The 57,262-nt window shown below is 69.9% G+C and carries 44 protein-coding genes, 6 tRNA genes and 1 riboswitch (1 of these 51 cut by a window edge); of the genes, 31 read left to right on the forward strand and 19 right to left on the reverse strand.

Translation table 11 applies throughout. The features are described 5' to 3' along the window. Positions 1-495: 495 nt before the first annotated feature. Positions 496-1,056, reverse strand: a complete 561-nt coding sequence (locus ACH5AC_RS04200; RefSeq protein ID WP_398860085.1) for a MarR family winged helix-turn-helix transcriptional regulator — start codon at positions 1,054-1,056, stop codon at positions 496-498. 157 nt (positions 1,057-1,213) lie between these two features. Between ACH5AC_RS04200 and ACH5AC_RS04205 the strand changes: the two genes are divergently transcribed. Continuing rightward, positions 1,214-2,473 carry an MFS transporter gene (locus ACH5AC_RS04205; RefSeq protein WP_398860086.1) on the forward strand — a complete coding sequence of 420 codons (1,260 nt, stop codon included), beginning with the start codon at positions 1,214-1,216 and terminating at the stop codon, positions 2,471-2,473. A 6-nt stretch (positions 2,474-2,479) separates the two neighbouring features. On the opposite strand, the gene ACH5AC_RS04210 is transcribed toward ACH5AC_RS04205, so the two are convergent. From ACH5AC_RS04210 to ACH5AC_RS04220, 3 genes are all read right to left on the reverse strand, one after another. Then, positions 2,480-3,292, reverse strand: a complete 813-nt coding sequence (locus ACH5AC_RS04210; RefSeq protein WP_398860087.1) for a class I SAM-dependent methyltransferase — start codon at positions 3,290-3,292, stop codon at positions 2,480-2,482. Positions 3,293-3,325: 33 nt separating this feature from the next. Beyond that, the gene (locus ACH5AC_RS04215; RefSeq protein ID WP_398860088.1) at positions 3,326-4,969 is read right to left on the reverse strand and encodes a SpoIIE family protein phosphatase; all 1,644 of its coding nucleotides are present in this window, start codon (positions 4,967-4,969) and stop codon (positions 3,326-3,328) included. Between the two features lie 253 nt (positions 4,970-5,222). Then, positions 5,223-6,617 (reverse strand): NAD(P)/FAD-dependent oxidoreductase, encoded by a 1,395-nt coding sequence (locus ACH5AC_RS04220; RefSeq protein ID WP_398860089.1) that lies wholly within the window; start codon positions 6,615-6,617, stop codon positions 5,223-5,225. A gap of 380 nt (positions 6,618-6,997) precedes the next feature. Here ACH5AC_RS04220 and ACH5AC_RS04225 point away from each other — a divergent pair, with 380 nt between their 5' ends. Together ACH5AC_RS04225 and ACH5AC_RS04230 are read left to right on the forward strand one after the other, a co-directional pair. Beyond that, positions 6,998-7,741, forward strand: a complete 744-nt coding sequence (locus ACH5AC_RS04225) for a TetR/AcrR family transcriptional regulator (protein ID WP_398860090.1) — start codon at positions 6,998-7,000, stop codon at positions 7,739-7,741. A gap of 323 nt (positions 7,742-8,064) precedes the next feature. Then, positions 8,065-10,020 carry a sigma-70 family RNA polymerase sigma factor gene (locus ACH5AC_RS04230; protein ID WP_398860091.1) on the forward strand — a complete coding sequence of 652 codons (1,956 nt, stop codon included), beginning with the start codon at positions 8,065-8,067 and terminating at the stop codon, positions 10,018-10,020. 483 nt (positions 10,021-10,503) lie between these two features. Here ACH5AC_RS04230 and ACH5AC_RS04235 read toward each other — a convergent pair whose 3' ends face one another. Beyond that, the gene (locus tag ACH5AC_RS04235) at positions 10,504-12,651 is read right to left on the reverse strand and encodes an asparagine synthase-related protein (RefSeq protein ID WP_398860092.1); all 2,148 of its coding nucleotides are present in this window, start codon (positions 12,649-12,651) and stop codon (positions 10,504-10,506) included. A gap of 705 nt (positions 12,652-13,356) precedes the next feature. Here ACH5AC_RS04235 and ACH5AC_RS04240 point away from each other — a divergent pair. The 4 genes from ACH5AC_RS04240 to ACH5AC_RS04255 all read left to right on the forward strand — a co-directional run bounded on the left by ACH5AC_RS04240 (position 13,357) and on the right by ACH5AC_RS04255 (position 18,984). Then, positions 13,357-14,781: an MFS transporter gene (locus ACH5AC_RS04240; protein ID WP_398860093.1), complete on the forward strand. Its 1,425-nt coding sequence runs from the start codon at positions 13,357-13,359 to the stop codon at positions 14,779-14,781. A 74-nt stretch (positions 14,782-14,855) separates the two neighbouring features. Next, positions 14,856-16,097 (forward strand): L-2-hydroxyglutarate oxidase, encoded by a 1,242-nt coding sequence (gene lhgO / locus ACH5AC_RS04245; protein WP_398860094.1) that lies wholly within the window; start codon positions 14,856-14,858, stop codon positions 16,095-16,097. A 657-nt stretch (positions 16,098-16,754) separates the two neighbouring features. After that, positions 16,755-17,585, forward strand: coding sequence for a tRNA (guanosine(46)-N7)-methyltransferase TrmB (gene trmB / locus ACH5AC_RS04250; protein ID WP_398860096.1), 831 nt, complete (start codon positions 16,755-16,757; stop codon positions 17,583-17,585). Then, positions 17,542-18,984, forward strand: a complete 1,443-nt coding sequence (locus ACH5AC_RS04255; protein ID WP_398860097.1) for a PrsW family intramembrane metalloprotease — start codon at positions 17,542-17,544, stop codon at positions 18,982-18,984. Before trmB ends, ACH5AC_RS04255 begins: the two co-directional genes overlap by 44 nt. A 230-nt stretch (positions 18,985-19,214) precedes the next feature. Here ACH5AC_RS04255 and ACH5AC_RS04260 read toward each other — a convergent pair whose 3' ends face one another. From ACH5AC_RS04260 to ACH5AC_RS04270, 3 genes are all read right to left on the reverse strand, one after another. Continuing rightward, a complete protein-coding gene (locus ACH5AC_RS04260) occupies positions 19,215-20,273 on the reverse strand; it encodes a M23 family metallopeptidase (RefSeq protein ID WP_398860098.1) in 1,059 nt (352 codons plus the stop codon). Between the two features lie 7 nt (positions 20,274-20,280). Continuing rightward, positions 20,281-20,440: riboswitch (cyclic di-AMP (ydaO/yuaA leader) on the reverse strand. 316 nt (positions 20,441-20,756) lie between these two features. Further along, positions 20,757-20,830: transfer RNA gene (locus ACH5AC_RS04265), tRNA-Met, on the reverse strand. An 85-nt stretch (positions 20,831-20,915) separates the two neighbouring features. After that, entirely contained in the window at positions 20,916-22,061 is a 1,146-nt protein-coding gene (locus tag ACH5AC_RS04270; protein WP_398860100.1) for a dihydrofolate reductase family protein, read from the reverse strand. A 115-nt stretch (positions 22,062-22,176) separates the two neighbouring features. Here ACH5AC_RS04270 and ACH5AC_RS04275 point away from each other — a divergent pair, with 115 nt between their 5' ends. From ACH5AC_RS04275 to ACH5AC_RS04285, 3 genes are all read left to right on the forward strand, one after another. After that, positions 22,177-22,698: a MarR family winged helix-turn-helix transcriptional regulator gene (locus ACH5AC_RS04275; protein WP_398860102.1), complete on the forward strand. Its 522-nt coding sequence runs from the start codon at positions 22,177-22,179 to the stop codon at positions 22,696-22,698. A gap of 139 nt (positions 22,699-22,837) precedes the next feature. Then, entirely contained in the window at positions 22,838-23,482 is a 645-nt protein-coding gene (gene ribA / locus ACH5AC_RS04280) for a GTP cyclohydrolase II (RefSeq protein ID WP_398860104.1), read from the forward strand. An 82-nt stretch (positions 23,483-23,564) separates the two neighbouring features. Next, the gene (locus ACH5AC_RS04285; RefSeq protein WP_398860105.1) at positions 23,565-24,401 is read left to right on the forward strand and encodes a serine hydrolase domain-containing protein; all 837 of its coding nucleotides are present in this window, start codon (positions 23,565-23,567) and stop codon (positions 24,399-24,401) included. Between the two features lie 72 nt (positions 24,402-24,473). Here the strand turns inward: ACH5AC_RS04285 and ACH5AC_RS04290 are convergent, their stop codons facing one another. Beyond that, positions 24,474-25,787 carry an LPXTG cell wall anchor domain-containing protein gene (locus ACH5AC_RS04290; RefSeq protein WP_398860106.1) on the reverse strand — a complete coding sequence of 438 codons (1,314 nt, stop codon included), beginning with the start codon at positions 25,785-25,787 and terminating at the stop codon, positions 24,474-24,476. Positions 25,788-26,569: 782 nt separating this feature from the next. Here ACH5AC_RS04290 and ACH5AC_RS04295 point away from each other — a divergent pair. After that, positions 26,570-27,232 carry an HAD family hydrolase gene (locus ACH5AC_RS04295; protein ID WP_398860107.1) on the forward strand — a complete coding sequence of 221 codons (663 nt, stop codon included), beginning with the start codon at positions 26,570-26,572 and terminating at the stop codon, positions 27,230-27,232. On the opposite strand, the gene ACH5AC_RS04300 is transcribed toward ACH5AC_RS04295, so the two are convergent. After that, the gene (locus tag ACH5AC_RS04300) at positions 27,213-28,439 is read right to left on the reverse strand and encodes a helix-turn-helix transcriptional regulator (protein WP_398860108.1); all 1,227 of its coding nucleotides are present in this window, start codon (positions 28,437-28,439) and stop codon (positions 27,213-27,215) included. The genes ACH5AC_RS04295 and ACH5AC_RS04300 overlap by 20 nt on opposite strands. A gap of 188 nt (positions 28,440-28,627) precedes the next feature. Between ACH5AC_RS04300 and ACH5AC_RS04305 the strand changes: the two genes are divergently transcribed. After that, positions 28,628-29,029: a hypothetical protein gene (locus ACH5AC_RS04305; protein WP_398860109.1), complete on the forward strand. Its 402-nt coding sequence runs from the start codon at positions 28,628-28,630 to the stop codon at positions 29,027-29,029. 1,037 nt (positions 29,030-30,066) lie between these two features. Here ACH5AC_RS04305 and ACH5AC_RS04310 read toward each other — a convergent pair. The 4 genes from ACH5AC_RS04310 to ACH5AC_RS04325 form a co-directional block, all read right to left on the reverse strand. Beyond that, positions 30,067-30,139: transfer RNA gene (locus ACH5AC_RS04310), tRNA-Lys, on the reverse strand. Positions 30,140-30,318: 179 nt separating this feature from the next. Then, a complete protein-coding gene (locus ACH5AC_RS04315; RefSeq protein WP_398860110.1) occupies positions 30,319-32,523 on the reverse strand; it encodes a DEAD/DEAH box helicase in 2,205 nt (734 codons plus the stop codon). Positions 32,524-32,746: 223 nt separating this feature from the next. Next, on the reverse strand, positions 32,747-33,295 hold the full coding sequence (locus tag ACH5AC_RS04320; RefSeq protein ID WP_398860111.1) for a hypothetical protein: 549 nt from the start codon (positions 33,293-33,295) through the stop codon (positions 32,747-32,749). Positions 33,296-33,385: 90 nt separating this feature from the next. Next, the gene (locus ACH5AC_RS04325) at positions 33,386-33,472 is read right to left on the reverse strand and encodes a metallopeptidase family protein (RefSeq protein ID WP_398860894.1); all 87 of its coding nucleotides are present in this window, start codon (positions 33,470-33,472) and stop codon (positions 33,386-33,388) included. A gap of 45 nt (positions 33,473-33,517) precedes the next feature. On the opposite strand from ACH5AC_RS04325, the gene ACH5AC_RS04330 reads away from it, so the two are divergent. Further along, positions 33,518-35,212: a recombinase family protein gene (locus ACH5AC_RS04330; protein ID WP_398860112.1), complete on the forward strand. Its 1,695-nt coding sequence runs from the start codon at positions 33,518-33,520 to the stop codon at positions 35,210-35,212. A gap of 41 nt (positions 35,213-35,253) precedes the next feature. On the opposite strand, the gene ACH5AC_RS04335 is transcribed toward ACH5AC_RS04330, so the two are convergent. After that, a complete protein-coding gene (locus ACH5AC_RS04335; protein ID WP_398860113.1) occupies positions 35,254-35,460 on the reverse strand; it encodes a hypothetical protein in 207 nt (68 codons plus the stop codon). A 135-nt stretch (positions 35,461-35,595) separates the two neighbouring features. On the opposite strand from ACH5AC_RS04335, the gene ACH5AC_RS04340 reads away from it, so the two are divergent. From ACH5AC_RS04340 to ACH5AC_RS04355, 4 genes are all read left to right on the forward strand, one after another. Then, positions 35,596-36,006, forward strand: coding sequence for a hypothetical protein (locus ACH5AC_RS04340; RefSeq protein WP_398860114.1), 411 nt, complete (start codon positions 35,596-35,598; stop codon positions 36,004-36,006). Between the two features lie 436 nt (positions 36,007-36,442). Then, positions 36,443-37,036 (forward strand): hypothetical protein, encoded by a 594-nt coding sequence (locus ACH5AC_RS04345; protein WP_398860115.1) that lies wholly within the window; start codon positions 36,443-36,445, stop codon positions 37,034-37,036. 620 nt (positions 37,037-37,656) lie between these two features. Continuing rightward, positions 37,657-38,493 carry a hypothetical protein gene (locus tag ACH5AC_RS04350; RefSeq protein WP_398860116.1) on the forward strand — a complete coding sequence of 279 codons (837 nt, stop codon included), beginning with the start codon at positions 37,657-37,659 and terminating at the stop codon, positions 38,491-38,493. 15 nt (positions 38,494-38,508) lie between these two features. Next, the gene (locus ACH5AC_RS04355) at positions 38,509-38,847 is read left to right on the forward strand and encodes a hypothetical protein (RefSeq protein ID WP_398860117.1); all 339 of its coding nucleotides are present in this window, start codon (positions 38,509-38,511) and stop codon (positions 38,845-38,847) included. A gap of 5 nt (positions 38,848-38,852) precedes the next feature. Here ACH5AC_RS04355 and ACH5AC_RS04360 read toward each other — a convergent pair whose 3' ends face one another. Beyond that, the gene (locus ACH5AC_RS04360; RefSeq protein WP_398860118.1) at positions 38,853-39,032 is read right to left on the reverse strand and encodes a hypothetical protein; all 180 of its coding nucleotides are present in this window, start codon (positions 39,030-39,032) and stop codon (positions 38,853-38,855) included. Positions 39,033-39,751: 719 nt separating this feature from the next. Between ACH5AC_RS04360 and ACH5AC_RS04365 the strand changes: the two genes are divergently transcribed. The 6 genes from ACH5AC_RS04365 (at position 39,752) to ACH5AC_RS04390 (ending at position 46,865) form a co-directional block, all read left to right on the forward strand. Beyond that, positions 39,752-40,156 (forward strand): hypothetical protein, encoded by a 405-nt coding sequence (locus ACH5AC_RS04365; protein WP_398860119.1) that lies wholly within the window; start codon positions 39,752-39,754, stop codon positions 40,154-40,156. Between the two features lie 324 nt (positions 40,157-40,480). After that, complete coding sequence (locus ACH5AC_RS04370; RefSeq protein WP_398860120.1) at positions 40,481-44,596, forward strand: peptidoglycan DD-metalloendopeptidase family protein; 4,116 nt, start codon at positions 40,481-40,483, stop codon at positions 44,594-44,596. 71 nt (positions 44,597-44,667) lie between these two features. Then, positions 44,668-44,826 carry a hypothetical protein gene (locus tag ACH5AC_RS04375; RefSeq protein ID WP_398860121.1) on the forward strand — a complete coding sequence of 53 codons (159 nt, stop codon included), beginning with the start codon at positions 44,668-44,670 and terminating at the stop codon, positions 44,824-44,826. 51 nt (positions 44,827-44,877) lie between these two features. Further along, entirely contained in the window at positions 44,878-46,089 is a 1,212-nt protein-coding gene (locus ACH5AC_RS04380) for a helix-turn-helix domain-containing protein (protein ID WP_398860122.1), read from the forward strand. A gap of 186 nt (positions 46,090-46,275) precedes the next feature. Next, the gene (locus ACH5AC_RS04385; protein WP_398860123.1) at positions 46,276-46,401 is read left to right on the forward strand and encodes a hypothetical protein; all 126 of its coding nucleotides are present in this window, start codon (positions 46,276-46,278) and stop codon (positions 46,399-46,401) included. Continuing rightward, positions 46,401-46,865, forward strand: a complete 465-nt coding sequence (locus tag ACH5AC_RS04390; RefSeq protein WP_398860124.1) for a hypothetical protein — start codon at positions 46,401-46,403, stop codon at positions 46,863-46,865. Before ACH5AC_RS04385 ends, ACH5AC_RS04390 begins: the two co-directional genes overlap by 1 nt. A 227-nt stretch (positions 46,866-47,092) precedes the next feature. On the opposite strand, the gene ACH5AC_RS04395 is transcribed toward ACH5AC_RS04390, so the two are convergent. After that, the gene (locus ACH5AC_RS04395; RefSeq protein ID WP_398860125.1) at positions 47,093-47,506 is read right to left on the reverse strand and encodes a metallopeptidase family protein; all 414 of its coding nucleotides are present in this window, start codon (positions 47,504-47,506) and stop codon (positions 47,093-47,095) included. Positions 47,507-47,591: 85 nt separating this feature from the next. Here ACH5AC_RS04395 and ACH5AC_RS04400 point away from each other — a divergent pair, with 85 nt between their 5' ends. The 8 genes from ACH5AC_RS04400 (at position 47,592) to ACH5AC_RS04435 (ending at position 55,585) form a co-directional block, all read left to right on the forward strand. After that, a complete protein-coding gene (locus ACH5AC_RS04400; protein WP_398860126.1) occupies positions 47,592-49,202 on the forward strand; it encodes a metallophosphoesterase in 1,611 nt (536 codons plus the stop codon). An 81-nt stretch (positions 49,203-49,283) separates the two neighbouring features. Next, positions 49,284-49,356 (forward strand) — tRNA-Glu (locus tag ACH5AC_RS04405). A 37-nt stretch (positions 49,357-49,393) separates the two neighbouring features. Then, a tRNA-Asp gene (locus ACH5AC_RS04410) sits at positions 49,394-49,468 on the forward strand. 24 nt (positions 49,469-49,492) lie between these two features. Further along, positions 49,493-49,566, forward strand: a tRNA-Phe gene (locus ACH5AC_RS04415). A gap of 230 nt (positions 49,567-49,796) precedes the next feature. After that, positions 49,797-50,945, forward strand: a complete 1,149-nt coding sequence (locus ACH5AC_RS04420; RefSeq protein WP_398860127.1) for an acyltransferase family protein — start codon at positions 49,797-49,799, stop codon at positions 50,943-50,945. Positions 50,946-51,025: 80 nt separating this feature from the next. Then, positions 51,026-54,970: an ATP-dependent RNA helicase HrpA gene (gene hrpA, locus ACH5AC_RS04425; protein WP_398860128.1), complete on the forward strand. Its 3,945-nt coding sequence runs from the start codon at positions 51,026-51,028 to the stop codon at positions 54,968-54,970. A gap of 95 nt (positions 54,971-55,065) precedes the next feature. Continuing rightward, positions 55,066-55,140: transfer RNA gene (locus tag ACH5AC_RS04430), tRNA-Asp, on the forward strand. A 241-nt stretch (positions 55,141-55,381) separates the two neighbouring features. Then, a complete protein-coding gene (locus tag ACH5AC_RS04435) occupies positions 55,382-55,585 on the forward strand; it encodes a DUF6274 family protein (RefSeq protein ID WP_398860129.1) in 204 nt (67 codons plus the stop codon). A 461-nt stretch (positions 55,586-56,046) separates the two neighbouring features. On the opposite strand, the gene bldC is transcribed toward ACH5AC_RS04435, so the two are convergent. Both bldC and ACH5AC_RS04445 read right to left on the reverse strand, forming a co-directional pair. Next, positions 56,047-56,253 (reverse strand): developmental transcriptional regulator BldC, encoded by a 207-nt coding sequence (bldC, locus tag ACH5AC_RS04440; RefSeq protein ID WP_003949541.1) that lies wholly within the window; start codon positions 56,251-56,253, stop codon positions 56,047-56,049. Positions 56,254-56,757: 504 nt separating this feature from the next. Then, positions 56,758-57,262, reverse strand: partial view of a hypothetical protein gene (locus ACH5AC_RS04445; RefSeq protein ID WP_398860130.1) — the 3' portion only. The gene runs 338 nt beyond the window's last position; the window shows 505 of its 843 coding nt (coding positions 339-843); the start codon falls outside the window, past its right edge; the stop codon is at positions 56,758-56,760.

Below are 57,262 nucleotides of genomic sequence, written 5' to 3' on the forward strand. Positions count from 1 at the left end.
GGCGTTGACTTTTGGCACGCTGTTGAGTTCTCAAGGAACGGACGCTTCCTTCGTACTCACCCTCTCGGGCTTTCCTCCGGGCGCTTCCCTTCGGTCTTGCGTTTCCGACTCTATCAGATCCTTTTCCGATCCGATTTCCTCGGTGCTTTCCGGGCTTCCGCTTTGTTTTCGCGGTTTCCCTTCCGGCGGTTCCGACTCTATCAGATCCTCTCGGCGTCTGATTCCCAGTCAGGGGGGTTTGCCTTCCCGGCTGTTGGGCCGTTCCGACGTCTCAAACCTTAGCGGATCCGCCCCGGCAAGTCCTAATCGGGCTGCCGGACCCGGTTGAATTGAATTCGGGCATGCCGAAATCAATCCCATCGGGAGATCCTGCTGGTGTTTTGAGGTGCCGCTCAGGCGGCGGAGTTGCTGCCGGAGAACCGTTACGGCTCCGCGGCAACCCGAAGAACTCTACGGATCAGGGAGAGGCGTGTCAAGCCTCGCCTGTCAAGATCTTTAATCCAGGTCGCTGAGGCGTCCGCCGGCGTCCGGCTGGGCGTGCTCCACCCGGCGCAGGAGCCTGGTGAGGACCTCACCGAGGGTGGTGCGCTCGTCCGGGGAGAGGTCCTGGAGGAGGTCCTCCTCGAAGACCGAGGCGAGGCGCATGGCCTCCAGCCACTTCTCGCGGCCCTCGGGGGTCAGCTCGACGATGACGCGAACGCGGTTGGTCTCGTCGCGTTCCCGGGTCACCAGTCCCTCCGCGACCATCCGGTCGATCCGGTGGGTCATCGCGGCCGGTGTGAGGCCGAGGCGCTTGGCGAGGTCGCTGGGGCCCATGCGGTAGGGGGCGCCGGACAGCACGAGGGCCTTGAGGACCTCCCAGTCGGCGCTGCTGATGCCGAGGGCGGCGGTCTGGCGGCCGTAGGCGACGTTCATACGGCGGTTGAGGCGGGACAGGGCCGAGACGATCTTCTCGACCTGGGGGTCCAGGTCCCGGAATTCGCGCTGGTAGGCGGCGATCTGCTCTTCGAGTGTCGGTTCGCTGCCGATGCCGATGCCGTCGGGGGTGTCGCCCATGGGCGCCAGTATCGCATGGGGTCGTTGGCGTTGAAGTCCTTCAGTGTGTACAGTTTAGCTTCGAAATTTAGCTTTGAAGTCTTCGGTCCTAAGGTCTTGGCGCCGGGGCTTCCCAGACCTGAGAGAGGTGAACGTGACCAGGGCAAGGGGCGCAGCGATGCGCCGGATACACGTGGGCAACGCACTCAGCGCGTTCGGGCTCGGCTTCACCGTCCCCTACCTGTACGTCTATGTGGCGCAGGTGCGGGGCCTGGGTGCCGTGACGGCGGGGCTGGTCCTCGCCGTGTTCGCTGTGGCCGCGCTGATCGTGCTGCCGTTCGCCGGTCGGGCGATCGTGCGGCGCGGCCCGCTTCTGGTGCTGCTCGCCGCCCTGGTCACCGCCGCGCTGGGTGCGCTGAGCCTGGGGCTGGCCGGCAACGCCACCGCCGTACTGGCCGCCGCGGTCGCGCTGGGCGCCGGGCAGGCCGTGATGCAGCCGGCGCTCGCGACGCTGATCGTGGAGTGCTCGTCGTCGGAGACGCGGTCGCGGGCGTTCGCGATGCAGTTCTTCCTGCAGAACCTCGGACTCGGGATCGGTGGGCTCATCGGTGGGCATCTGGTGGACACCAGCCGGGTGTCGTCCTTCACGCTGCTCTTCGCGATCGAGGCGGCGATGTTCCTGCTGCTGGTCTTGGTGATGGCGACGGTGCGGATGCCGCGCGCGCCGCGGGTCGGGGACGCGCCGCGGTCGGCGAAGGGGAGCTGGAGGCAGTTGCTCGGCAATCGGGCCATGGTGCAGCTGTGTGTGCTGGGTTTCGTGCTGTTCTTCGCCTGCTACGGGCAGTTCGAGTCGGGGCTGAGTGCGTACGGGGTCGAGGCCGCCGGGATCTCGACGTCGGCGCTGGGGACGGCACTGGCCGCCAACACCGCGGTGATCGTCGTGGCGCAGTTCCTGGTGCTGAGGTTCGTCGAGCGGCGCAGGCGGTCGCGGGTGATCGCCGCGGTCGGGCTGATCTGGGCCGTGGCGTGGGCCGTGGCCGGGTACGCGGGGCTGGGGCAGGGCAGCCAGGCGATGGCGACGGCCGCGTTCGTGTCGACGTACGCGCTGTTCGGGCTGGGCGAGGCGATGCTGTCGCCGACCGTCGCGCCGTTGGTGGCCGATCTGGCGCCGGAGGGGCTGGCGGGGCAGTACAACTCGGCCTTCGCCCTGGTGAAGCAGTTGGCGCTGGCGGTGGGGCCGGCGGTGGGCGGGCCGATGGGGGCCTCGCTGCACGTGCCGTACATCGTCACGTTTGTGCTGTTCTCGCTCGGCATCACGGTGCTGGCGCTGCGGATGGGGCGGCAGCTGACCGCCGTACAGGATCATCCGTGGCGGGCCCGGCAGCGGGTCGTCGCGCGGGGTGGTGCGGTGGTGGAGCCGGTGGCCGCGACGTCCTGACGGTGATCAGCGGGTCGCTGTCGCGAGGAGGGCCGTGAAGGGGATGCCTGCTGTGCCGTCGGGTTCGCGGTAGTCGGCCAGGCGGTCGTTGAGGGCGTTGGCGGCGCGGGTCAGGGTGTCGGGGCCGGCCGTGGTGATCGACTGGGTCCAGGGCACCGAGGTCATCTGGCCGGGGATCCACTCGGTGAGCGGGGGTGTGCGGACCTCGCGGGTGATCTGGCGGACGGTGATGTCGTCGAGTCCGGCTCGGGTGAGGGCCTGGGTGAGGCGGTCGGTGTCGCAGGAGAAGGCGGCGGTGAAGGTTTCCGTGTCCTGCGGGCTGCCGTACTCCTTGATCACTTCGTGCTGGGCGGCGAAGTACGGGGAGCGGTCCGGGGCGGCCCAGACGGTGAGTGCGAGTCGGCCCCCCGGGCGCAGGACGCGGGCGGTCTCGGCGACGGCGGCGTCCAGGTCGGGGAAGAACTGGGCGCCCTGGTTGCAGATCACGGCGTCGAAGGACGCGTCCTCGTAGGGGAGGGCGTCGGCGGGCGCCTGGGTGAACTCGATGTCGGGGTAGAGGCGGGGTGCCCTGGCCGCGGCCAGCTTGAGCATGGCCTCGTTGATGTCGGCGGCCGCGACATGGCCGGTCGGCCCGGCCAGGGCGGCCGCCGCGCGGGCGACGAAGCCGGTGCCGCAGGCCAGGTCGAGGACATGGGTGCCCGGGGACAGGTCGACGGCGTCGAGCGCGGTGTCGATGAAGGGTTTCATCATCGGCGCGATGTACTGCTCGTAGCGTTCGGGAGCGTTGCCCTGGAGCTGGAAGCCGCTGTTGTGCTGCATGGGATTGCTCCTAGCACTCATCCCGGGGTCCGCCTAGGTGGCGCGTGGGAGTGCGAACTCGCACCACACCGCTTTTCCGCCACCCGGGGTGCGCCGTGCGCCCCAGTGGGCGGCGATGGTCGCGACGATGGCGATGCCCCGGCCCGATTCGTCGCCGGGCTCCGCCTGACGTCGCCTCGGGAGGTGGTCGTCACCGTCGGTGACCTCGATGATCAGGCGGCGGTCGGTGCGGCGCAACCGCAGGCGCATGGGCGGGGTGCCGTGCTGGAGGGAGTTGGCGACGAGTTCGCTGGCGGCGAGGACGCCCAGGTCGTGCAGGTCGGCGGGGAAGCGCCAGCTGGTCAGGACGCCGGAGGCGAAGGCACGCGCGCGGGGGGCGGCCTCGATGCCGCCGAGCAGTTCCAGGGCGGCGTTGCGGAAGAGTTCGCTGTCGGTGCCGGAGCGGGCGGGCTGCTGGAGGACGAGGACGGCGACGTCGTCGTCGTGGTCGGCGGTGACGCCGGCGGAGCGGACGAGGCGGTCGCAGATGACCTGGGGGGTGCCGGTGGCGCCGGCGAGGGCGCCTTCCAGGGCGGCGATGCCCTCGTCGAGGTCCTCGTTGCGCCGTTCCACGAGGCCGTCGGTGTAGAGGACGGCGGTGGAGCCGGGGCCGAGGGGGATCGAGCCGGAGGCGTGCATCCAGTCGCCGGTGCCGAGGGGTGGGCCGGTGGGTTCGTCGGCACGCTGGACGGTGCCGTGCTCGTCGCGGACGAGGATGGGCAGATGGCCGGCGGAGGCGTACACCAGCCGTCCCTCGTTGGGGTCGTGGACGGCGTAGACGCAGGTGGCGATCTGGTTGGCGTCGATCTCGGCGGCGAGGCCGTCGAGGAGCTGGAGGACCTCGTGCGGGGGGAGGTCGAGGCGGGCGTAGGCGCGGACGGCGGTGCGGAGCTGGCCCATGACGGCCGCGGCGCGGACGCCGCGGCCCATGACGTCGCCGATGACGAGGGCGGTGCGGCCGCCGCCGAGGGTGATGACGTCGTACCAGTCGCCGCCGACGGCGGCTTCCGTGCCGCCGGGGTGGTAGGTGGCGGCGATGCGCAGGTCGTCCGGTTCTTCGAGTTCCTGGGGGAGGAGGGAGCGCTGGAGGGTGACGGCGGTTTCGCGCTGGCGGCGTTCGCTGGCGCGCAGGCGTTCGGCGGCCTCGGCGTGGTCGGTGACGTCGGTGGCGAAGACCAGGACGGCGCCGTCGCCGTCGCCTTCGACGGGGGTGCAGGTGAACGTGTAGGAGCGGCCGTCGGGGGCTTTGCGGGACTTCAGTGTGCGGGGTTTGCCGCTGCGCAGGGCCTGGTCGAGGAGGGGCATCAGGCCCAGGTCACGCAGTTCGGGGAGGGCCTCGGCGGCGGGTTCGCCGGGTGGGCGCAGGCCGAAGGCGGCCTCGTACGCCTCGTTGACGTAGGCGAGGCGGTGGTCGGGGCCGTGTACCAGGGCGACGAGGGCCGGGACGCGGTCGAGGACCTCGCGGACGGGGAGTTCGTCGAGGGCGGGGACGGGGGGCGCTTCGTCGGTGAGTTGTTCGGCGCGGGCGGCGGGGACGGAGCCTTCGCTCCGCCGGTCGGGGGTGACCGGGTGCTCGGCCCGCGCGGCGGCGCGGCGCTGTGTTCCGGGGAGCCGGGCGCTCCAGCGCGTGAAGTTCACGAATCCTTGCCTCGTGTAGTCGTGGTCGGCCGGCTCCGGGAGCGGCCTGGGTTCCGGGGCCGCGGGGCGGTGGCCGCGGCACCCGGGTAATGCAGCACTTGGGAACAGCCTGGTGGGTCGCGGGGGCGGGTGGTGGCCCGTGGGGCTCGGGGAGCGGTGGTGTGCGGTGGTGGGCAGTCTGGCAGTGTGGCCGTCCGGGCCGACAATCGTCAGACGCCGGGGCGGTCGGTGGAGTTCCTGGTTCGGGTGAGGTCTACCCCTTCGGGTCGTTCCCGGTCGTGTCGTCGTTGTCCTTCCGGTTGTGAGAAGGCTTTCCACCGGCGGCCAGTTCGAACTCCGCGCGGGGGTGTTCGAGTGAACCGAGGGAGACGATCTCTCGCTTGAAGAGCCCTGACAGGGTCCATTCGGCCAGCACGCGGGCCTTGCGGTTGACGGTTGGCACGCGGCTGAGGTGGTAGGCGCGGTGCATGAACCAGGCGGGGTAGCCCTTGAGCCGTCGTCCGTAGATGTGGGCGACGCCCTTGTGGAGGCCGAGGGAGGCGACGGAGCCGGCGTGGTGGTGGGCGTACGGCTTGAGGGGTTGGCCGCGCAGGGAGCGGGCGATGTTGTCGCCGAGGAGTTTGGCCTGGCGGACGGCGTGCTGGGCGTTGGGGGCGGTGTCGCGGCCGGGTTCGGCGGCGGTGACGTCGGGGACGGCGGCGGCGTCACCGGCGGCCCACGCGCGCGTGGTGCCCTCGATGGTGAGTTCGGGGGTGCATGTGAGGCGGCCGCGGTCGGTGAGCGGCAGGTCGGTGGCGGCGAGCAGGGGGTGCGGTCGGACGCCGGCGGTCCATACGACCGTGCGGGTGGGGAAGCGGGAGCCGTCGCTGAGGGCGGCGACGCGGTCGGCGCAGGATTCCAGGCGGGTGTTCAGGCGTACGTCGATGTTGCGGCGGCGCAGTTCGCTGACGGTGTAGCGGCCGAGGTCGGTGCCGACCTCGGGGAGGATGCGGTCGGTGGCCTCGACGAGGATCCACTTCATGTCCTCGGGTCGGACGTTGTGGTAGTGGCGGGCGGCGTAGCGGGCCATGTCCTCGAGTTCGCCGAGGGCCTCCACTCCGGCGTATCCGCCGCCGACGAAGACGAAGGTGAGGGCGGCGTCGCGGATCGCGGGGTCGCGGGTGGAGGAGGCGATGTCCATCTGCTCGATGACGTGGTTGCGCAGGCCGATGGCCTCCTCGACGGTCTTGAAGCCGATGGCGTGCTCGGCGAGTCCGGGGATGGGGAGCGTGCGGGCGACGGAGCCGGGGGCGAGGACGAGTTCGTCGTACGGCAGGTGCGCGGGGCCGGTGCCCTCCTCTTCGGTGGCGAGGGTGGTGAGGGTCGCGGTGCGCTTGGCGTGGTCGATGGCGGTGACCTCGCCGATGACGACCCGGCAGTGCGGCAGGACGCGGCGCAGGGGGACGACGACGTGCCGGGGGGAAAGGGAGCCGGCGGCCGCTTCGGGCAGGAATGGCTGGTACGTCATGTAGGGGTCGGGGGTGACGACCGTGATCTCGATTTCTCCACGACTCAGTTCACTTTTCAACTTCCTCTGGAGTCGCAGGGCCGTGTACATCCCCACGTAGCCGCCACCGACAACGAGAATGCGCGCACGTTCCTTCACCATCCCATGACGCACCCGGCGCCGTTGTTTGTCCACAGCCCCAGCAGTTTGTGTGACTGCGGGCCGGGCGCGGCGGGGGTTGGCCGAAATGGCGGCGTGCGGGGTCGGCCCGCAGGTCAGAAGGTATGCTCCGGGGCCGCGGGAAGGGGTGCAATCGGGGCGTATACGACCCGTACTCCGATCGGGGGGCGCTCCGTGCGGAACCTGCCCCTTCTGAATTGACTCCCTCTCAACTATGTTCGTGTCGACGGGGTGTAGGGGGAGACGCGCTTCGGATCCGCAGACGGGCGGAGCCGGGGAGCGCGAGCCCGGTTCCACGCGCCCCGGCATTCGATGGCGGGGAGAGTCTCCGGGGGGAGACGTCATTAACCGGGGGAAAACTCATGCACATTCAGGATTCTCATTGGTCATCCGCGTCCGCTCTCGCCTCCGGCGGGACGATGAGCGCGGCCATGGGCAACGGACGGGAGGCATCACGGACGACACCGCTGCGCGTGGACGCGCAGCGCAATCTGGAACATGTCCTGCGGGCGGCACGTGAAGTGTTCGGCGAACTCGGGTACGGCGCGCCGATGGAGGACGTGGCCCGGCGCGCCCGGGTCGGGGTCGGCACGGTCTACCGGCGCTTCCCCAGCAAGGACGTCCTGGTGCGGCGGATAGCCGAGGAGGAGACCTCGCGGCTGACCGACCAGGCGCGGGCGGCGCTGGGTCAGGAGGACGAGCCGTGGTCGGCGCTGTCGCGCTTCCTGCGCACGTCCGTGGCCTCCGGCGCCGGGCGGCTGCTGCCGCCGCAGGTGCTGCGGGTCGGGGTCGCGGAGGAAACCGCCGACGAGGCGGCGCGGGTGCCGCAGCAGCGCGCCCAGCCGAGCGGCGGCGAACTGCGGCTGGTCCAGGAGGGCGGCGCACCGGACGACGCCGGGGCGTCGGCGCTGCTCGATGTCGTGGGCCAACTCGTGGAGCGGGCCCGGGCGGCAGGCGAGCTGCGGCCGGACGTGTCGGTCTCGGACGTCCTGCTGGTGATCGCGACGGCGGCGCCCTCGCTGCCGGACGCGGCCCAGCAGGCGGCGGCCTCGGCGCGACTGCTGGACATCCTGCTGGAGGGTCTGCGGTCGCGGCCGGTGGGCTGAAGGCGGTCCGTCCTGTGTCCTCGGGGCGGTCCGGGTGCTGTGAGGCGACGGTGCGGGCGAGGCGGGGTGGGATCCCTCTCGCCTCGCCCCACCGGTCGGAAATCAGCCAGGGGAGCATGGCCGACATATCGGGCAAGGCGCTCAACTCCTGCCCAGGGTCCCTCAGTTGAACCTTCCCCGTTCGAGTGAGACCTGGTACGGCACCATGACAAGTCCGCTCGGACGAGTGGACGGCCGGTACAGCAGGGCTCTGGCCGAAAGACCATGTGGCACCCTGACCCGGTGGTCGGGACCGGTTGGGCAGGCGGCGGGGGCTTTGCGCGATGAGCGTTGACGGGCGTGACGAGTCACTCGGTGACGGCGAAGCCGACTCCGGCGGCCTGACCTCACCCCAGGTGCCGAGCCAGGGCGGCCGGGCGGTCGGCCCGAGTGGCAGGAGCGTGCCGGCGCAGCGGGAGTGGCACGGGGGCGGTGTCCTGCCGCCGCCCCGGGAGCGGCCGCCGTCCGACGCCGACCTGATCGGCCGCATGCGCTCCGGCGACGACACGGCCTACGAGGATCTGTACCGGCGCCACGCCGACGCCGTACGCCGCTACGCGCGCACCTGCTGCCGGGACGCCCACACCGCCGACGACCTCACCGCCGAGGTCTTCGCCCGCATGCTCCAGGCGGTGCGCGGCGGCTCCGGCCCCGAACACGCCGTCCGCGCCTACCTGCTCACCTCCGTGCGGCGCGTCGCCGCGAACTGGACCCGGTCCGCCAGGCGGGAACAACTCGTCGACGACTTCGCGGTGTTCGCCGCGCAGGCCGTCGCCGCCTCCTCAAAGGTTGCCGACGGCGAACCGCTGGAGCTCGGCGCCGATGTGCGCGCCCTGCACGCGGCAGAGCAGTCCATGGCCATGCGGGCCTTCCGCTCACTGCCGGAGCGCTGGCAGGCCGTGCTGTGGCACACCGAGGTCGAGGACGAGTCGCCCAGCGAGGTCGCGATGCTCTTCGGCCTCGACGCCAACGGCACGCGCGTGCTCGCCAGCCGCGCCCGCGAGGGCCTCAGGCAGGCATACCTCCAGGCCCACGTCAGTACCAGCCTCACCGGCGACGACGAGTGCGCCCGCTACGCCGACCAGCTCGGCACCTACGCCCGCCGCCGGCTGCGCGTGCGCGCCGAGCGGGGTCTGCGCAAGCACCTGGAGGAGTGCGCCCGCTGCCGGCTCGCCGCCGCGCAGATCGAAGAGGTCGCCGGCAGCATCCCCGCCGTCGTACCGGTCGCGGTCATCGGCTGGTTCGGGGCCGCCGGGTACGCCAAGGCGCTCGGGCTCGTCGCCGGTGGGGCCGGCGCCGGGGCGGCGGGCGCCGCGGGTGCGGCCGCCGCGGCCGGCGGTGGCTCCTCCGGCGGGGCGAGCACCGGCGGGGTCGCGCTCTCGCAGGGGCTGGGCGCGCCCGTGAAGGCGGGCATCGCGGCCGGTGTGGTCGCGGTGGCGGCGGCGGCCGTGGCGATCTCGGTGGTCGGCGACGACAGACCGGTGCCGAAGCCCGTGGCCGAGCCGCCCGCCTCCGCGCCGGTCGTCGCGCCCGAGCCGGCGCCCCCGACGCCCACACCGACCCCGTCGAGGCGGGAGATCGAGCCGGTGGCGCAAGCGGCCCCCCGGCACACAACGACGTCCACCCCGACTCCCACCCCGACTCCCACTCCGACTCCCACTCCGACTCCCACTCCGACGCCGACACCGGCTCCGAGACCCGAGCTCACGCCCTCCCCCACACCGTCGCCGACCCCGGCGCCCGAGCCTTCGCCCACTCCGCCCCCCAACCCCACCCCGAAGCCCACGCCCGCGCCCGCGCCACCTCCGGCCGTCTACGAACTCGGCGAGCTGTCCTTCGACGCCACCGGTGACGGCAGCGGACCCGAGATCCGGCTCGCCGGGAGCAGCTGGGTCTGGCAGCGCCACGGGCTGTACATCGCCGACAAGCAGTACGCGCGCGGGGTGACCGTCCGCGGCGACTCCTCCGTCACCGTCGACCTCAATCGCGCGTGCGGGTCCTTTGACGCGCTGGTCGGCGTCGACGACCTCACCCTGAAACTCGGCAAGATGTACTTCTCCGTCTACGCCGACGGGGTGCGGCTGTGGCGCTCCGGCCTGATCAAGGGCGGCGACCCGGCGGTGCCGGTCCATGTGGACCTCTCCGGCCGCAGGACCGTACGGCTGGTCGTCGAACCGCACAGCCACTTCGACTGGGCGGCCCTCGGGGACTGGGCGGAGTCGAAGTTCACCTGCGGCTAGATCAGCTCGCCCGGAGGCCACCGGAGGGTGGTTCGCGGGCGGGGTCGGGTGGGCCGGCAGGGCCTTCGCGAGGTCGCGCCGGACGTCCTCGGTGGTGAGTGCGGCGCGCCGGGCCGACTCGGTCGGGTCCCAGGGCGGTGCGGGCGGTGGCGGAGGTGCGTTCGGCACTGGCCTGTTCCGGGCCGGGGAGCGGCGGGCCGCCGCGCAGCCGCTCCCCGGCCGCCAGCAGCCGGGCGGCACGCGGGAAGTCGCCGAGCCGGTCCAGCAGGTCGTCGCGCCGTCCACGAGCGCCGCGACGACCGACTCCGCGCACCCGGCGGCGAGCGCCCGGCGCAGGGCGTGGGCACCGCCTCGGACGATGCGCGTGCCCATGGCTGGGGCGACTGGAAGCGCTCGGGACCGTCCCCACCCAAGGGGCTCGGGGAACTGCGCGACCAGCCACGACACACCCGCAGCCGGGAGAACACGGAACCCTCGGACGGCTCATCCCCCAGAAGACAACGCCGTCCGCATCGGCGCTATCCCCGCCGGTACCGCCCGCGCGCGGGCCGGTGTGCCGGTCCAGCAGGTGCCGCGGCGGGAGAGGAGGCGGCCGAGCCAGAGTTCGAGGGAGACCAGGTCGGCGAGGCCGTCCAGGGGGAGGGGTTCGCCGGAGGCCGCGCCGCGCAGGGCCTTGCGGACGACGCGGGCCTCGACGAGGCCGGCCTGGGCGAGGAGCGGGGTGTCGAAGAGGCCCAGGAGGGGGTCCGCGGACAGGCGGAGCCCCGCGCGCGCGGCGGCTGTCGCGGAGCCGCCGGAGGGTGCGCCCCAGCCGGGCGGGAGGTCGGCGACTCCGGAGCCCTTGAGGACGGTGCGCAGGATGGCCGCGCGGGCCCCCGGCTGCACGCGCAGGGTCTCGGGCAGGGCCCGGCAGGCGCGCACGACCTGGTTGTCGAGGAACGGCGCGTGCAGGCGCTGGAAACGGACCTCGGCGGCCTGTTCGAGGATGCGCAGGTCGGTGGCGTGGCGGGCGAGCGCCGCACGCGCGCGATAGTCGCCGGGCCGCTGCCCGGGCCCGACGCCGGCCCCCGAGTGCGTCGCCGCGCTCTGCAGACGAACCGATACTTCAGCGAGCGCCTCCCCGGTCAGCCAGCGGGCCGCCGGCCCCGGTCCGGCCCAGGTCAGCGCGGCCAGGGACGCTCCGACCGCGCCTCCGGGGTCGTCGAAGCGGCGGTCGAGCAGCCGCTCGGCGAGGCTCTCCACGCCCGTCCGGTACGGGGTACGGGCAAGCCTGCGGGCCGCGCCGTACACGCGCGCGGGGACGAGCACCGAGCCGTCCGCCTTGGTCAGCGCGGCGACGGGCCGCACCAGGTGGCGGCGCTTGCGGTCCATCAGGAGGTCGGCCAGGCGCGCCGGGTGCGCGTCGAGGACCTGGCGGGCGCCGTGCCCGGTGAAGTGGTCGGCGCTGCCCGCGGCGAGGCGCGCGCGATGGCGGGCGGCCGTCACGAGGCTCGGCCCGGGTTCGTCGGTCAACGGGCCGTCCAGGTCGGCGTACGGCAGGGTCTCCTCGCCGCCGGTCACCACCACGTGGTGCAGGCGGGGGTTGGCCGCGAGGGTGCCCGCCCGCTCCAGTTCGGCCTCCTGGCCGCCGACTGCCAGGTCGTTGAAGGTGACGGCGAGGAGGCGCTCACCGGCGCCCGTGCCGTGCCCCAGGACCGTGCCCGGCATGCCCGGCAGGCCGGCCGCCAGCAGCGCCAGGGTGCCCGAGGCGGGCCCGCCGGAGAGGTCGGCGCCGATGCCCGGTACCGGCATGCCGCGCGCGGCCCGTCTGTCGGCGGGGCCCATGCCCGGCACCGGGCCGGGGTCCATGTCGGCACCGGGTACATGGCGGGGCGCGGACAGACGCGCGCGTACCGCCTCGACGAGGGCGTCCCGTACGCCGTCGACCGCCAGGTCGGGGTCGGCCGGGGCTGCCGCCACGGCGAGGGACGCGACGGGTTCGTACCCGGCGATCTCCCGTGCCCCGGCGCGCAGGATCAGCGCATGCCCCGGCGGAATGCGTCGCACGCCGTCGTACGGGGTGGAGCCGTGGAGGGCCGCCGGTACGTCGGGGGCGGCCAGCAGGGCGGCGAGGTGGACGTAGTCGAGGTTGGCCTCGATGAGGTCGGCGAGGGGCAGCGCGGCGGTCGCGTACGCCGTACCGCCCGACCAGGGGGTGTAGAACACCGGCCGTGCGCCCGCGAGGTCGCCGCAGACGGTGATCCGGCGGCCGACCTGGACGACCGCCGTATAGCTGCCGGACCAGGCGGTCAGATGGCGCAGTGCGCCCCCGCGCGCGGCGAGCAGTCCGACGCGCAGCTGTTCGTCGGAGGCGCCGCACAGGCCGAGGACCGCCATGCGGGCCTGCGCGTCGGCGCGCACCACGCGCACCTCGTCGGGGCGCCAGTCGCCGACCGCCCACAGCGGGTCGGGGTCGCCCCACAGGAGGTGGGAGCCGACGGGGTGGAGGGTCTCGCCGTCGGGTCCGACGGCCCCGCCCCGCTCGTCGTAGACCCCGTAGACCCCGTGGCCGTCGTGGCCGCCGGGACCACCGAATCCGCCGTAGCCGGCACGGCCGTCGGCGGTGCTGCTCCATCCCACCAACCACCGCATCGCCGCCTCCACGGGCTGTGGACAACCAGTGCACCGTACGAACGGTTCACCATGCTGCCACGAAGAACGCCCCGTGGAGGGCAGGCGGGACGGCTTGTGATCCGGGGAGCGCGCCCGCGCGAAAGCGTGCACGCCGGGTCGGGCGCCCGCGCACGCCCCCGCCGCCGCGACGCGAATGCGCCCCCGATACGCTCCCTCAAAACGCCCTGCGCGCCCTCGATTTCCATGGTGGGAGGCGTGATGCCCCGTGGAACGCAGGGTCGATTTTCGGCCAAATCCCGTACTCACGAACAGCTTTGAACGACCGTCAGGCCGCATATGCACACGCTCCGTGCACACCGGAGCGCCACTTCTCGATGCGCCGGTCCGGGAGACGGGGCACGCCTCCCGGACCGTTCCGCCGCCCGCGGGGATTGAGGCGGCGGTGTCCCCCAGCCCACTGGATCCAGTACAGCGGGCCGACCCACGCACGGCTCATGGAATCGCTCCCCCGGTGGCCGGAGAAGAGCGCACGCACGGGCGCACGGCCACACAGTGGGAGCACGCCGCGACGCACCGTACTGGAGGCCGCACTTCAGTACGGACCACAATCCCGCCAACCGGAAGAATGCCCCTTAACGCTTGGGATGCGGCGAACTACGCTGGGTTTACGAATGCCGCGTGGTTATGCCAGCGCGGCAGCCGTCTGTGTCGAGGGGTGGCGCAATGTCCAGGGAGCAACGCGGGCCGAACGAAAAGCTCGGCGCCGTTCTCGCCCTCGCGGGAATCAGCAACGCCGGACTCGCACGACGCGTCAACGACCTTGGCGCGCAACGCGGGTTGACACTTCGCTACGACAAGACCTCGGTGGCGCGCTGGGTGTCGAAGGGCATGGTGCCACAGGGTGCCGCGCCACACCTCATCGCGGCCGCGATCGGCCAGAAGCTCGGCCGCCCGGTGCCCCTGCACGAGATCGGTCTGGCGGACGCGGATCCCGCGCCCGAAGTGGGCCTCGCCTTCCCCCGGGACGTCGGGCAGGCGGTGAAGTCGGCGACCGAGCTGTACCGGCTCGATCTGGCCGGGCGCCGTGCCGGCTCCGGCGGCATCTGGCAGTCGCTGGCCGGATCGTTCGCAGTAAGCGCATACGCAACGCCTGCCTCGCGGTGGCTGATAACCCCGGCCGACACTTCGGTGGCGCGTGAGGCGAACCCCGCGGAGGGTTCCGGCGCACCGATCAAAGTCGGCCACAGCGATGTGCGCAAGCTGCGGGAGGCCGCCGAGGACGCCAGGCGCTGGGACTCCAAGTACGGAGGCGGCGACTGGCGTTCGTCCATGGTGCCGGAGTGTCTGCGGGTGGAGGCGGCGCCGCTGCTCCTCGGCTCCTACTCCGACGAGGTCGGACGCGCCCTGTTCGGCGCCAGTGCGGAACTGACCCGGCTGGCCGGGTGGATGGCCTTCGACACCGGCCAGCAGGAGGCCGCCCAGCGGTACTACATCCAGGCGCTGCGCCTCGCGCGCGCGGCGGCTGACGTACCGCTCGGGGGCTATGTGCTGGCGTCCATGTCGCTGCAGGCCACGTACCGCGGCTTCGGCGACGAGGGCGTCGACCTGGCGCAGGCCGCGCTGGAGCGCAACCGCGGGCTGGCCACGGCCCGGACCATGAGCTTTTTCCGGCTCGTCGAGGCGCGGGCACACGCGCGTGCGGGCGACGCGCAGGCGGCGGGGTCGGCGCTGAAGGCCGCGGAGGGGTGGCTGGAGCGGGCGCGTGACGGGGACCACGACCCTTCGTGGCTCGGCTTCTACTCCTACGACCGGTTCGCCGCGGACGCGGCCGAGTGCTACCGCGACCTGAAGGCGCCGCGTCAGGTGCGGAGATTCACCGAGCAGGCGCTGTCCCGGCCGACGGAGGAGTTCGTACGGTCGCACGGGCTGCGGCTGGTCGTCTCGGCGGTGGCCGAACTGGAGTCGGGGAACCTCGACGCGGCGTGCGAGCAGGGAGTGCGGGCCGTGGAGGTGGCCGGCCGGATCTCCTCCGCCCGGACGACGGAGTATGTGAAGGATCTGCTGCACCGGCTGGAGCCGTACGGGGACGAGCCGCGGGTGGTGGAGCTGCGGGAGCGGGCACGGCCCTTACTGATGGCGCCGGCCTAGAGACCTCCGGCCTGGAGCCCTCGGACATCCGCCCGGTACCCGCACCAGCGTTTGAAGGCATTGTCAGTGGCGCAGTGCACTATCGAAGGCGGGAGGTGGTGCCGGTGTCGGCGGGGTTCGCTTACGACTGTGATGTGCTCGTGATCGGCGGGGGGATCGTCGGGCTGTCGACCGCGTTCGCGATCACCCGGGCCGCGCCCGGGACCCGCGTCACCGTGCTGGAGAAGGAGCCGGGCCCCGCCCGGCACCAGACCGGGCGGAACAGCGGGGTGATCCACAGCGGGATCTACTACCGGCCGGGCTCGCTGAAGGCGCGGTACGCGGTGCGGGGCGCCGCCGAGATGATCAAGTTCTGCGCGGAGTACGACATCCCGCACGCCGTCACCGGAAAGCTGATCGTCGCGACCGAGCGGGCCGAGCTGCCCCGGCTGCACGCGCTCGTGCAGCGCGGCCGGGAGAACGGCATACCGGTGCGGGAGCTGGGCGCCGCCCAGATCGCCGAGTACGAACCGGAGGTGCGCGGGCTCGCGGCCATCCAGGTGCGGACGACCGGCATCTGCGACTTCGGCGCGGTCGCCCGGCGACTCGGCGAGGCGTCCGGGGCGGACATCCGGTACGGCGCCCAGGTGGTGCGGATCGACCGGCGCGCCGACCTGGGGGTCGCCGTCCGGACGGCGCGGGGTGACGTCGTGCGCGGGCGTGTGCTGGTGAACTGCGCCGGACTGTACTGCGACGAGATCGCCCGGCTGACCGGCGACGACCCGGAGGTGCGCATCGTGCCGTTCCGGGGCGAGTACTACGAGCTGACGCGGCCCGGGCTGGTGCGGGGGCTGGTGTATCCGGTGCCCGACCCGGCGTTCCCGTTCCTCGGGGTGCATCTGACCCGAGGGATCGACGGAGAGGTGCACGTCGGCCCCAACGCGGTGCCGGCCCTGGCCCGCGAGGGGTACGGATGGGGTGTCGTACGGCCCCGCGAGATCGCGACGACCGTCGCCTGGCCCGGCGTGTGGCGGATGGGGCGCCGCCACTGGCGGTACGGGGCCGGTGAGCTGCGGCGGTCGGTGTCGAAGCCGGCATTCGTGGCGGCGGTCCGCAGGATGCTGCCCGGCGTGCAGGAAGACGACCTGGTGCGGGCGGGAGCCGGCGTGCGCGCCCAGGCGGTGCTCCGCGACGGCGGCCTGGTGGACGACTTCCTGATACGGGAGGGCGAGCGGACAGTACACGTACTGAACGCCCCCTCACCGGCGGCCACGGCGTCCCTTCCCATCGGCCGGGAGGTGGCGAGGCGGGCGCTGGGCGTGCTGGGGAGTTCCTGAGGGCGCCGCGCATCCCCGGCCTGCTGGATGTGGCGGGGCGATGGAGACCCCGTACGACTGCAGCTGCCGGTCGGCAGCCAGGCGGCGGAGGCAGGGAGCCCGGCCAGCGGGGAGAAGCGGTTGCCGTCTCGATCGGCGGCGTGCCGCGGCGGAGCAGCGGGAGCAGGGCGGCCCATCCGCGTGCCAGCTCGCCGTCGCCCGCAGGGGCAGCACCGAGGGCCTCCCGCCGCCGGCACCGGGATCCCGGCCGGGGCCTGCTCGCCGGCGGCCCGGGTGACGGCCAGTCCCAAGGCGGCCGCCGCGCCCGGCGCCGATATCCGGCCCCGTTCCCGCCGCCCGGCCCGTACGAGGAGCAGCGCGGCCCCCGCCAGCAGGGGCAGCCGTGCCACCAGCGCCAGCTCCGGCCTGGGGCCGGGGGATGCGGGCGGGGGATGGAAGGCAGGCGCCGGAGGGCAAGCCAGGGGCCGGAAGCCGGAGACCGGAGCGCGGAAGCCGGAAGGCAAACCAGAGGCCGGAAGCCGGAGACCGGGGCGCGGAAGCCGGAAGGCAAACCAGAGGCCGGAGGGCAAGCAGGGGCCGGAGGGCAGGGCAAGGTCGGGGGCCCGAGGCCGAGGGGCGGCTGGGTTGTCAGGGGCTGGCCGTAAAATTGGCTGCACTGTGTCTGACTTCCTGAATTCCGCCGAGGCGTCTCAGTCCGTCCCCGATGATCGGCGGCACCTTCCTGGTGCCGCCGTGCGGCATGTCCGGGCCAAGGGGGAGCCCCGGTTTCCCCAGGGGCCGAAGGCTGATCCCGCCGGGTCGCACTTCGAGCGGCGGATCCGGAGCTTTCAGCCGCGGCGCAGCCGGGTGACGGCCGGGCAGGCCGATGCCCTGCAGCGGCTGTGGTCCACGTGGGGGCTGGACATCGACGGACGGCGGGTCATCGACCTCGCCGAGCTGTTCGGGAACGACCGGCCGGTGGTCCTGGAGATCGGGTTCGGCATGGGCGAGGCCACCGCGCAGATGGCCGCCGCCGACCCGGACACCAACATCCTCGCCGTGGACGTGCACACGCCGGGGCAGGGCAATCTGCTCAACCTGGCCGAGCAGGGCGGGATGAGCAATGTGCGCGTCGCGAACGGGGACGCGATCATCCTGCTGCGTGAGATGCTCGCCCCCGACTCCCTCGACGGGCTGCGCGTCTACTTCCCCGACCCCTGGCCCAAGAAGCGTCATCACAAGCGGCGGCTGATCCAGCCGGAGTTCCTCACGCTCGCCGCGAGCCGGATGAAGCCGGGGGCGATCGTGCACTGCGCGACCGACTGGGAGCCGTACGCCGAGCAGATGCTCGAGGTGCTCACCGCCCATCCCGACTTCGACAACACCCAAGCCGACGGCGGGTTCGCGCCCCGGCCCGGCTTCCGGCCGCTGACCCGTTTCGAGGGGCAGGGCCTGGACAAGGGTCATGTCGTGCGCGACCTGCTCTTCCGTCGCGCAGCGCACCGCTGACCGATCCCCCGCTCCGCCTCGGGCACCATCGCGGGCGGGACCGAGCCTCGTTAGGGTCGATGCCGTGGCCATCAGTCCGACGTACCCGCCCTACCCGCCGCACCCGACCCACCCGCACGGCCCCGCCGGCCAGGGTGAGCTGCGGCACGCGCACTGGTGGCAGCGCACCTGGGTGCGGTACGGCGCGCTCATCACCCTGCTCGCCCTGTCCGGGCTGGTCATCCTGGCGCTGGTGCGTGAAGAGACCGGCACCGAGGGCTTCCTGGTCGGTCTGGGGCTCGCGGTGCTGCCGGTGCCGCTGCTGCTGGCCGCCTTCCGCTGGCTGGACCGGGTGGAGCCGGGCCCATGGCGGAATCTGGTCTTCGCCTTCGCCTGGGGTGCCTGCGCGGCCGCCCTCATAGCGATCATCGCCAACAGCTTCGCCACCCGCTGGATAGCCACGGCGACCGCCGATCCCACCAGCGCGGACACCCTCGGCGCGACCGTCATAGCCCCCGTCGTCGAGGAGTCGGCGAAGGCGGCCGCCGTGCTGCTGCTCTTCCTCTTCCGCAGGCGCGACTTCACGGGGATCGTCGACGGGGTCGTCATAGCGGGGGTGACCGCGACCGGGTTCGCGTTCACGGAGAACATCCTCTACCTCGGCACCGCCTTCGGCACCGACCAGCTCACCGGCGACAGCGGCATCGCCTCCGTCACGGCCGCCACCTTCTTCGTGCGCGTCATCATGTCCCCCTTCGCGCACCCCCTGTTCACCGTCCTCACCGGCATCGGCTTCGGCATCGCCGCGCTGTCCGGGGAGCGGCAGCGGGTGCGGCGGGTGCTGCTGCCGCTGTCCGGGCTGCTGCTCGCGATGGGCATGCACGCGCTGTGGAACGGGTCCACGACCTTCGGCGAGTTCGGCTTCTTCGCGGTCTACGGCGCCTTCATGGTGCCCGCGTTCGCGGTGCTGACCTGGCTGGTGGTGTGGACGCGGCAGCGGGAGCTCGCCACCGTGCGGGCGGAGTTGCCGGCGTACGGCCTCGCCGGGTGGCTGACGCCGGAGGAGCCCGTCGCGCTCGGGTCCATGCGCGCGCGGAAGCTGGCTCGTGAGCATGCCAAGCGGCACCTGGGGAAGCCCGCAGCACGGGCCGTCGCCGAGTACGAGGCGTACGCGACCTCGCTGGCGTTTCTGCGGCATCGCGGGCGGCGGGGGCGGGCGGGGGCCGACTTCGTCGTACGCGAGCGGGAGTTGCTGCAGGAGCTGTGGCGGCGGCGGGAGGTGGCGCGGCCGGCGTTGGGGTATGCGGCGCGGATAGTCGCCCCGGTGCGGGTGCCTGCGGCGCACTGGCCTGCGGCGGCTTGGCCGGGCTACGGGTATCCGGCGGTGCCGTATCCCGAGTACAACCCGTATCGGATGTGAGCGGGAGGGGTTGCGGAGGATGTGCCACCGCCGGGCTGCGGGGTTGTGGCTGATCGCCGTTGCGGCGGAAGGTGACTCTGTCGCGACCACGAGTCGTCAGGTATCAGCTCAACGCCCGCTCAGGACACGCCCATTCCACAGACCCCGCGAACAACGCACAAAAGACCGGCAGCCCTGACGTCGGGGGGGGGTGCCGTCGGGGCTGCCGGGGGTTCGTGAAGAGCCGTGGCTCAGACGCTCAGGCCCTTGCTGCGCAGCCAGGCCGCCGGGTCGATGCCGCTGGCCTGGCCGTCGGGGTGGACCTCCATGTGCAGGTGCGCACCGGTGACGTTGCCGGTCGCGCCGACGCGCCCGATCACATCGCCGGTGGCCACCTTCTGCCCCACGCTCACGCTGATCGACGACTGGTGGGCGTACCAGACCTCGGTGCCGTCGTCGAGGGTGAGGACGGTCTTGTAGCCGTAGGACCCGTCCCACCCGGCGAAGGTGATGGTGCCGCTGTGGACGGCCTTGAGGAGCGTGCCGGTGGGCGCCGCGAAGTCGAGGCCGGTGTGGTAGCCGGAGGACCAGTAGGCGCCGGCCTGGCCGAAGGTCGAGGTGATCGTGTACGAGGAGGTCGGCAGCGTGTACTGCTTGGCGAGCTCGGCGAGGCGTGCCTCCTCGGCCTTGCGCGCGGCTTCCTCCTCGGCCTTCTTCTTGGCGGCCTCGGCGGCGGCCTTGGCCTCCTGCTCGGCCTTGGCGGCGGCTTCGGCCTCCGCCTTGGCGACCGCTGCCTCGGCGGCGGCCTGGGCCCGGGTCTCGACCTGGGTCTGCTGCGACTCGGCCTGCGCGATGATCCGGTTGCGCAGCGCCTCGCCGGCGTCGGAGGCGCCCTGGTCGCTGTCGTCGGAGGCGGCAGCGGCGACGGCGCCGAAGGTGCTGAGCGCGGGCCCGGCGTCGACCTCGGTGTCGTCGGAGCCGCCGTCGTCGTCGGAGATCAGCGAGCCGACGCCCGGCAGGTCGGGCAGGGAGATGGAGACCGGCGGCTTGCCGGTGTTGGCGCTGGCCATGCCGCCCGCGCTGACGGCGGCTATGACGCCGACGCCGAGGACGGTGGAGCTGCGGGCGAATCCGCCGCCGCGCTGCTTGGCGACGCGGTGCCTGCCGCGTACCGGACGAATGGACTCCGCGGTGGGGTTCCATTCCTCCCAGGGGCCCTCGTCGGTGCGGTAGCTGCCGTAGCCGAAGGTCTCGGTGGGAGGCTGGCTCGGCGCGATGGGGGCTTCTGGGGCAGGCCGGTTGGACGCCACGCGGGCGTACTCCTTTCCTTCCGTCGCCTACCGGGTTAGCTGACGGGTTCGGAGCGGGAAGGTCTCCTACGCGCGTATACCGGCCGCTGCTCAGCGGCGGTGTCCGCGTGATTCACCCCAAGGTGGTGGTTCCCCGGTTCCCTTACGGGATTCGGCGCGTGCGCACGGAGCCGCCTCTTGTGACGGCTGGGACGACCGCGCTGCGTTATCGAACGTTAATAGACCCGGGGGCGGGTTTCCAAGCCGTTCCCCTTGATCATCACGACTTTCTGGCCTGGACTTTCAGGACAGGACCCGTGCAAATCGGGCGAGTTGACCCCTCGTGAGGGCGATCCGGCGACACATCAGCAGTCACACTCATTTTGATGGTGACTCAGATGTTATGCGCAGGGCGCTCGACCGGTCACGGATGGTGATGGGGGACGGAGCGAAGACAAACACCGAGGGCCGGAACCCTTACGGATTCCGGCCCTCGGCCTTCAGTAGCGGGGACAGGATTTGAACCTGCGACCTCTGGGTTATGAGCCCAGCGAGCTACCGAGCTGCTCCACCCCGCGTCGTTGTGTCTTCAGTGTACGGCATGTGCGGGGCAGAAAGCGAAACGGTTGCTTCTCCCTGGTCAGAGGCGGTCTTTCCGCCTGGTCAGGGGCGGTCGCCTCGGCCCGTGAGATGAAGGTTCGGCCGCTTCGCCCGCCCCTCGTGCTCCGGCAGTACGACCACGGTGGCGCCCCGCGCCGTCAGCTGGCCCGCGCCGTCGGCCGCCACCACGAACGTGTCCGGCTCCCGCCAGGCCGTCACCACCCTGCCGATGCCCGCGTCGAGGATCAGGCGGGCGCAGGGGGTGGGGCGGGAGGCGCGGCGGGTGCACGGCTCCAGGCTGCTGTAGACGGTGGCGGTGGGCAGGCGTGGGTCGGACGGGTCGAGCTTGGCCAGGGCGGCTTCCTCGGCATGCACGACGGGGTCGCCGGCCTCGCGTGAGTGCCCCCGGGCGAGTTCCGTGCCGTCGGCGGCCACGACCACCGCGCCGACGCTGAACGCCGTCTCCGAAGGCGGGCACTGGGCGGCCAGTTCGCAGGCGAGGGTGAGCCAGTGGTGGTCGGCGGCGGTGGGCAGCGGGCCGGTGCCGGGGGCGGTGGGCTCGTAGCGCATGAGGACGACGTCCTCGATGCGGCGGGTCTCCACGAGGCGCAGGCGGCCGGGCTGATAGGCGCCGGGGCCGAAGAGGCGGGGGGCGGTCGGGTCGCCGACGAAGAGGGGGGCGAGGACCAGCTGGAGTTCGTCGGCGAGGCCCTGCTGGAGGAGCTGGGTGTGGATGGTGCCGCCGCCCTCGACCATGAGGCGGCGTACGCCCCGCACGTCGTGCAGGTGCTCCAGCAGGCGGCGCCAGTCGAGGTCGGGGCCGAGCGCGACGACGTCGGCGGAGAGCCGCGCGCGCCTGGCGACTTCGGCGCCCTTGTCCGTCGTAAAGACGAGTTTGTCGCCGCCGGTGTGCCAGAAGTTGGCCGTCGGGTCGAGGTCGCCCGAGCCGCTGACGGTGACCTTGAGGGGGTAGGCGGGCCGGCCGGCGGCGACGCGGGCGGCGCGGCGCTCGGGGGAGTTGACGAGGAGGCGGGGGTTGTCCGCGCGGATGGTGCCGGCGCCGATCAGGATGGCGTCGACGGAGGCGCGGACCTGGTCGACGCGGTCGAAGTCGGCGGGGCTGGAGAGCAGCAGGCGGTCGGGGCCGGTGTCGTCGAGGTAGCCGTCGAGGGAGACGGCGGCGGACAGCAGGACGTACGGGTACGGCATGGGTGCGCGCTCTCTCGTCGGCTTGGAGGGTGGGCTTGGAGCGGTGGGGCTTGGAGCGGTGGGGCTTGGAGCGGTGGGGCTTGGTTCAAGTTTGAAACAAACTTACACTGGGGGCATGACGACCCGCTGGCTGACCCCCGACGAGCAGCGCGCCTGGCGCGCGTACATCGCCGCCAACCTCCTGCTGGGGGACACGCTCGACCGGCAGCTCCAGCAGGACGCCGGCATGCCTCATCTGTACTACTCCATCCTCGCGAACCTCTCCGAGGCGCCGGAGCGGCGGATGCGGATGACCGAGCTCGCCGAGCAGACGAAGATCACGCGCAGTCGGCTGACGTACGCGGTGACCCGGCTGGAGAAGGACGGGCTGATCCGGCGTGAGCAGTGCCGGTGGGACAAGCGGGGCAGCGTGGCCGCACTGACGGACGAGGGGATGGCGGTGCTGGAGCGTACGGCGCCGGGACATGTGGAGACCGTACGCGCCTCGCTGTTCGACCACCTCAGCGCCGAGCAGGTGGCGCAGTTGGAGGAGATCTCCTCGCAGATCCTGCGGGCGTTGCAGGGCGAGCGCTCACCGGAGAAGGGTTCCGGGCCGGACGATCTGCCGTGGCGGCGACGCTCGACGCCCTGCTCGTGAGCCGAGACACAGAATCCCGCTCGTGAGCCGCGACACAAATTAGTTGCTTCAACTTTGAAGCACATGTAGGGTCTCGATCCGAGGTTCTGCTTCAAATCTGAAGCAGAACGGCCAGGGACGCAAGAACCCGGAGACCCGCATGCCCGCTGACTTCCCCGCCGCCACGCCGCGCTCCCGCGTCCGGGTACCGCTGCGCTTCCACGACGGCTACTCCGTCGACACCGAGCTCGTCACCTTCCACGGCCTGGCCGACGGCCAGGAACACGTGGCGGTCGTCCTCGGCGGCCCCGCCCCCGGCACCACCCCGCTGGTCCGGCTGCACTCCGAGTGCCTCACCGGCGACGTGTTCGGCTCGGCCCGCTGCGACTGCGGCCCGCAGCTGCGGGAGGCGGTGGAACGCATCGCCACCACCGGCGGCGTCCTGCTCTACCTCCGTCAGGAGGGCCGTGGCATCGGCCTCTACAACAAGCTCGACGCCTACGCCCTCCAGGACCAGGGCCTGGACACCTACGAGGCCAACGCCGCCCTCGGCCTCCCGGAGGACGCCCGCGACTACACCGCCGCCGCACAGATGCTCCGCGCCCTTGGCATCCGCGAGCTGGACCTGCTCTCCAACAACCCCGACAAGGCGGAGCAACTGCGCGACCTGGGCATCGACGTCCGCGACCGCGTCCCCACGGGCGTCTTCACCACCCCGCACAACGTCCGCTACCTCCGCGCGAAGGTCCTCCAGACCAGCCACACGCTGGCGCTCGGGGAGCTGACAGGGTTGACCGCGGGCTGACGTCCGCGGCGAAGGCTGGTTGGATCCGGTCGTGAACCCAACAGTGATCCAGTCGGTGAACTCAGCAGTGAAGAAAAGGGCGTTGACCGCCGTCCCGACCTGCGTCCTCAGCGGCACGGCCCCGCCCGCCCTCAGCGGCGGACATGCCATCGACCGCTTCGTCGAGATCGGCTCGCTCACCAAGGTCGTCACCGGTACGGCGCTGACCCGCATGGCCTCGGCCGGGCTGCTGGCGCTCGACGATCCCGTCGAACGATGGCTGCCCGCGGCCCCCGGCACCGGGATCACCCTGCTGCACCTGGCCCGGCACACCTCCGGCCTCCCCCGCCTGCCGCCCGGCCGCCTCCCCCGCCGGGACCCGTACGCGGCGTTCGACCGCCCGGCGCTGGACCGGCTGCTGCCCCGCCTCGACACCCTCGCCACTCGCCCTCCGGGCCAGACGGACGAGTACTCCAACCTCGGCTACGCCGTGCTCGGCGCGGCCCTGAGCGCCGCCTCGGGAGCGACGTACGAGGAACTGGTGACCGAGTACGTCCTACGGCCGCTCGACATCACGGAAATGACCGCGCGCCCCGACCCCGACCGGCGCCTGACGACCCCCGGGCTCTTCGGCCGACCGCGCAGGCCGTGGACGATGGACGGCGCGATCCTGCCCGCGGGAGGGCTGTGGGCCACTCCCCGCGCGGCGGCCGACCTGGTGGTGCGGCTCCTGCTGGAACGCCGGCTCGGGGACCCCGCGCCGAGCTGGCAGACGTCCGGCCCCCTGCGCTGGCACAACGGGGCGACCCGGCACGCCTCGCTCTTCACCGGCGCGACGGACGACGGCCACTGGGTGCTGATCCACCGCCTCAACGCGGCTCCGGAGGACACGGACCGGGCGGGCGTCGAGATCCTGCGGGCGAGCCGGACCGCCCCCTAGACACGCCAGCGCCCGGACCCGGTTCCCACAGACTGTGGATCACGGGTCCGGGCTGTGTCGGTCCGGGATGGGTCAGGCGGAGCCGCCCGCGCGGCGACGCGCGACGAACACCGCGCCGGCGCCGAGCGCCACGGCGGCGCCGCCCGCCAGGGCGAGCTGCGGCATGACGGACGACGAACCCGTCTGGGCGAGGGTGCCGGTCGTGGTCTTGGCGGACACCGGCACCGCGGAGGTGCCGCCCTGCGGCTTGTTGTCCGAGGGGCGCGGGGTCGTGTCGGGCTTCGCCGTGCCGCCGGACGCGCCGCCGGCGGCGACGAGCTCGAACCGGTAGACGCTGAAGTCCGGGGTGCCGCCGCAGGTGTCGTCGTCGTTGACGTAGTCACCTGCGGTCAGGGCGACGCCGTAACCGGCCGGGGCCGTTGCGTCCACGGTCAGCCGCAGCTTGACGTCGGCGTGCGCACCGGACTTCAGCGGGCTGATCGCGCCCGCGTAGCCGTTCTTGTCGAAGTTCTTCCACGACGGGGACGCGGCGGTGGACCACTGCAGCTTCAGCAGGTGGTCGAGATCCTTCTCGCCCTTCTGGTCGGTCGCGTGCACCGACGCGTACGGGTAGACCTCGTCCAGGGTCCGCGCGGAGTTGTTGGTCAGCCGCATCGAGAGGTTCACGGTCGAACCGGCGGCGATCCTGCCCGGCACGCCCGAGACCGAGACGGTGAGAGCGCTGTCGGCGACACACGAGTCATCGGTCCCGGCGTCCTTCTTCGCCTCGGCGAGGGCCCTCTCGGCGGCCGCCAGGGCCGCCTGGGCGTCATCCAGGGCTTTTCTCACCACGGAGTACTGCCTGACCGCCTCGACCCGAGCGTCGTCACGGGCCTTGCCGGCCTTGGCGTGCTTGGCATCGGCGGCCGTCTTGTCCGCGGCGGCGGCCTCGGCGGCCGTCTTCGCCTCGGTGAGGGCATTCAGGGCGGCGAGCCTGTCGTCCTCCGTGGCGTTCGGGTCGTCCACCACGGCGTCGACGGCCGCCTGCGCCTCGGCGACCTTCGCGTCCGCGGCGGTCTTCGCCGCGGCGGCGGCCTCGGCCGCCTTCTTCGCCTCGGCGGCGGCGACCGCGAGCGGCGCGGTGTCGGAGAGCGCCGCGTCAACAGCCTTACGGGCCGCCGCCTCGGCGACGACGGCCTCCTCGTACGCCTTCTTCGCATCGACGACGGCTTTCTCGAGCTCGGCGATGGAGGGCTTCTGCGAAGTCTGCGACGAGGACGACGAGGACAGCGCGGACGCGGCCGAGGCGGAAACGGTGCCGGCGAAAGCCGGGCCGGCGGCGAGCAGCACGACGGGAGTGGTGACGGCGAGGGCGACAGCCGTCGCCACCGTGCGACGAATCTTCATGAAGTCTCATTTCTGGCGCGGAAGAGCAGGAATCGGAAGAATGCGATGGACCGCGGGTATGGCGTCGACGTATGTCGCTGCGTCATAACCCCGTGATCTCACGCGCCGTGGCCGACGGACGGCGCAGTGCCCCGAGCGGCGCGGTGATCGTATTACCCAGGCGCTCGGCCTGGCACCGGTTATATTCGGCAGACCGTGCGAGAAGTCCGGAATCCCCCGTTCCGCCCCCTGTCAAAACCGGGCAAACAACACAGTTGCTCTCGCCGGTGCAGGTTCCTCTGTGACTGTTGTCATCCCACGGCCAGACCCGGATTGCCGCGTACCCTCAGAGCCACCCTTCCGCGCCACCCTTCCGCCAGCCGGTCGCCGCGAGTGAACACCGCCGCGCCGGTGCGCCCCGCCGATGGGCCGCCGGATCGGCGGGGCCGTGCCGCCTCGTGCGGACGGCACACTCACGCAGGCCGAGGGCCCCACCGCGCTGCTCGTCGCCCTGGCGGCGGCCGGGGCGGTGTGGCGAGTGCCGAACGGCAGCCGGACTGGGGCCGCGAATGACGACCCCGGACCCGGGCGTGTACTCAGCAGCGCCCACATGTACCAGATCAGGATCCGCACCCTCGAACGCGCGCTGGCCGTTGGGCCACGATCGGCGTCCTCTCCGTGTGCCCGGCGCTGCCACAGGCGCCGCCGCCCTCTTCGCCCGCTGAACCGAACCGGCTCCTCTAGCCCGTCCACGGGGCGAGAAGAGGCCATTTCGTCATACCCGACCCGGATACGCTGCCAGCATGATTCGCGCAGTGATCTTCGACGTTGGCGAATGCCTCGTAGACGAGACCACCGAGTACGGCACTTGGGCCGACTGGCTCGGCGTACCGCGCCACACCTTCCACGCCATGTTCGGCGCCGTCATCGCCCAGGGCCGCGACTACAGGGACGTGTTCCAGGAGTTCCGGCCCGGCTTCGACCTCTACGCCGAGCGGGAGAAGCGAGCCGAGGCGGGTAAGCCGGAGACGTTCGGCGAGGCCGACCTGTACCCGGACGTCCGCGATGCCCTCGCCGCCTTGCGCGCTGACGGCCTGTGGCTGGGCATCGCCGGGAACCAGACCGTACGCGCCGGCCGCATCCTCCGTGAGCTGTTCACCGAGGACGTCGACCTGATCGGCACCTCCGACGACTGGGGCGCCAGCAAGCCCGACGCTGAGTTCTTCCACCGCGTCGCCGACGTCGTACCCGTCGCCGTCGACGAGATGCTGTACGTGGGCGACCGCGTCGACAACGACATCAATCCGGCGCGCAAGGCGGGCATGCACACGGCGCTGGTCCACCGTGGTCCGTGGGCCACGATCCAGTGGCGAAGTGAGGAAGCCCAGAAGCTCCCGACCTTCAGGGCCGGGAGCCTCCTGGAGTTGCCGGGACTGATCCGCGAGTTCAACGCGCGAGAGCGCTGACCGTCGTAGACCAGCCGTACAACCTGTCGTCCAACTCGCGCACACACCGTTCGTGCTGGTGCGGCGCGAGCGTCCGCCGCACCTCGCGGACGCGGTCCATGCCCATCGCGTACCAGGTGCGCTCCAACTGGTCGAGGGCGCGCACTGCGTACCGGCATGCGGCCTCGGGGTCGCCGGCCGCGGCCTCGACGGCAGCAAGGTCGCCGAGGACGACGGTGGTCTGCTTCTCCTCGGTCCGCTCCAGCGCGTCGAGGACACCGAGGAGGGTCTCGCGGGCCTGCGGCAGGTGCCCCGCCCTCAGCTGGGTGTTTCCCTTGAAGGCCGCGAGACGGACCGGAGAGAACCAGTCCAGCCACCCCGGGCTTTCGTGCTCTCCGCCCCTGGCGATCACGTCCTCGGCGCGCCCAACCAGATGCAGTGCAGTGCGAGTGTTGCCGCAGCGGGTCTCGCACTCCGCCTCGACGGCGTCGAGCCACGCGAGCAGCTCGGCCGACGCCGTGCCACGACGCGCGTAGGTCCGTGCAGCAACCATCCGCTCGACAGCCGCTTCCCTGTCGCCTGCCCACGCAGGGATGAACGCAGTGTGCGCGAGGACCGCCGAGCCGAGCAGCGGGTCATCGGCTTCGCCCGCAGCCTGGAGCGCGCGGAGCAGGGTCTGCTGGGCGCGGACGGCGTCACGTAGATCGAAGAACTCGATGCGCCCGGCGAGCAGCCACGTCTCGGCGAGGGCAGCAGCGACGCGCTGCTTCGTCTGCCCGGCCGTCTCCGCCAGCAGGGCGCATCCGAGGGTCGCATGGGACAGCGCGGCTGGGTGCAGCGTGGCCGGCGCGACCGACCAGTACAGCCGCCGGTGCGAGCGGGTCACCGCCTCGTAGTCCTGTGCGACAGAAGCGGGTTGCATGGCGACGGCCTGCGTGGGCACAGCCGCTAGGCCGACGGCTGCAGCGGTCGCCGCGAGTACGGTACGGCGCCCGCGGTCGACGGGCACACCACCGGGCGGGGTGAATCCGAGGGATTCCAGATCCTGGCCGAGGAGCCTCGTGAGAGCCTGCCCCACCTCGGGCTGAGGCCACGGTGGGGCGTCCGACTCCCACCGGCGGACTTGTCGGACGCCGACTCCCAGCGCGGTCGCGAGGGAATCCTGAGAGAGGTAACCGGCCGCCATCCGGGCCGCCTTGAGTCGGGTATTGCCTACGGGCCGTGCCACTGCTGCACCTCCGTGTCGAGCACTGCGGCAAGTGTCGCCCCTGGCCCTCACCTTGACTAGCCATCACCCCTCGACAGTAGCGAAAGTCCTCATTACGGCGGCAAGAAGACCTCCCAAAGTCCTCGGAATCCCCTTCTCGGAGGGCCAGCCTTGAACGCACCTGATCACGCCGGTGCCGAGGAGCCCCGATGCACACCACGCGCTTACCCACCGCCGCAGGGTGCACCCTGCATACCGCCGGGCAGGACTGGGATGCCGTCCGCGTGCCCCGCAGCGTCGGCCTCGCCGCGATGGAGATCCTCGGTGCCCGCTGCGGAGCGGTCGTCGAGGACTCCCTGTCGTCCGCCGTGTACTTCTTCACCCCCGTCGGTACCTCCGCCGCGTGGACCGCCGAGAACACCCGCGCGCTCGGCGCGGGCTCCGCGGTGACGATCCCGCCGGCGCGGCGCACTGAGGGGCCTGGTGTGTATTGGCGTATGTGCCCGGGAGAGAACGGCTGGCTCACCGACCCCCGCGCACTGGAAGCCGCCCTGGGTGACGCCTTCGGGCCCCGGGTGGGCGCGCAACGCGAGGCAGGTGCTGAGGCATGACGCAGCCCACAGCCAGCTCGCAGAACGCGGCCAGCGCCGCCGCGGTGTTCCCGCCGCCGCCCCCGCAGCCCACACCCGGGTGCGGCCGGTGTACGGCGCTGGAACGGGAAAGGAACCGGGCGCGGACTGCCGGGGACCACTCGAAGGTGTCGGACTGCAACGTACTCATCAGCCTCCACCCTCACGACGGCGACGCCAGCGCAAGGCCGCTGGGGCAGCGATGACGGCCGCCACCGAGGCCAACCTGTCCCCCGAGTGCACGCTGGCCCGGCAGCCTGGCCACGGGCAGATGCACGGGTGGTGCCGTCGCACGGAGGACATCCCGCTTCCGCACTCGGGCGGGAAGATTCTCCTCGTGCAGCGCTGTACCTGCGCGTGCCACAGCAGACGCCAGCCGGCCCCAGCGCCTCATCAGTAGACCCCTGTCCGCCCCGTGGCCCGTACCGTGAGGGGCGGGCGGGACCCTGCGGCCCCGGTCGGCGCTGCCCGTGCCGCCGGGGCCGTTTCCCATCCACCGAACGGCTACGAGCGGGTCATCGCGCTTACGCCGGTCGCTGCGCTCGCTCCTCTGTGTATGTCTCGTACTCGTCCTGATCCAGGACGCGGATCGGAAGCCGCCGGCACCGCCAGGGACGAGCTCCGGGACATCGGCAGGGTCGAGTGAAGGCAGTACACGCGACCACTGGCCATGGACGATGCTGTCGGTTCCACCGTCCCGCTGGATCGCGGCGACCTCAACAGATTGTTTGGCGTACGCACTGGCGTTCCTCAGCTGAACCGTTGCCCACGTCTGTTTGAAGCCCGCGATCGGGCGCCCCTCCAGGGGGACAATGATCGCGAGCGTCGCGACAGTTGTCAGGGTCCGGAGGTTGCTCAGGCGCTTCAGGCGCAGAGTGTCACAGGGCAAGTCAGGCGCCGAAAGCGGCATGTCTTGATCGTCTGCACTTCGGTTGAGCGTCGGCTGAGCTAACGATCTCGGAGGCCCGGAGAAGTGCGACGACCCCAGGCCAGATGCACTCTGACCTGGGGTCGAACCGTAGGCCGTGTGGGACTCGAACCCACAACCAATGGATTAAAAGTCCACTGCTCTGCCAATTGAGCTAACGGCCCGCTGCGATGTTGCCTCCCCGAGCATAGCCGGAGCAGGCCGTGTCTCCGATCGAGTATCGGTGACACGGCCCGGGCGGAGTACCCGGCAGCCGTCGACAGCCGTCCGGACACGACACGGAAAAGCGCCGTGGCCCCGGAGCGGGGACCACGGCGCTTCCGCGTGTCTGCGTCAGGCGACGTCAGCCGTTGCGCTTCCAGCGCGGCTTGTCGTCGCGGCGGCCGAAGGAGCCGCCACCACGGTGGTCGTCACGACGGCCGTACGGGCGCTCGTGGCCGCCGGAGCGGAAACCCGGGCGGTCGTCGCGGCGGTCGCGGTTGAAGGGGCGGTCGCTGCCACGGTGGCCCGCGCGCTCGTCACGGCGGAAGCCGCCACGGTCGTCACGACGCTCGAAGGAACGGCCACCACGCTCGTTGTCCCGGCGGTCACGGTCGAAGGGGCGACGGTCCTCGCGGCGGTCGTCGCGGCGGAAGCCGCCACGGTCGTCACGACGCTCGAAGGAACGGCCACCACGGTCGTTGTCCCGGCGGTCATTGTCGCGACGGTCACGGTCGAAGGGGCGACGGTCGTCACGACGCTCGTCACGGCGGTCGTCGCGGCGGAAGCCGCCCCGGTCGTCACGACGCTCGAAGCCGCGGTCGTTGTCGCGGCGGTCACGGTCGAACGGGCGACGGTCGTCACGACGCTCGTCACGGCGGAAGCCACCACGGTCGTCACGACGCTCGAAGGAACGGCCACCACGGTGGTCACCGTCCCGGCGGTCACGGTCGAAGGGACGACGCTCGTACGACGACGTCGGCGCCGTACGCTCCTCGCGCTCCGTCCGCTCCGTCCGCTCGGTGTCCCGCGCGGTCGGCTGCTCGGGGACGGACGCCTCGGTGACCGCCTCCGCCTGCGCCGCCTGCGCCTCGGCCACCGCCGCCTCGGGGTCCTCGCCCCGCTCACGCGCGACGCGGGCGACCAGCCGGTCGGCCTCCTCACGCAGCTCGGTGGCGCGGCGCTGCGCGCGCTCCAGCTGCTTGGTGAGGTGGGCGACCTCGCGCTCGGCCTGCTGGGCGGCGTTCCCGGCGGACTCCGCCTGGACCTCCGTCATCGAACGGGCGCCGGTGATCTCGGCGACCTCCGGGTCGAAGGCGGCACCACCCTGGATGATGTGGCGGGCGGCGTCGACCCCGGCGTCCTCCATCAGGCGGAAGATCTGGCGGCGCTGGTGCGGCAGGGAGAGGGAGACGACCGTGCCCGTGCGGCCGGCGCGCGCGGTGCGGCCGGCGCGGTGCAGGTAGTCCTTGTGGTCACCGGCCGGGTCCACGTTCAGGACCAGGTCGATGCCGTCGACGTGGATGCCTCGGGCGGCGACGTCGGTGGCGACCAGGACGTTGACGTAACCGTCCTTGAAGTCCGCGAGGGTGCGGGTCCGTGCGCCCTGCGTCATGCCGCCGTGCAGCGCGTCGGCCTTCACACCGGCGTCGCGCAGCTGCTCGGCCACCCGGTCGGCGCCCAGCTGGGTGCGGACGAAGATGATCGTGCGGCCCTTGCGGGAGGCGATCGCGGCGGTGACCGGCGCCTTGTCCTTGGGCTTCACGATGAGGATGTGGTGGGACATCGTCGTGACCGCGCCCTGTGCCGCGTCCACCTCGTGCGAGACGGGGGAGTTGAGGTAGCGGTCGACGAGGGTCTGGATCTCGTTCTCCATCGTCGCGGAGAACAGCATCCGCTGGCCGCCCGCCGGAACCTGGTCGAGCAGCTCCGTCACCTCGGGCAGGAAGCCCAGGTCGGACATCTGGTCGGCCTCGTCGAGGACGGCGATCTGGACGTCCTCCAAGGAGCAGGCGCCGCGGTTGATGATGTCGCGCAGCCGGCCCGGGGTGGCGACGAGGATGTCGACGCCGCGCTCCAGGGCGTAGATCTGGTTGCCCATCGACGTACCGCCGCAGACGACCTTCATCTTCAGGCCCACGACATCGCCGTACGGCTGGAGCGCGTCCGCGACCTGCATGGCCAGCTCACGGGTCGGGGTGAGGATGACGGCGCGCGGGCGCTTCTTCTCGGTCCGGCCGCCGGCCAGCTGCGCCAGCGTCGGCAGACCGAAGGACAGCGTCTTGCCGGAGCCGGTGCGGCCACGGCCGAGGATGTCCTTGCCGGCCAGGGCGTCCGGGATGGTCGCGGCCTGGATCGGGAAGGGGACCGTCACGCCGTTCTGCGCGAGCTTGCGCACGACGCCCTCGGGGAGACCGAGGTCGGCGAAGGTGACCTCGGGGGTCTCCTCGACGTCGGTGACGTCGGCCTGGACGGCCTCGATGGCCTCGACGGTCTCATCGACCTCGATGACCTCGATGACCTCTGCGGCCTCGGGCACGACGACGTGATCAGTGCTGGAAATGGACATGCGAATGCGAAACCTTCCGGAGTCTCGTCGGCACGCGCCCGTCAACTCCGTGAATCGCATCCGACCGCCTCAATGCGGTCCGCCACGGCAAGGGAGAGTACGCGCCACACGGCGCGCTCTGCGGTGGCGCCGGGCAAATGGGATCAAACGATCTACCACCATACGCACCCTGCCCCCCTGAAGGCAAACTGACCACCATCCCCGCAGCTCAGCGCGCCTGGCCTCACCCCCGCGCCACCGCCCCCGCCTCCGGCGCCGGCTCCCGCTCCACCAGCTGCGCCTGCGTCTCCTCGTGCGCCGACGACGACGGCTCCGCCGTACTCGGCTCCGGCGACGGCGACACCGGCGGCTCCGGCGACGCGGGCGGCTCCGGCTCGGTCGGCCGCGGAGGCGTCGTAGCCTGCTCCCTGGTCGGCTCCGGCTCCCCCGACTTCTCGGGCTTCCCCTTGTCGTCCTTGCCCGGCTTCTCCCCGGCCCCCGGCGCCGAGGCACTCTTCCCGGCCGACGGGGGCGCGGAGGGCGACCCGGACTCGCCCGCCTTGCCCCTGCCCTTCCCCCGCCCGCGCTTGCCGTCCTCGTCCGCGTCACCGTGCCCGAGACCGACACCCGGCGCCACCTGCCCCCCGTCGGGGGCCGCACCGCCCGGCTGCCCGGCCGAGTGCGACGGCTTGGCCTGGCTGCCGTCGCCGTCCCCCACGCTCATACAGCCGGCGGCCGCGGCAACAGCTATGACCGTGGCGGCCAAGCGGACGGGTACGTACAAGGGGCGCACGAAAGCCACCTCCGGATCGGTCTGCGGGAGTCAACATGCCCAACTCCCGCCGCCCACAAGAGGACACGCGCCCCGCACCGCCGAGTGCGGTCACCCGTACCCGAGCGCGTGCAGCCGGGCGTCGTCGATGCCGAAGTGGTGGGCGATCTCGTGCACGCACAAACACCCAATCGACATGGGCCACTGCCTGACCTAGCCTGGCGGTGGCTACAGGGAGTGCATGTGTCACCAACCGAACTTGCAGCGGTACTACTCCGCGCCATCCTCTACCTGCGAATCTCCGATCTGACGGACACGTCGACGTCCATCGACCGGCAGGAGAAAAGCGGAAGGCGGAAGGCGGAAGACGTAGGCGCCTCGGTCGTGCGCGTCTTCAAGGATGAGGACAAATCGGGCTACCACACCTTCGTGCGTCGCCCAGACTGGGACGCCGCTCTTGAGATGCTGCGCAAGCGGCTGGCCGACGTCTTCATCGTCTTCAAGGTCGACCGAGCAACTCGCCAGGGTATCCCGCAGGCGTCGGAGATCATCCGCATCGTCTACGAAACCGGATGCCGCTTCGTCTCAGTCGCAGACGGCATCGACAGCAACAACGAAGGCTGGGAGATTCAACTCACTCTGGCCGCACATCAGGCACACACGGAGTCGAAGAACACGTCCACCCGCGTCTCTGACCTGCGTGCCGACGAGAGAGACGCGGGCCGATGGATGGGATCCCGTCCTTACGGGTTCACCGTCACGCCAACGCGGAAGCTGAGTGTGTTCGAGCCTGAGGCAGAAGTCATCAGGGAAATCGTCAAGCGTCTTCTGCACGCGGACCCACCTGCGACGCTCCGCGGGGTAGCTAAGTGGCTCAACGAGGAAGGCTACGACTGCCCCCGGTGGGCAGGGCGGAAGTACCGCATCGCACAACTGGAAACAAAGGGTGAGGCACTCAGGGCGCAGAAGCTCCGCGAGAAGCCGCTCAAGTCGCCGAACTCATGGTCGTGGCCGACGGTGCGCCAACTCGTCACGTCCGTCGTGATGACCGGCTACCTGCCCCACAAAGGAGAGATCTACCGGCACAGCGAGACCGGAGAGATGGTGCGCGTCGGACCTGAGATCATCAGCATGGCCGATTCAACCCGTCTCAGGGCTCTGTTCGGTGCACGGACGCCGATCCACTGGACACGTTCAGCGGTTCCCGGGGGGCGGTCACAGGAGACGCGGAGGCCCGTCACGGGTCTTCTGGTCGACTACCTGCACTGCGGAGAGTGCGGGGCCCGGGAAACACATGACGCCTACTGGATCCGCAACGGTAAGCCGTGGCCCCGTTACCGCTGCAACCGTCGACATTTCTCCGGTCGCTGCCCGGGAACCCTCATGAAGGGGACTGTCGCAGACGAGTTGGTCACGGAGGCAATGTTCACCCGCCTCGCGTCAGTGGAAGACGACGATCCTGGGGCACTGGCCATTGCCGAGCGTTGGGCAGAACTCCGCCACCCGGACCGTGTCATCCGCCGCAGGGAGTTGGAGGCCCGTATCGCCGATGAAGAGAAGTTCCTGACGCGCCTGGAGGACGAGAAGCTAGAGGGTCTCTTCCGCGGCGCCAGGGGTGAAGCTCGATTCCGTCAGCGGTACGACGCCAGTCAAAACCGGCTGGAGCAGTACGAGGCGGAGCTAGCTTCGATTCCCGTAGCCGCGACTCTCGACGTAACTCCGTTCCACGAAATCGAGCTGTTCCGTGAGGCTTGGGAGGGCTACGACCTCGCAGAGCGACGAGAGATCCTCGGTCTCGTCCTGAACAAAGCGTGGCTCTTCAAGGCACCGTCATCAGGCGTACGGCCCACCCTGGATCGCTTCCGATTCTGGTGGGTGGGCGAGGAGGAGCCGAAGGGAATCGGGGCCTCACTGACTCTCGCCGACGACGCAGAATAGCGACGCCAAGAGCCCCGCCGGACCATTCCGACGGGGCTCTGTCATGCTTCCGGCGCAGCGCTCCAAGGGCCGGCGGGGGGCCGTTCTGGGAGCGCTGCGCCCTCACGAGTCAGGAACCAGTCGATGAACATCCGCACGGCCGCAGAGCGGTCCGTGTCTGCCGCTCTGGTCGCCTCGTCGAACGCGTCCCACGTGTCGTCATCAATGCCGCGGATGCCGCGGAGCTTGTGCTTGTGCGCATTGGCCATGAATGCAGTCTGCCAGGGTGGTTGACCACCTGTCGACCGCGTGCCACTATCGGGGTGGTTAACCACCCTGGCCATAGAGGGGCTCGCCCAATGTCTTGGCGGACGACGAGCCCCCGTCTCCCGGAGGAGAATCCCATGGTTGCACAGCGCCCCATCCTCGTCGTCGGCAAGACGGACACCGTGGACGACATAGCCGACGTCACTGCTTTCGCCTGTGACGTCGCCGATCGCCTCCGCTTCCCCGCCCTCGTCGCCGTCAGTCGCGACTACGACCCGATGGACTACGAAGGGGTGGTCCTCGCCGACGGGTGGGAGAAGTCGCCCGCCTCCGCCGCTCTCGGCGCTGAGGCGATGCTCTCGGATGTCTGCTGCCTGTGGGCCGACGCGGTCTATGAGCACCCGGTGAACACAACATGTGGGCACTGCGGGGAGGACGACCCGGAGGCCGCTCCGATCTATCTCGACGGCCGGTGGACGGTCAGCGTCTGCGCGGGGTGCGTCAGTGCTTCCGGCGTGGCCGTCGCTGATCCCCTCGTCGTCGTCTGACGCTCCGCCCGACTCGACAGCCCGCTCCGGGGCCATCCCGGCACCGGGCTTCGTCGCGTCCGGCCGCCCCGCCGATGGGCTGGTTTGACCCTCGTCGGTGTCCGCGCGAAGGAAGTGGAGCGCTGCACTCCATCCCTTATTCGCCTTTTCCTCAGGTTCGCACCCTTCGTCGCCTCACTCGCCGCGTCCAAACCGGTGTCAGTTTGCATAGCCGCTGACCTGCGGTGATGGTCAAAAGGGCCAAACTAACCGTAGTTTCAATTTTCTCTAAGGCGAGTTAGAGAGAAAGTGGAAAAGGCGTTCAGTCTGGCACTTTGGACCAGGTCTGACCACGGAGGAAGAGGACGGCCCTCCCGCGTCACATCTGGCCGTCTCCGCCCCATAACCCAGGTGTAAGCCGCGCACGCGGCTCACCGACGAGGAATGGGGAACCACTGTGTCGTACGACGACTTCGGACCTGGCCGACGTCCTACCCGCCGCTCTTACGAGGAGCTGGAGGCCGAGGCGTTCGTCGAAGAGCTGGAGGACGGAGGGGCGTACGTCTCTCCCGGCTACACCACGCCGTGGCGGGGGCTCAGCTCTCATGACCCGCTCGACGACGAAGACCCGTTCCTGCGCGGTGAGCGGCTCTTCGAGGAGTGGCACGACCGCTCGGAGAACCCTGAGGATCGTCCGGAGCGGCGTCGGCCTGGTCGTGCGGCTGACATCGAGCCTCCGTACGTCGCCCCGGTGACCGTGACGGTTGACCCGGAGATAGCTCGGCGTCACGCGGAGCGCCAGGCGCAGCGTCAGGCGGAGACGGAACGGCGCATGGAGTACGAGACGGCCGGCGGTGTCGTCGTTGTGGACGGCCTGACGAAGGTGTGGCGCGGTCCGTGCGCTCAGTGCGGGACTGAGTTCGAACAGCGGCGCCCGGTGTCGCAGCGCCGTCGCTGGAAGACGCTGTGCAGTGACGTGTGTTCCACCGCGTGGGATCGCGAACGGGCCAGGGATCGCATGCGACGTCTGCGGGACGACGAGGCGGCCTGACGCGTTCGGGTTTGTATCTCTTATGGAGAGGGTGCCGCACAGTCGCCCTCTCCTCGTCGCGTAGCGGAGTCTCCGACCCGGAATGTTGTTGAGACCCCCGTGCCGCGGGACGACGCCCTCTCCTCCGTCGCCCCGCACAGCCCTCCCACCCGTGTTCCCTTCGGGAAGCGCGTTGAGCAACGCCGGTTTCCTCCTTCGGCCGTGCAGCTCCGCGCCGCCGTTCCACGGGTGGGAGGGCTTTCTCATGCCCATTCAAGACAGGACGACAGGAGACATGATGTCGAGCCATACCGACGTGCCGTCCCCGTCGCGCGCGTGCCAACGGTGCGGGGTGCGCTACCCGCGCACTGCGGCGTTCTTCCACCGGGATTCGCTCAACAGCGACGGCCTGAAGCTGTCGTGCCGCAACTGCGCGTGTGAGGCGGAGCGACGACGTTACGCGGCGTCCGCCGAGCGCATCCGTCAGCGGACGCGAGAGCGCCGGACAGAGCGCGCAGCGTACTTCGAGACTCAACCCCAGTGGGAGGCCGCGTGACGGCCGCACAGCCCACTTCCGCAAGGCCCTTAGCCACTACGGCTGAGGGCCTTTGTTGTTGATCCACTGACACGAAGGAGTGACCATGACCAATCCCGATTTCGACGCCTCGTGGGCGGCCGTTCCTGCCGTCGCCCACTGCGAGCGGCAGCTCCGGACCCTGGAGGAACGGCGGAGGGCACTCTCCGACGCTCCAGGCTGCGAGGAAGCGCGACGCACCGTCATCAACGATGCCGTCAACGCGACGCGGACCGGTGCCGACTTCCCCGCGGACATCGGCAAGCGAGCAGCCGACGCCTACCGTGACGCCCTGGAGGCGGAGTCGGAGCGCCTCGCCCTGAACGAGGCGACGACGAGCCTGCGAAACCACCTCGAATACCTCCGCGCGAACGAAGCGGACACGGCCCTTGAAGTACTGGGGACGCGTCTCGCGGAGTTCCTCGCCGACGTGAGCAAGGTGCTGCCGGATCTGAAGGGCGTGCAGAGCGCCGAGGAAGCCATCAGCAAGGGCGGAAAGGCTCCGGCAGCCTGGAAGACCCTCACGGACATGATCGGCCGCCTGGCGTCCATCCGTGACGCGCAGTACCGCATCCTGCGACCCCTGGGCGACGGCCAACGGCTCCGCATGCTCCGTGAGGCGGGGCACTTCGAGGTGTCCGGGCTGCGCCGCGACGAGATCCCGGAGCACATCTTCCGCGCCATGACATCCGGGCACTACGACGTGCCGTATCTCGTCTTCCTCGCCAACCACCCCGGCGCATGGGTGCCCGGAAGCTTCGAGGAGTTGGACGGGGAGGACGCGCCCGACATCGGTACGCCTGACGCACCGCTGGCCGATTACACCCCGCGTGAGGAGTTCCTCCCCGAACCTCCCGCCCCGAAGCCCACGGGGGCAGAGCGCGCCCCCGTCCTTTCGTACTGAGACCTGGAGAACGACATGGAACCAACCCCCGAGCAACTCGCAGCCGGCCAGCCGAAGGGGCTGACCCCTGAGATGTGCGCGCGGCTGCGCGGAGAGACGCCCGAAGAACTCTCCGCGGACGCCGACACCTTCCTCACCGAGTGGGCACCTCAGGCACCGCCCGCTCCAACCCCTCGTTCCGGCGGCAACCGTGGCTCCGATGTCGGCAGCGGCTCCGGAACCGTCAGCGGCGGAGCCGCGCGCTACAGGCAGCGTCACGGCCTGGACGAGGACGGGCGACGCCCAGAGCGACGCCAGGCGGACAGCGACGGTCGGAACCCGTGGCGGGAGAACGGCTACACGATGGAGCGTTGACGACGTCACTTTCGCCAGAAGCGCCAGAAGTCAGCAAGGGCGCGGATGATGTCGGGGCGTTCCTTGGCGTCGGATCCGCGCAGGCTGAGCGGTAGTGACACGAGCATCACCACCAACACAGAGCCCAAGACCAGGGCGAGCAACATCGGGGCTGACAAAGCAAGTTCACTCAGCACTGGCCACACGACAGGTTCTCCTCAGCAACGGGTATATGCCACCTGAAGCGAGGACGAAGCGTGTGCTACCTCAACGACGACAGATGGCCTGTCAGCACACGCAGGGCCCTTGCTGCGTGCCGCACCGTTGCGGTGCATGTCGTCGAGGTCCATGAGACCTGATGAAGGTGCTGAAGAGACCCAACAGCGTTGCGCCATTGGCGGCCTCCGCGAGGTGAGGGCCCGCATCTGAGAACCACCCCAAATGCCCAGCTAAGTTCTGGAGCGTAGCAGAACCAGCCCTACCCAGGGGGGTGACCCGGGGTGGGGTCAATCGGATCACCGGTAAGGTGCTGATAAGCGCGGTCTGTACGGGTCTGGGAGGTGCCACAAGGTGCCCGCAGGGGCCCGCTGGAGGCCCGAACGTCAGCCTCCTGGACTGATTCGAACCCCAAACCGGCAGACGGGCGCACACGGCTTCGGTCGCACAGTCGCTGACAATGTCCCTGGTCAGAGCTTGTTTTACCGTTACCGGCCGCACTAGAATGGGCCACATGAACACACGGAAATGCGAGCAGTGCGGCGAGCACTTGGGAGCGAGGCACTCGCACCGAGCGCGCTTCTGCTCCACGCGTTGCCGTGTCGCTGCGCACCGCGCGGCGAAGAAGGATGCGACTCCCGCTGAGCTGACGACCCGCGACAGGTGGGTACGCCGCTCCGCAGGCAAGGTCCCGCTGACGGTCGCCGGCATGGCGGCCTCCTCGACGGATCCGCGGACGTGGAGCACGCACAAGGACGCCGCCGCTTCGACGGCCGGCGTCGGTCTGGGCTTCGTGCTGAGCGACGAGGACGACATTGTCTGTCTCGACCTCGACCACTGTCTCAACCCGCTCACCGGGCAACTTGCTCCGTGGGCCGCAGCCATCCTCCGCGACGCGGGCGCCACCTACGTAGAGGTGTCCCCGTCCGGAGACGGCTTGCACGTCTGGGGCCGCGCTGACGTCCGACAGGGACGGCGCATCCGACGCCCCGACGGTACGGCCGTGGAGATCTACGGAACCGGCCGGTACATCGCAATGACGGGGCGCCGACATGGCAACGCCCCGTCCGTTCTTGCTGACCTATCAGCACTCGTCGCGCAGTTGACGGTGTAACAACTACCACGAACTCTCTCAGGGCCTCCGGCGTTGCCGGGGGCCTTTTCTGTTTGGACGTTCAATGACCAATGAATCGACTCGCTGTATACGGCCAGGATGCAAGTTCGCCCGGATGCCAGCAATAACCGAGTCGGGGGCGCTGGAAGTATTTCCCGCGTGCAGCCCTTCATGTGCGGATTGGCTGGAGGCTGCAACGATTGTCGCACAGGCTCCGGAATCACCAACGACCGAGCGTGAGGCGGAACGGCTCGACGTTCTCTCGCGTTTGCTTGACCTGCGAAGTCACCCGTTGGAATTCGATGTAACCACTGGGGGTGTTTGATGGCCGCAGACCTTGACGTCGTCGGCGGAGCGGCCGTTGACGTCGTCCCGATTGCGCCGAACTTCCACCGAAAGCTGAAAGGCATTGTCCTCCCAGCGGCGGACAGGGTCGGCGAAGAGGCTGGTAGACGCATCGGTGAAGCGATGTCCCGGCATATCCGGGTTGCCATTCCCGATGCCATAACGAATGGCGGGAGGACGGCGCGCGTCAGCGCGACGCGCCAGGGCGATGACAATGCGGGGGCGTTTGCGCGCGCGTTCAAGTCGCGTTTGGAAGCGGCGTTCCGCTCGTTGCCTCGTCCCGACGTGCGTTTGTCGACTACTGGCTTCGATGCGGACTTGGCCCGTGTTCGGAGTCGTATGGAAACGCTCGCAAACAAGCGTGTCGGCGTCGACATCGACGCCGCAACGGCGTTTGCGCAGATATCGGCGCTTGACACCGAACTCGAAAGGCTCAGTACGCAGACGGCCGATATCCAGGTTCGCTCGGATATCGCAGCCGCGCGCGCCGGTCTCGCCGAAATGCAGCGAGCCGTAAATGACCTCGACGGCGAAACAGCCACCGTACACGTACGCGCGGATACGGGATCTGCGCGGGCGGAGCTGCTGCAACTCGGCATACTCCTTGGTGGCGTCGCAGCCATTCCCGTTGTGCCGGTCGCAGCCGCCGGTATCGGCGCCATTGCCTCCGCAGCCGTCGCAGCCGGCGCAGGTGTCGGCGCTCTCGCCCTTGCGGCAGTGCCAGCGATAAAGGGCGTCACCGAAGCCATTCAGGCGAAGACAGCAGCGGAGCGAGAATCCTCCCGCGCGACGGACAACTCCGCGGCCTCTAGCGTGAAGGCCACACAATCGGCGCTCCAACTCGCCAATGCACAAGCCACGCTGCGGAGCGCGCACAGGCAGGCAGCGCAGCAGATAGCCGACGCCAACCGCCAAGTGGAGGGCGCGGAGCGGTCCCTCGTCGACGCCAAGAGGGCCGCACGGCAGGCGGAGGACGACCTCACGGCCACTCGTCGCAATGCTCGTCAGGAACTCCGCAGCCTCCAGGATGAGCTTCTGGACGGCGTTCTCAGCGAACGGGAAGCAACGCTCCGCGTGGCGGAGGCGCGGGAGGAACTCGCCCGCGTCACGGCCGATCCGACAGCCACAGACCTCCAGCGTCAGCGGGCACAGCTCAGCCTCGACGAAGCAGTACGCAACCTCGACAAGCAGCGTGAGAAGCAAGCCGAGTTGAAGCGCTCCGTCGAGGACGCGACGAAGGCGGGAGTCGACGGGAACGCCAACGTCAAGGCTGCTACGCAACGTGTCACCGACGCTCAGCAAAAGGTGCAGGACCAGACTCGGGCGGTTGCCGACGCTCAGAGCAGAGCAGCCGACGCCCAGGTACAGGCCGCTGAGTCCATCGCATCTGCGGAGCGTGGCCTCCACGCTGCACGGCTCTCGTCCGTCGACACGACGGTGAAGAGCGCCAGCGCGGCCGACGATTACCGCAAGGCACTGGCGAAACTGACGCCCGAACAGCGCACGCTGTACGACGCGATTGCCGGGCCCAAGGGGCTCAAAGCCGCCTTCGCCGACTGGGCACGGCAGCTCTCACCCGACGTCGTCCCGCTCCTCACACAGGCCGTCAACGGCGCAAAGAACGCCCTCCCCGGTCTCTCCCCGCTCGTTCGTGAGGCTGCGGCCGGTGTCGAGGAACTACAGGACGCCGCGTCAAAGGACCTGAAAGAGCCCTTCTGGCAGGGGTTCAAGAAGGACATAGAAGGCGCCGCAAAGCCGGCTGTCATCGGTCTGGGCAAGGCATTCGGTAACACGCTTAAGGGAATGGCCGGCGTCGTCGACGCTTTCCTTCCCCACATGGACGGCATCGCCGACCGGATGGTGAAATCGTCGAGAACGTTCGCCAACTGGGGAACGGGGCTCAAGGGTTCCCCGGAATTCGAACGATTCCTGAAGTACGCCGAGGAATCCGGACCGAAGGTCGCTGGTTTCCTCGGTTCCGTCGGTGGCGCGTTCCTGGCGATTGGCGAGGCGTTGGCTCCGTTCTCCGGGCCGTTGCTCGTCGCGCTGACCGGAATCGCTGACGGCATCGCGACAATAGCCGACCACACGCCGTGGCTGGTGCAGGGAATTTGGCTCATCATCGCAGCTCAGAAGGCGTGGAATATCGTCATGATCGCGACGAACGTCATCATGAGCGCGAACCCCGTCGCCCTCCTCGTCGCCGGAATCCTCGCTCTAGCGGCAGCCGTCTACTGGGCCTATCAGCACGTCGGCTGGTTCCGCACGGCCGTCGACACCTCGTGGAAGTGGATCCAGCGAGTCACGGAATGGCTGTGGACGAAGGCGCTACAGCCATTCTTCGCGTGGTTCGGTGACACTGTCGTATGGCTTTGGGACAAGGTGATCAAGCCGTACATCGAGCTGATCATTGATTACTGGAAGCTCGTCGGCGACGTAATCGTGTGGCTGTGGACTCACGTCGTGAAGCCGTACATCGATCTGATGGTCGAATACTGGAAGATGGTTGCCGACGTCATTTCCTGGCTATGGTCCGGAATCTTCAGCCCCATCTTCGGCTTCATCGGTGACCTGATCGCGTGGTGGTACAGGAACATCGTCCTGAAGTACTTTAACCTCGTCATGAGCATCGCGCGTGCCGTCGGCGACGTAATCGGGTGGCTGTACCAAAAGGGCGTCAAACCGCCGATAGACTCCATCGTCGCCATAGTCATGTGGGCGTGGGACAAGGGCATAAAGCCAGCCTTCGACAAGATCAAGGACGCGGCCAAGCTCGTCGGGGAGGCATTCGGGAGTGCCCGGGACGCAGTGAAGGCGCACTGGTTCGAGGTTGCGCAGATCGCGGCCAAGCCGGTGAATTTCATCATCGAGTGGGTTTACAACAAGGGCATCAAGGCCGTATTCGACAAGGTGGCGGGATTCGTCGGTATGGAGCCCCTGCCGAAGGGCCCGAAGCTCCTCGACACGAACCCCAAGTTCCTTGCGGCAGGCGGCACGGTCGGCGACGGATGGGGCGTAGCACGGCCGATGGTGACCAACAAGCCGACGGCGATTGTCGGCGAAGGTGATCCCCGATTCCCTGAGTACATTATTCCGACCGACCCGAAGTACAGGTCTCGTGCGAAGGCCCTGTGGCAGGCGGCCGGCGTTCAGCTCCTGGAGAAGGGCGGTGTCCTCGGCAAGATCGGCGGAGCGCTGGACTGGACGAAGGACACCCTGTCCGACGTCGTTGGCGGCGCTATCGACTGGGCGAAGACCGGTGCCGATCTGATGACCAACCCCGGCAAGGTATGGGACGCGCTGATGCGGCCGATCCTGTCGAAGGTCGCTGCGGGTGTCGGCTCCTCCACGATGGGCGCGGCGGTCGGGAAGTACCCGGCGAAGATGGCCGCGGGGATCAAGGACAAGATCACCAGCGCCGTGTCTGGCCTCTTCTCCGGCGGCGACGGAGGAGGCGGAGGCGGGAACGGCCCGTGGGCGCGCCCCGTCAACGCGCCCTTCGGCACGCGCTTCGGCGTGGCCGGCTCGATGTGGTCCTCCGGCCATCACACGGGCCTCGACTTCCCGGCCCCGACGGGTACGCCGATCTTCGCTGTTGCTCCCGGCACCGTGGCGCTGTCGAGGAGCGGCGGCCCGTACGGCAATCACATCCTGATCAACCACGGTGGTGGGCTGGCGTCCCTGTACGCGCACATGTCGCGCATGAACGCCTCCGTCGGCCAGGCCGTGACGCGCGGCCAGACCATCGGCGCTGTGGGCGCGACGGGCAACGTGACGGGCCCTCACCTCCACTTCGAGGCGCGCCGCAATGGCACTCCCATCGACCCCATGCCGTTCCTGTACGACTCCGGGGGCTACCTCCCGCCGGGCATGACCCTCGTCGCCAACGGCACGGGCCGCCCGGAGCCTGTCCTGACGTCGCAGCAGTGGGCGGACATCCGGGCCGCGAAGGGCAGCGGGCCGGACGCCGACGGGATCAACGTCTACGTCTCGACGACGCTCGACGGCAGGGAGCTGACAGGCCATGTAGACAAGCGCATCGAGGTCTACGACAGGCAGTCCGCAACGGCACTCAACAACGGCCGCTGGTCGTAATACACCCCACGCACATCCCGCCCCCGGGTCGACTGGCCCGGGGGCTCCCGACGTCCAACGAAGGAACTCTCATGTTCGGAGCACCAGCGAAGTCTGTCCCCGTCACCTGTGGCCACTGCGGAGCCGAGATCACGCAGAAGCCGGGTGCGGGACGCGTCCGCCGCTTCTGCAACGGCGACCACGGCAAGGCGTACCGGCGGCGTCTGCGGGCTCTGGGGGTGCCGCTGTAAACCGTGGCTGACGTCTGACAGACGGGCTCTCGGCGTCGTACCGTCGATGACGTGAGTGAGCACCTGGGCGACAAGTTGCGTCGGCTGCGGCGCCTCTCCGGCCTGACGCAGGAAGAGCTAGCTGCGCGTTCCGGGGTCTCAGTCGATGTCGTGAAGAAGCTGGAGCAAAAGCGGAAGAGTTCCGCGACGCTGCCCACCCTGCACTCTCTTGCGAGAGGCTTGGGAGTCGAGCTGACGTCGCTGCTGGGTGACCCTCCTGGTGCACCCTCGACGGGCGAAGCAGACCCTCCGCAGCTCGTTGCCGTCCGGCGCGCTATCTCCCCTCCGCTGTTCGCTCCGCCCCTGGAGCCGCAGCGAGCGGAGAAGCTCTCCCTGCCCCTTCTGCGGGCCGAAATCGCGGACGCCTGGACCCTGTACCACGACGCGGAGTTCGGGCGTCTCATGGAGCTTCTGCCGGACATCATCACCGACGCGCGGTTTGCTGCGGCCGTCGGCGGTGACGACGAGCGAGCCGCCGGCCAAGCTGCGTTGGGTAAGGCGCTGCAACTCGGCGGACACCTCGCGATCCGCATGGGTAAGACCGACCTTGCTCTGTCGAGCCTGGAGCGTGCGATAGACGCCGCCGGTAAGTCGTCGGATCCGCTTCTAGCGCCCATGGTCTCCAACTCCGTCGCTTGGGCGTATCAACGCCAGAACCGCCTTGAGGACGCGACCAACCTCGCCATCTACGCAGCGGACAACGTCGAGCGGGAACACTCGACTGACGCCTCTGGGCTGAGGGTGTGGGGCGGGCTGCTCATGTCCGCAGCGACGAGCTACGCCCGGAGCGGCGACTATGAGCGAGCAGACGAGATGATGCGGACCGCGGAGAAGGCTGCGGGACGGGTGGCCAAGATGCCTGCCCCGGACGAGGGGCGTCTCGTCTCTGTGTTCAGCAAGTCGTCCGTCCGCATCGAACGCGTCCGGCTGGCGGTGCAGCACGGCCGCCCAGAGGAGGCGCTCACGCTCGCCAAGGGAATGCGGCTGTCCAAGGACACGCCGCCATCGTGGCGTACGTGGCTGCTTCTCGACGTGGCGCGGGCTCACACCGACGTCGGCAACACCGAGGGGGCCGTGAAGGCCCTTGAGTCCCTGCGTCGCGTGGCACCTACTTGGATGAGACATCACACGCTAGCCGTTGCCATCGTTCGAGACCTGTGGGAATTGCCCGCGCGCCCTCCGGGCCTACGTTCGATTGCCGAGTTCCTCGGAATCGTCGCTTAGCGTTCTTAAAGGGGGACGCTCCGTCCCTGTTGATCACCTCCGTCACACGTGAGCCTTGAGTGATGACGCGTGTGGCGGAGGTGTCTTTGTATGGCGTTACAAGCGGCCGAGAACGAGCCGGCGGAACTGCCCGCCCAGGTATTTGCCAGGCCCGCCCCGTGGCCCGGGTGCAACACCTGTCGGGGCATGGACCAGGAATGGGTGTGGGCGACGACGCCCGGACATCCAAGGCACAACCCGACAATGGCGGACGTGATCGTCGGCGTGATGCGGCAGCACCAGAAGATCTTCCATGAGCGGGTGACGGAGTGATGGCCGGCGTCAAGGACTACACGTATACGCACGTGCCTGCCGACGTCCGCCTCACCGTCGAGAAGCTCGACGACTTGGCCACCCGACGGTGGGTCGAATGTGCCTCGTGCCCGGAGTCCCGGGACATTACGGCGGTGCGGGAGGCGGACAAGTGGGTCACCCAGCACTTCGCCGACAACCCGCATCACGACCGCTACCGGCTCAAGAGTGAGACCGGCTGGAGGTTCGTCCCGACGTCGGCGAACGCCACGACTGCCCCTGAAGCGTCAGAGTGCGGCGTCGCCACCGCACTGCCGGACGACACGGTGGAGTTTCAGAAGGAAAAGCGCGGACGCGACCTGTCTGGGGTTTTCGTCGTCTGCGGAATCGCACCGCATGGCGATGAGGAGGATCACCGGGGGCCGGTGTACCTCGACGGCAGGCGGATTGGCATATTCACCTGGGCGTCATCCCCGCCCCCCTAGACCCGCGGACGGCGCCTGTGCGTCGCCCGCGGAGGGCGCGGCGGGGGTGCAAGCGCCGGTGAGGTCGGCCCGCTGCACCCCCGCTGGCGTCCCGTGACTCCTCCCCTTCCGGCGTTGGGGAGGCACCCGCCGAGACGGTTACGTCCTCTCCTCCCCGTGGAGGACGTTCGGTGGGTGACGAAGCCCCGTTCACCTGGACTCCGCCGGTCCGGTGAGCGGGGCTTTCGCTACCCCCAGCCCAGCTCATGAAGCCGCGCATCATCGATGCCGAAATGGTGTGCGATCTCATGAACGACAGTCACGGCGACCTCGTCCCGGACCCACTCCCGATAGGTGTCTCTTGAGGTATCGTGCACCACCGTCACCTCGGTCTCCTCGACGACCTCCTCCCGCGTCTCGCACATCCGCAGCGTCGGCCCCCGGTAGATGGTGATCCGGTCCGGCAGCACCCCGGCGTACCACTCCCCGCGGTCGGTCAGCGGAGTCCCCTCGTACAGACCGAGCAACTCGGGATCGTCCGACGGGGGTTCGTCCTCGACGAACACCGCGACGTTGTCCATCAGCCGCGTCAGCTCCGGCGGGATACGGTCCAGCGCCTCGGCGACCAGTTCCTCGAACTCCTCGCGCGTCATCTCCAGCACAGGCCCATTGTCCGGTACGGGGCCGCCGTCACCAGGTCCGCGCAGCACCGGCATATCCACGTACGCACCTGGGCATACGGGACCAATGGCCCGCGTCCGCGTCCTGAAGAGCCTGAAGAACCCCCGCCGATCCAAGCCGCCCACGCCCCCCACCCCGGAACTCGCCACGCGTCCCCACCCCTGGGGCCGCGCGTTCGGCCTGGTCGCCGTCGTCCTCATGGGCGCCTGGCTCGGCCTGCTGATCGTGGGGAACGTACGGACGCAGGTCGGCCCCATGAACACCACGATGACCCTGCGCCCCTCCCTCACCGGCGGCACGAAGATCAACGTGTCGCCGCTGGGCGCGCTCACCCTGGACAGCCACAACGCACCCGTCCGTCTCGACGTGAACGTCGACCAGCTCGACCCGGCCCGCTCCCAGGCCCTGGTCGACCACCCCGAACGGCTCTCCGGCCTCCAGGAGGAGGTCGCACGGGACGTGCAGCACGGCACCCGCGATCTCGCCCTGCGCTCCTGCGTGGCGGTCGTGTCGGGTGCGACGGCCCTCGGCCTGGCCGTCTACCGCCGCCCGCGCCGCGCGCTGGCGGCCGGCGGCCTGGCACTCACCCTGCTCGCCGCGTCGGGCGCGACGGCGTACGCCACCTGGAACCCCAAGTCGGTCCTGGAGCCGAGGTTCTCGGGCCTGCTGTCGTCCGCGCCGTCCCTGGTGGGCAACGCGCGCAGCATCGTCACCGAGTTCGACGTCTACCAGAAGGAGCTGGCCCGCCTGGTGACGAACGTGACGAAGCTGTACGACGTCACCTCCACACTCCCCGTCTACCAGCCCGACCCGACCACCGTCCGGGTGCTGCACGTCTCGGACATCCACCTCAACCCGGCGAGCTGGAAGATCATCGCCTCGCTGGTGGAGCAGTACAAGGTGAACGTGATCGTCGACTCCGGCGACACCATGGACCACGGTACGGCGGCGGAGAACGGCTTCCTCGACCCGATCGCGGACCTCGGCGCGCCCTACGTCTGGGTACGCGGCAACCATGACTCGAGGTCCACGCAGCGCTACCTGGAGGGCATCAGGAACGTCCGGGTCCTCGACGGCGGCCGCGCGGTGACGGTCGCCGGTATCCGGTTCGCCGGCATCGGGGACCCGCAGTTCACCCCCGACCGCTCCAAGGTGCCCGGCAGCGAGGAGACGCAGGAGCAGGCGGGCGCCCGGCTGGCACAGGCCCTGCGGGAGCAGCGGGCCGCCGGCACGCCGGTCGACATCGCCGTCGCCCATGAGCCCTCCGCCGCCCGCGAGGTCGACGGCGAGGTGCCCCTGGTGCTGGCCGGCCATCTCCACCACACCGAGATGGAGATCATGGAGAACGGCACGAGGCTGCGGGTGGAGGGCTCGACGGGCGGCAGCGGCCTGCGCGCGGTGGAGGGCAAGTACCCCGACCCCATCCAGGCGTCGATCCTCTACCTGGACCGCGACACCCGCCGCCTCCAGGCATGGGACGAGATCAAACTGGGCGGCCTGGGCCTGACGACGGCCGAGGTCAGCCGCCACCTCCCCAAGGAGAACCAGCCGGGCGCCACCCCCACACCCACCCCCTCCCCCGACCCGGCGACGAGCCCGGCAACCAGCCCCCCGACAAACTCCCCCACGGCCTCCCCCGCGACCTCCCCAACGATCTCCCCGACGGACTCCCCGTAAACCGTTTTGGCGATACCCCCCGCCATCCCATATGCTTCATGACGTCCCCGACGCGCTGAGAAGCGCCCAGGCGGGCCGATAGCCCTCATCGTCTAGCGGCCTAGGACGCCGCCCTTTCAAGGCGGTAGCACGGGTTCGAATCCCGTTGGGGGCACGCAAGAACGTGTGCGACACTGTCGTACGCACAGCATGGTCCTGTGGAGCAGTTTGGAGTGCTCGCCACCCTGTCAAGGTGGAGGCCGCGGGTTCAAATCCCGTCAGGACCGCTGAGGTTTCACGTGAAACCTCGTGGCTGGGTAGCTCAGTTGGTACGAGCGTCCGCCTGAAAAGCGGAAGGTCGCCGGTTCGACCCCGGCCCCAGCCACAGAACAAGGGCCCCGACCATGCGGTCGGGGCCCTTGGCTTTTTCTTGCGTAAGCGCCGCCAGCGCAAGGGTTCGCCACAGGGAAACCACAAGGCCCTTACAACCCTCTGATAGACCTGTGAGTCGACTGATCCGGGTTCACAGAACCCTGCCAGCTGACCACGTCCTAAACGGGTGATGAGATGTCCCAGACGGATCACAGGGAAGCGGCCCCGCCGAGGGCCGCAGGCGTGCCCTCGCATGTGAGCGAGGAGACGCTCTCCCTGCGAGGGGTGTCGTCGCGGATCATCCCCGCCAAGCGGCAGAATCGGCTGGCCGCGCTCGACGGGCTACGGTTTCTGGCCGCGCTCGCCGTGGTCCTGTTCCACTTCGTGGGGCAGACCCCGGCGTCCATGCAGGGCATCTGGAACCGGCCGTACCAGGAACTGTTCTCCGAGCAGACGCACGCCTACTTCGCCTACGGCCGCCTCGGCGTCGACCTTTTCTTCCTGATCAGCGGCTTTGTCATCTGTATGAGCGCCTGGGGCCGCACCCCCCGGCACTTCTTCATCTCGCGCGTCACCCGCCTGTATCCGATGTACTGGATCGGCATCCTCATCTCGGCGGCCGTGATCTATCTCGTCGACACGCCTTTCGGCCACCCCAATCCGCGGGTGCTCTTCGCCAACCTCACGATGCTCCAGAGGCCCCTCGGCGTCGACAACCTCGACTCGGTCTACTGGACCCTCTGGCCGGAGCTCTGCTTCTATCTCACCTTCTCGGCCATCGTGTGGAAGGGCCTCACCTACCAGCGTGTGGTGATCTTCTGTGGTGTCTGGACGGTGGCCGCAGTTGTCGCGCCCGCTGCGGGCATCCCGCTGCTCAGCCTGATCGTCAACCCGACGTCGGCCCCCTACTTCATCGCGGGCATGGCCTTCTACCTGATGCACCGCTTCCGGCCCACCCCGCTGCTGTGGGGCATTGTCGCCATGTCCTGGCTGCTCGCCCTGCACTTCCTGCTGACACCGCGCGGCGGCCGCAACAATTGGGAGACCTGGGATCCCTGGCGTGGCTGGCTGATCCTCGTGGTCACCGTGTTCTTCCTGCTGATCGCCGCGATCGCGCTCGACTGGACCAGCCGCCTACGCTGGCGCGGCCTGAGCGTCGCGGGCACGATGACCTTCCCTCTGTATCTGCTGCACGACGTCATCGGTATGACCGTCGCCCACCACTACGGCGACCGCGTCGACCCCTGGCTCCTGATCGCGGCCACGGTGAGCGGACTGCTCCTCCTCTCCTACCTCGTGCACCGCTTCCTTGAGCGCCCGTTCGCAGCGGTCATGCGCCGCTGGCTCAGCAACGCCGAGTTCAGCAAGACACCCGAGGTCCGTCGGCCCTGATCCACGGCCGGGCACCTGCCGGCCGACCGGGCAAAAAGCGTTCGCCACGGATTTCCGCGGGATGAGATCCTGGGTCGCGTATGTCTACGCACCCTGCCCCCGCCCTCGGCGCTCTCGCCGCCCGCCTGACCGAGCTGTCCCTGCGTGATGCGCAGCGGCTCGGGCGCAGGCTGGAAGGTGCGCGCAAGATTCGTAAGCCGGAGGCGCGTGCCGCCGTCCTCGCCGAGATCGAGGCGGAGGTCGCCAAGGGCGAGGCGCGGATGGGTGAGCGGCGCGGCCGGGTGCCCGCCGTCAGCTATCCCGAGCAGTTGCCGGTCAGCCAGCGGAAGGACGCGATCGCCGACGCCATCCGCGATCACCAGGTCGTCATCGTGGCCGGTGAGACCGGGTCCGGGAAGACGACCCAGATCCCGAAGATCTGTATGGAGCTGGGGCGGGGTGTCCGGGGCATGATCGGGCACACCCAGCCCCGGCGTATCGCCGCGCGGACCGTCGCCGAGCGCGTCGCCGAGGAGCTGAACACTCCCCTCGGCGAGGCCGTCGGCTGGAAGGTGCGGTTCACCGACCAGGTCGACCCGGACGCCACCTTCATCAAGCTGATGACCGACGGCATCCTGCTCGCGGAGATCCAGACCGACCGCGAGCTGCGCGCCTACGACACGCTCATCATCGACGAGGCCCACGAGCGGTCCCTCAACATCGACTTCCTGCTCGGGTATCTGGCGCAGTTGCTGCCGCGCAGGCCCGATCTCAAGGTCGTCATCACCTCGGCCACCATCGACCCCGAGCGCTTCTCCCGGCACTTCGGCGACGCGCCGATCATCGAGGTCAGCGGGCGGACGTACCCGGTGGAGGTGCGGTACCGACCCCTCCTCGAAGAGGACTCCGAGGACTCCGACCGCGACCAGATCACCGCCATCTGCGATGCCGTCGAGGAGCTGATGGGCGAGGGGCAGGGCGACATACTCGTCTTCCTCTCCGGAGAGCGGGAGATCCGGGACACGGCCGACGCGCTGGAGAAGAAGAGATACCGGTTCACGGAAGTGCTGCCGCTGTACGCGCGGCTGTCGCACGCCGAGCAGCACCGGGTCTTCCAGCCCCACACCGGTCGGCGGATCGTGCTCGCGACGAACGTCGCCGAGACCTCCCTCACCGTCCCGGGCATCAAGTACGTCATCGACCCCGGCTTCGCCCGAATCAGCCGCTACAGCCACCGCACCAAGGTCCAGCGGCTGCCCATCGAGCCGGTCTCGCAGGCCAGCGCCAACCAGCGCAAGGGCCGCTGCGGCCGTACGTCCGACGGCATCTGCATCCGCCTGTACTCCGAGGACGACTTCCTCGCCCGCCCGGAGTTCACCGACGCGGAGATCCTCCGTACGAACCTGGCGTCCGTCATCCTCCAGATGACCGCGGCCGGCCTCGGCGACATCGAGAAGTTCCCCTTCATCGACCCGCCGGACCACCGCAACATCCGCGACGGCGTACAGCTGCTCCAGGAGCTGGGCGCCCTGGACCCGGCCCAGAAGGACCCCCGCAAGCGGCTCACCCAGACCGGCCGCAAGCTCGCCCAGCTGCCCGTCGACCCGCGGCTGGCCCGGATGGTCCTGGAGGCCGACAAGAACGGCTGTGTCCGCGAGGTCATGGTCATAGCCGCCGCGCTGTCCATCCAGGACCCGCGCGAACGCCCGGCCGAGAAGCAGACCCAGGCCGACCAGCAGCACGCCCGCTTCCGCGACGAGACCAGCGACTTCCTCGCCTACCTCAACCTGTGGCGGTACGTCCGCGAGCAGCAGAAGGAGCGGGGGTCGTCGTCCTTCCGGCGCATGTGCAAGCAGGAGTACCTGAACTTCCTGCGCATCCGTGAGTGGCAGGACATCTACACCCAGCTGCGCACGGTCGCCAAGCAGATGGGCATCCATCTGAACGAGGCGGACGCCGCAGACCAGAGCATCCATGTCTCCCTCCTCGCCGGTCTGCTCTCGCACATCGGCATGAAGGACGTGAAGGACGGCAACAAGAACGAGTACCTGGGTGCGCGCAACGCCAAGTTCGCGATCTTCCCCGGCTCGGCGCTCTTCAAGAAGCAGCCGCGTTTCGTCATGTCCGCCGAGCTCGTCGAGACCTCCCGCCTGTGGGCGCGGGTCAACGCGAAGATCGAACCGGAGTGGGTCGAGCCGCTCGCCGAGCATCTGCTGAAGCGGACGTACTCCGAGCCGCACTGGGAGAAGGACCAGGCGGCCGTGATGGCGTTCGAGAAGGTCACGCTGTACGGCGTGCCGATCGTCGCCCAGCGGAAGGTGAACTACGGCCGGATCGACCCGGAGGTCAGCCGCGAGCTGTTCATCCGGAACGCGCTCGTCGAGGGCGACTGGCGTACCCACCACAAGTTCTTCGCCGACAACCGGAAGCTGCTCAGCGAGGTCGAGGAACTCGAACACCGCGCGCGCCGGCGGGACATCGTCGTCGACGACGAGACGCTGTTCGACTTCTACGACCAGCGGGTGCCCGACCATGTCGTCTCCGGCGCCCACTTCGACTCCTGGTGGAAGCGGAAGCGGCACGAGCAGCCGGACTTCCTGGACTTCGAGCGGGAGATGCTCATCCGGGAGTCGGCGGAAGCGGTCACCAAGGCCGACTATCCGGACTCCTGGCGGCAGGGGAACCTGAAGTTCCGGGTCACTTACCAGTTCGAGCCGGGTGCGGACGCGGACGGTGTGACCGTGCACATCCCGCTGCAGGTCCTCAACCAGGTCACCGACGAGGGCTTCGACTGGCAGATCCCGGGCCTGCGGGAGGAGGTGGTGACGGAGCTGATCCGTTCGCTGCCCAAGCCGATCCGCCGCAACTACGTGCCCGCGCCGAACTACGCCAAGAGGTTCCTGGACACCGCCGTACCCCTGCAGGAGCCCCTCACGACCACCATGGCGCGTGAGCTGAAGCGGATGGTCGGGGTGCCCTTCGAGGCGGAGGACTTCGACTGGGCGAAGGTGCCCGACCATCTGAAGATCACCTTCCGGATCGTGGACGAGCGGCGGCGCAGGCTCGCCGAGGACAAGGATCTGGAGGCGCTGAAGCTCCGCCTGAAACCGAAGGCGAGGCAGGCCCTCTCCCAGGCCGCGGCGGCCACCGCGTCCCGCCAGGGCGGGGAGTCCCTGGAACGCAAGGGGCTCACCGACTGGACCATCGGCACGCTCACCCGCGTCTTCGAGACCCGCCGCGCCGGCCAGCCGGTCAAGGCGTACCCGGCGCTGGTCGACGACGGCGACACCGTGTCCGTACGGCTCTTCGACACGGAGGCGGAGCAGGCCGAGGCGATGTGGAAGGGCACGCGTCGGCTGATCCTGCGCAACATCCCGGTGAATCCCGCGAAGTTCGCGTCCGAGAAGCTGACGAACCCGCAGAAGCTCGCGTTGTCCGCGAATCCGCACGGGTCGATCCAGGCGCTGTTCGACGACTGCGCGACCGCCGCGGCGGACAAGCTGATCGCCGACTTCGGGGGGCCGGCGTGGGACGAGGAGTCCTACCGGAAGCTGTACGACAAGGTGCGGGCGGAGATCGTCGACACGACGGTGCGTACGGTGGCGCAGGTGCAGCAGGTGCTGGCCGCCTGGCAAGCCTGTGAGCGCCGCCTGAAGGGCGTACGCAGCCCCGTGCTGCTCGCGAACCTCCAGGACGTGCGCAAGCAGCTGGACGCCCTCGTGAAGCCCGGCTTCGTGACGTGGGCCGGGTTGCGGCGGCTGCCCGACCTCATGCGCTACCTCGTCGCCGCGGACCGGCGGCTGCAGCAGATGCCGGCCAACGTCCAGCGGGACACGACCCGCATGGAGAAGGTCCACGAGATGCAGGACGAGTTCGCCTGGCTGCTGGAGCAGATGCCCCAGGGGCGGCCGATCCCGTCCTCCGTGCTGGACATCCGCTGGATGATCGAGGAGCTCCGCGTCAGCTACTTCGCGCATGCGCTGGGCACGGCGTACCCCGTCTCCGACAAGCGGATCGTGAAGGCGATCGACGCGGCGATACCGTAACCGGCCCGGCACAGAGGGTGAGTTCGACCAGGACCCTCCGCCTCCTGTACAGTCTCTTCTCGCAGCGCAACGCAACGAAAAGCGCCGCGAAACCTGGTCCTGTGGAGCAGTTTGGAGTGCTCGCCACCCTGTCAAGGTGGAGGCCGCGGGTTCAAATCCCGTCAGGACCGCACAAGCAAGAGGGCCCGCATCCCGGCAAGGGAAGCGGGCCTTCTTCATGCCCCACCCTTCTCTCAGACCTCGCCACGCCCTCAAGGTGGAGGCCGCGCCCGCGGCGCAGCCGCAATCGGGTACAGCAAATCCCGTCAGGACCGCATCGCAAGAGCCCGGATCTTCGGATCCGGGCTCTTCCGTTTGGCCTTGACGGCGTCACATTCCCTCGGTACCCCAGAAGGCAAGGGGAGGTGGCCCATGGCGGCATCGGTGAGGCATGAGACTCGGGCGTTGCTCAGGGCGCATCTGGCGGCCGCGTCGGCGTACGGGCATGCGACCCGGCACTGCCCCGTCTGCCATCGTCTGCTGCGGCTGGCCATGGACGCGCCGCCCGGGAGCGCGCAAGGTGGCACGCAGGCCCCTGAGGAGGCGACGGGGGACGAGAGTCCCCAAGGCGAGTGACCTATGCCGACGCCAACTCCCCTACGCCCGTGGGACGCTGGAGCGTTCGGCTCTCCCTAGCGCACCGGGAGCGGCGGCAACAAGGCCCCTGGCATGTGACGGGAGTCACCGCATAAGTTTCCAGGACGCGGGTTCTTACCAGGCTCCTACAACTGGTCAATTTAATATGTGCAATTGCACCAGCCTCAGAGGGTGCGCACAGCTGAATCGACACGCCTCCCCAGACTCCCCCAAGGGCACCCACAGGCCCGCCACCCGGCCCCTTCACGCGCACAAAAAAGATCGCGCCGGACCCGGCGGAGTCCGGCGCGACCTACGACGCACCCTGTATTGCTTGCCTGAAGAGCTCTGACGGCTTGGGAGTGGGGCCTGTTGGGGCAGGACACCCGCGTCGCTTGGAGCTGGTGTTCGGGCGCCTCAGCGATTGGGGGAACCGCCGTATTGCCCGGTCATGCTGTTGTTCAGGCCTCGCTGCGCTGCTGCGGGATGCCCGCGAGCAGAGCGCGGACCTCGGCCTCGCGGTAGCGCCGGTGCCCGCCGAGCGTGCGGATCGACGTGAGCTTGCCGGCCTTCGCCCACCGCGTGACCGTCTTGGGGTCGACGCGGAACATCGTGGCGACCTCAGCCGGGGTCAGCAGCGGCTCGGCATCAGGGGTGCGAGCGGTCATGAGCGGCCTCCTCGGGAGAACCGAACCTTCTCGGTTCTTTCCTCTAAATTCTGCACCTTGACCCGCGTTGCCCGAAATGGCGGACGCGAGTCGAGTCGGTTATAGGACGAACGGCTTGTCCTCGGCACTACAACTACACCATCTGTCCAGCCGCGTCGGCCAAACCGATGGATTTGCCCCCCAGGTGTTCATCGGCGACGGAAGCCGATGGACCGTGCCATAGCGGACAGTCACGCCACTGTGACGATCAGTCACAGTGGCGTTCAGGAGTCACCAGACCCCCCAAAGCGTGTAATGCTGAGACAGAGCCCTCCCCGGGCTCCTTGTCCTATTTTGGCATGAGGAGTGGCAAGGGATGCAAGGGCCCTGTACGTGCGCTCTGTCACGCTTGAGACAAACGCCCGGATCGGGACCTACGTCCCGTCAACTTCCTGAAGTCCGGTAGACCGTACGCGGTTCGAGTGCGTTTGGGCCGTGACGTAAGTCACCCCGGCTGTCACACCGTCAGTTCGCCGACTGGCGGTCCCGCACCGCCCGCCACCGCCGCACCAGCCGGGCGTACGCCTCGCCGGCCGCGTCACCGTCGCCGCGCCGCAGCGCCTCGATGCCCTCGGCCACGTCCGCCGCGGAGTGGTCGCGCTCCAGGTGCCCGGCCGGGAGCGTGTGCACCAGCCCGCCGTAGTCGAGTTCGACCACCGAACGCGGATGGAACTCCTCCAGCCAGCGGCCCACGTCCACGAGGCCGTCGATCAGCGGCCCCTCGTCGATCGCGTCCTTCAGCGCCCGCAGACCCCGCGCCACCCGCCGCCGCGCCTGCACCATGGGAGTGCGATAGCGAAGCAGCGGCGGTACGTCACCGGTGCCCGGGTCGTAGCGCCGCTCGGCATCCGACACGAGCACGAACCAGTTGATCGGCACCTGCCAGGTCGCCGTTCGGATCCACGGCCGGGCGTCGGGGTTGCGGGCCAGCCAGCGCTCGTAGTCCTGGGCGGCCTGGCGGCGCACCACC

It is taken from the genome of Streptomyces sp. NPDC018693 (genome assembly GCF_044391385.1).
Taxonomy (GTDB): domain Bacteria; phylum Actinomycetota; class Actinomycetes; order Streptomycetales; family Streptomycetaceae; genus Streptomyces.

Bases quoted from the DNA above. Each gene is read 5' to 3' on its own strand.
- ACH5AC_RS04375 (WP_398860121.1), top strand. From the start codon at position 44,668: ATGTTCGGAGCACCAGCGAAGTCTGTCCCCGTCACCTGTGGCCACTGC.
- ACH5AC_RS04220 (WP_398860089.1), bottom strand. From the start codon at position 6,617: ATGGTGAAGGAACGTGCGCGCATTCTCGTTGTCGGTGGCGGCTACGTG.
- ACH5AC_RS04370 (WP_398860120.1), top strand. From the start codon at position 40,481: ATGGCCGCAGACCTTGACGTCGTCGGCGGAGCGGCCGTTGACGTCGTC.
- ACH5AC_RS04290 (WP_398860106.1), bottom strand. From the start codon at position 25,787: ATGAAGATTCGTCGCACGGTGGCGACGGCTGTCGCCCTCGCCGTCACC.
- ACH5AC_RS04355 (WP_398860117.1), top strand. From the start codon at position 38,509: ATGGAACCAACCCCCGAGCAACTCGCAGCCGGCCAGCCGAAGGGGCTG.
- ACH5AC_RS04295 (WP_398860107.1), top strand. From the start codon at position 26,570: ATGATTCGCGCAGTGATCTTCGACGTTGGCGAATGCCTCGTAGACGAG.
- hrpA (WP_398860128.1), top strand. From the start codon at position 51,026: ATGTCTACGCACCCTGCCCCCGCCCTCGGCGCTCTCGCCGCCCGCCTG.
- ACH5AC_RS04435 (WP_398860129.1), top strand. From the start codon at position 55,382: ATGGCGGCATCGGTGAGGCATGAGACTCGGGCGTTGCTCAGGGCGCAT.
- ACH5AC_RS04235 (WP_398860092.1), bottom strand. From the start codon at position 12,651: ATGCGGTGGTTGGTGGGATGGAGCAGCACCGCCGACGGCCGTGCCGGC.
- ACH5AC_RS04255 (WP_398860097.1), top strand. From the start codon at position 17,542: ATGTCGTGCGCGACCTGCTCTTCCGTCGCGCAGCGCACCGCTGACCGA.
- ACH5AC_RS04325 (WP_398860894.1), bottom strand. From the start codon at position 33,472: ATGTCGATTGGGTGTTTGTGCGTGCACGAGATCGCCCACCACTTCGGC.
- ACH5AC_RS04270 (WP_398860100.1), bottom strand. From the start codon at position 22,061: ATGCCGTACCCGTACGTCCTGCTGTCCGCCGCCGTCTCCCTCGACGGC.
- ACH5AC_RS04305 (WP_398860109.1), top strand. From the start codon at position 28,628: ATGCACACCACGCGCTTACCCACCGCCGCAGGGTGCACCCTGCATACC.
- ACH5AC_RS04385 (WP_398860123.1), top strand. From the start codon at position 46,276: ATGGACCAGGAATGGGTGTGGGCGACGACGCCCGGACATCCAAGGCAC.
- ACH5AC_RS04210 (WP_398860087.1), bottom strand. From the start codon at position 3,292: ATGCAGCACAACAGCGGCTTCCAGCTCCAGGGCAACGCTCCCGAACGC.
- ribA (WP_398860104.1), top strand. From the start codon at position 22,838: ATGCCCGCTGACTTCCCCGCCGCCACGCCGCGCTCCCGCGTCCGGGTA.
- ACH5AC_RS04365 (WP_398860119.1), top strand. From the start codon at position 39,752: ATGGCGGCCTCCTCGACGGATCCGCGGACGTGGAGCACGCACAAGGAC.
- ACH5AC_RS04225 (WP_398860090.1), top strand. From the start codon at position 6,998: ATGCACATTCAGGATTCTCATTGGTCATCCGCGTCCGCTCTCGCCTCC.
- ACH5AC_RS04275 (WP_398860102.1), top strand. From the start codon at position 22,177: ATGACGACCCGCTGGCTGACCCCCGACGAGCAGCGCGCCTGGCGCGCG.
- ACH5AC_RS04335 (WP_398860113.1), bottom strand. From the start codon at position 35,460: ATGGCCAATGCGCACAAGCACAAGCTCCGCGGCATCCGCGGCATTGAT.
- ACH5AC_RS04315 (WP_398860110.1), bottom strand. From the start codon at position 32,523: ATGTCCATTTCCAGCACTGATCACGTCGTCGTGCCCGAGGCCGCAGAG.
- ACH5AC_RS04390 (WP_398860124.1), top strand. From the start codon at position 46,401: ATGGCCGGCGTCAAGGACTACACGTATACGCACGTGCCTGCCGACGTC.
- ACH5AC_RS04200 (WP_398860085.1), bottom strand. From the start codon at position 1,056: ATGGGCGACACCCCCGACGGCATCGGCATCGGCAGCGAACCGACACTC.
- ACH5AC_RS04400 (WP_398860126.1), top strand. From the start codon at position 47,592: ATGGCCCGCGTCCGCGTCCTGAAGAGCCTGAAGAACCCCCGCCGATCC.
- ACH5AC_RS04240 (WP_398860093.1), top strand. From the start codon at position 13,357: ATGTCCAGGGAGCAACGCGGGCCGAACGAAAAGCTCGGCGCCGTTCTC.
- ACH5AC_RS04340 (WP_398860114.1), top strand. From the start codon at position 35,596: ATGGTTGCACAGCGCCCCATCCTCGTCGTCGGCAAGACGGACACCGTG.
- ACH5AC_RS04205 (WP_398860086.1), top strand. From the start codon at position 1,214: ATGCGCCGGATACACGTGGGCAACGCACTCAGCGCGTTCGGGCTCGGC.
- ACH5AC_RS04230 (WP_398860091.1), top strand. From the start codon at position 8,065: ATGAGCGTTGACGGGCGTGACGAGTCACTCGGTGACGGCGAAGCCGAC.
- ACH5AC_RS04350 (WP_398860116.1), top strand. From the start codon at position 37,657: ATGACCAATCCCGATTTCGACGCCTCGTGGGCGGCCGTTCCTGCCGTC.
- bldC (WP_003949541.1), bottom strand. From the start codon at position 56,253: ATGACCGCTCGCACCCCTGATGCCGAGCCGCTGCTGACCCCGGCTGAG.